Genomic DNA, 57,671 nt, shown 5'->3' on the forward strand with positions numbered 1-57,671 from the left:
AGGTCTTCTAAAGTAACGACAGTACCGGCACGCTTTGACATACGAATGGGCTTGCCGTCCTTGACAAGGTTCACCATCTGACCGATCATGACCTCCACCATATCAGGGTCATCGCCCAAAGCCGCAGCAGCAGCTTTCAAACGTGCCACATAACCGTGGTGGTCAGCGCCCAGCATGTAAATTGCCAGGTCAGCGGGGTTCTCTGCGCGCTTCGTCTTGTCTTGGAAGTACGCAATATCGCCGGCGATGTAGGCGGCATTACCGTCAGATTTAATAACAACACGGTCCTTATCATCACCAAAATCGGTAGATTTCAGCCACCATGCGCCGTCCTTCAGGTAAAGGTTCTCAGACTCTTTGAGCTTCTCCAGAAGCTCATCAACCTTACCGTTCTCGAACAGGGAATTCTCGTGGAAGTAAACATCGAAATCCACACCGAATTCGTGCAGCGATTTTTTAATATCCTCAAACATAAACTCAACACCTGCGGCGCGGAAGCCCTCCTGCGGATCCTCAGATTCAAGGACGCCGGGGTTAGCGTCCATCACACGATCAGCGATATCGGTGATGTACTCGCCGCCATAGCCGTCTTCAGGGGCTGCCTCATTCTTCGCGCGTGCCAGCAGGGAACGAGCAAAACGGTCAATCTGGTTACCGTGGTCATTGAAGTAGTATTCACGCACAATCTTGGCACCGGATGCTTCAAGAATACGCGCCATTGAATCGCCCACCGCAGCCCAGCGGGTACCGCCCAAATGAATGGGGCCGGTCGGATTAGCAGACACAAATTCAAGGTTAATGGTTTTACCGGAAAGCTCATCATTGGTACCAAAGCTCTGCCCCGCCTCGACAACGGTCTTCGCCAGTTCACCGGCAGCAGCAGCATCCAACACAATATTCAAAAAGCCAGGGCCCGCAATATCAACACCAGCCACACCGGCAATCTGTTCAATACGAGCAGCAAGCAAAGTCGCAACCTCGCGCGGGTTTTTGCCCACCTTCTTAGAAAGCTGCAAAGCGACGTTGGTCGCCCAGTCACCGTGGTTGCGGTTCTTCGGGCGTTCAACCTTCACAGCAGGCAGTTCAGTGCCGTCCACCAGGGTCAGTTCACCCTGGGTAATAGCCTCATTAAGGCTGTTTTCAATAGCAAGTGATAATTCTTCGGGAGTCATGCACACCAGTCTACCCAACCCCCGCCAGCGCACACAGCCAGCGCTTAGTCAATGAGACGAAAAAGTGATAGGATGACGGGTATTGTTTGGGGTTTTCCGAGCAAGATGCCCCCGTAGCTCAGCTACGCGTTGATTTTCCGAGCGAGCGAGGAAACAAAAATCAAGGCGTAGAACACAGTGAAAGCTGTGACATCCACTGAAGCTACGGTGGTTGATACAAAAACTAAATAAGCCCCCGTAGCTCAGTGGATAGAGCACAGGTTTCCGGTACCTGGTGTCGAAGGTTCGATTCCTTTCGGGGGTACAAACATTCCCAGTGTAGAAATTTCTGCGCTGGGATTTTTATTTCCAAGTGAGGAAACAAATTTTTGCAGGCAGAAGCAGTTTGCATTGAACCGGTAGCTGCCCGCACCTCAGCGATTTGTGTCGGATGGAGGGGTAGGCTATACCCTATAAAACTTCTTGCCGTTTCAATGACAAAAGGCTTTTATGGCAACTGCTACTCACTCGGGGTTTTATACCGATCATCGGGATACTTCACGTTCCTATGATTTCTACCCGCCGCTTTCTGTTTCTGTTTCTTCGCCCGCTCCTCTGCTGATTTATATTCACGGCGGTGCTTGGCGTTTTGGCGATAAGGAAGTTGCCCGGTTCTCGCCCTCCGGCGTTCATAAACTACGCATCGAGTTCACTCAGGCTGGGTTTGCGGTAGCTTCCATCAATTACAGGCTCTCGCACGAGGCGAAGTTTCCCGCGCAGCTACACGATGTTAAAGCAGCCGTGCGGTTCTTCAGAACTAATGCTGAGCACTTCAATATTGATCCTGCACATATTTTTGCCGCCGGTGGCTCCGCTGGGGGTCACCTCACCATGTTGCTAGCGGGTACTGCTAATCACTTAGATAAGTACCTTGAAGGCGAGAAAGCCGAGGACGCGCCCTCTTCTGCTATTACCGCGGGTCTCAGTATTTACGGGGTCAGCGACTTACGCACTATTTTTGACGACCGCGTTGCGTTAGGTATGCCCTATGACCACCCCGAAGATGACGGTGCTGAATGGCGTCTACTGGGCAGCACCTACCCTGCTCCCACCGGAACTGCGGCTGAAAAAGCGTGGGCGAGCGCGCATCCACTTGATTATGCCCAAACTGCCACCACCGGGTATGCCCCGCTCTATTTGATTCATGGAACCGGAGATACCTGCGTGCCGTGGAATCAGTCCTCGAAAATACACAGTGTCTTGCAGCGCCGCGGTATTGATACGGAGTTAGTGCTTGTTGACGGTGCTGAACACGGCGATTCTGCTATTTACGCCGATGCCCACCGCCTTGAGCGGGCGGTGGCGTGGGCGCAGAAACATATCGAAGAGTAAAGAAATCATAAAAGACTACCGGAAGCACGGTGGATTCCGGTACTCAGTTGTATTTCTTCATGTACACCCCTGGCATGGTGCTTTCGCAAGCAGAGAGCCTTGATAATGTGTGAGGTTCTCACTTTGAGAGCAACGACAATATCGTTGAAGTGTACGTACGCAAACTACGGCAGAAGATTGACGTGCCCTACGATTCAGAATTACTAACAACAGTGCGGGGTGCCGGCTACCGGCTCTCTCTATAGCCTGCCGAATCCAAAAATCCAAAAAAGAAAAAGCTCGGGCACTCACTACAGTGAGTGCCCGAGCTTTTCTCATGGTGGAGCCCGAGGGGCACGTGTTGGACTCGTTCTCACGCGGGATCATTTGCTGCTGGTTGCGTTAGCAGAGTGAGGCATGGTCGTTTCTGCTCGTGTGCGAGCAGAACTAGAAAAACTCGTGCAAAGGTAGTCAAATCGCGGGATTTGCACTAGAATAGTGGGTGCCACGCGGGGAGGCGAAGGCACCGGCCTCACTTAGAAGTGAGGTGAGGATTGCACGTGAGGGACCTTATCGGGGAGATGTACCCCGGAGACGCCAGGATCGGTCTCACCTGGCGCGTGTGGTGGGCGTTAAAGCCACCATGTAAGGTTCAGGAATGGCTACGCCAATCACCCTTTCTCCGCCCGTTCTGTACTCGTTGAGAGCTCTCTCCGAGGCAGGCTATGGGTCCGTCGAGACGCTCCATCGCGCGATCCATGAGGGTCGCCTTGAGGCTGTTCGCGTCGGTGGTCGAGTCAAGGTTTCTGCTGACGCGCTCGACGATTATCTCCGCTTGTCTGCCGAGCGCTACTCCCGTGATGGGGGGGGTGCGCGATGAGCTCACCTCAAAGAAATCGCCCCGGCACCGCTGAGGGTACCGAGGCTTATGATTTGCTTACTCACCAGTTTACCACCCCATCTCTCACAAAGGATGAGGAAGACAATCTTTTACCTCCGGTGAATCAGATCATTGCTGATGAGGTAGAGCTGTTCTTTAACACCTGGGATCAGTCCAAGCTCACCGCTGCTGAGGTGGAGCTCTATCTACTGAACAGAATCAATAACCGTCTGCTCTCTGAGAACGCTGTGAACAAGCTCAAGGGTGCTCGTGCTTACCGGACCATTCAGACGTTTACCCCTGCGGTGATCGCGACCTGCATCCTCAAGCGCGAGATGCCCTATACCGGCCTGCTTGGTGAGTCTGAGGCAACGGCAGCTCTCGTTACGTATTGCAATAACGGTCCTGATGAGGGTCTCTACGTCCCCGCCGAGCACCAGATCCGTCTCCTCGCTCGCGAGTACAACTACTCGATCTCGCCTCGGGAATTGAACGCTGTCGTTGAGCTCGTCAAAGACTCAGTGCCGCTTCTTACTCCCAGTGAGGACGGGGATTTCGTCGCCCTTGCGAACGGCCTTTTTGACCTCAACACGAAAGAACTCCGACCGTTCTCGCCTGGGATCATGCTCACAAGCAAGGCCTCTGTCGCCTTCAACGAGGAGGCGACTACGTGCCCGATCATCGACGGCTGGAGCGTGGACGAGTGGATCAGGGAGCTCGCAAACGACGCCCCCCCCCCCGAGGTCGAGCAGCTTTTTGGCAAATCATCGCGGCTCTCTTCCGTCCCGGTCATGCCTTCAACAAGGCAGTGCTGCTGTACTCACCGACCGGATCCAACGGAAAGGGGACACGTTCGTTGAGCTCCTGAGGAACCTCGTCGGAGCGGAGCGGGCCGCAACGCTCTCGATCTCCGACTTCGGCGGGCTGTTCCTGCCGGAGACGCTGCGAAGCGCGTTCTGCGTCCTCTCAGATGAGAACGAGGTCGGCGACTTCCTGCGGCGAGCCGAGGTGTTCAAGGCCTGGGTGACGCACGACTGGATCCGACTTAACGTGAAGTACGGAAATATGAGCGATATCAAGGGTCGAGGCCTTTGCGTTTTTTGCGTCAATGAGCTTCCGTTCTCCAAAGACAAATCTGAGTCTTTCTATCGTCGCTTCGTCGCGATTCCGTTTCTCAAGAGGTACGTCGGCGCGGATGAGAATACGTCGATTAAAAACGATTACGTGAAGCGTCGCGAGGTTCTTGAGTACGTCGCTTATAAGGCATTGACGATGCCTCTTTTTGACGCGTTCATCACCCCTGCTGTCTGTGACGATTTGCTCGGTGAGATCCGTGCGGAAAACGATCCCGTCCTTCAATTTGCGAAAGAGTTCTTGCCGCAGTTCCGGTGGGATCTCCTGCCGTGGAAGTTCTTGTACGCGGTCTACGCCGCCTGGATGAGCAAAGAAGTTCCATCAGGTCGCGCTGTTAGCTCCTATGAGTCCAACAAGAGAATGACCGCGTACGTCGAGGCAACGCCTTCCTGTGGATGGACGGTTCCGCGCGGCAAGATCCTTGGCGAAGAACCGCTCGCTATCGAGTACGGCCTGTCCAACTGGTTCAGTATGACGCCGGTTGGCGGCTCGATCCGCAAGATCGGCATCCCGCACAACATGCCTGTATCAACCCGTGGCCTGTTGCGCGCCAACGTCGTTGTCACTGACGACGACACCGATGGGTTGACCGATACAACACGAAAGGAAATGAGCACGGCTGGGCTCTCAGAAGCTCTCAGAGACCCGTACAGCGGTCGAAGAGTCGCTCAACTACCTCAACGAAGCTAGGCGGGATATCGAGCAGATCGAACTCCGCGTAACGTCCGTCAGAATCGCCAGGCTCTCCCTGGCTGTGCTGCCCTTGTTTGCCTCGTTGCTCCTGGTCGGCGGTCTCGTCTGAGGCCTGGACATTGTGTTCGGTATCGGGCCTTTGTTCGGATGGGCCTGGGGATCGTTTAGTGCCGCCTCTGTGTGGTGGGCAAAGGCGTTGATCGCCGTGGGCACCCTCGGTGGTGCTGCGCTGTTCGTCTGGGTCGTGCTCAGAGTGAGCCAGTGGATCTACGAAGAGTTGCGATAAGAGAGGAGGTGAGAAAGATGATGAAACCGGTGATTGGGACGGGCATCAAGCTCGGGAAATCTCGCGTACAGGCTGACCACTCGAAGCGCGCTGAGCAGCTCGACGGCAAAGTTCGCGAGGGCGAGGACGTTGCTGCCTATCAGCGCAGGGTTCTAGGCCAGATTGAGAGCTTGGACTGGGGCTCGGAGAGCGAGGGTGATGAGCCCGAGATGTGAGTGTGAGAACAAGACCCCGGTCACCTCATCGGTGACCGGGGTCTTTCTATAGGCAATAGATGGCCACGAAGGCACCAGGGTTCTTTCACGGGCTCAAGGCGGTCACGAAAAGAACCGCAGCAGCGGGCACTTACTTGGCGGTTCTATGGGGCGCTTTTAGGGCGTTTCAGGGCTTGTCTGAGATATACAGACGCTTACCAAGCGCCGAGGCGACCTTCTCCAGCGTCCCGGTGGAGATGTTCACGCCAGTCTCGACACGAGCAATAGTCGGTCGAGAAACATGGGCTCGGTTGGCAAGCTCTGCCTGGCTCCACCCGAGAGCACGCCGGGCATCGCGCACGTCCTGGCCAACACCGCGTGCAGGATTGGGTTTACGGCTCATTGAAGATCACCGAGGACGGGCGCGAGGGAGCGCTCAGCACGCACACGCAAGGCGCGTCCGTAGGCGCTCATGCCCTCCCAGTCCACCACGTCCTCGCCCTCAGTGCATCAACCCCCGCGCGCGATGATCCTTCGGGTCAGCGCTGGTGGCCATCGCCTCATACTTACGCACCGAAGACTTCGAGAGCTCTAAGCGCAGAGCAAGCACTTCTTTCATGATGGGGTCGGTGGTGGCTTCCAGGGTGTCTTGGACTTCCTGCTTACCCATCGACCCCATAGTGACGCCGCGTTCATTGGCCCAGTCTTTGAGCTGCAACGGACTATTCGGATTATCCAACCCCGTCAGCTCGCTGGAGCGGGCGAGGTTCTTCTCCCGCACCTGCTTATCCAACTCAATCGCTGCATTGGCTAGGTCGAGGTCAAGGTGGATGCCTCGATCGTTGATGGTCTGGTCATCCCAGTACTCACGCCACACCTGCTCAGGCAACGGGAACGGTGAGAGTTTGGCGTGCAGTTCCAGCTCGGCCTCAACATCCCGAGCGTTGTAGGTCTTGAACTCCTCCCACTTATCTGGCGCTTGACCGGGGAGGTTTCGGTTCAGACCGTTGTTAAGCAGTGAGGGTTTGGCTGGGACAGAGAAGAAGCGGATAAGGTCCTTGCCGGTGGATAGTTTCCCGGCGTTCAACTTCAGCGCTTTGGATACACCATCGAGTGACAATGGCAGTCCAAGGGCTGCTGCCCACACCATGTGACACCGCCAACCCACAGGCTGCAACTGCCAATCCAAATGTGCGGAGAGGCAGGTGCGCTCAAAAGCCGCGTTGAACGCCCACTTCGTGATGCCCGGATCATCCAGAGCCGCCAGCACGTCAGCGGGGATTGACTCACCACTAGCAATGTCGATGGTGTGTACTGGTCCGGCGTCCCAGGAGTAGGACAAGAGGAGGAGTTCGAAGGTGGGGTCTGCCGCGTAGCGGTACATGCCCGCCTTACCCAGGTTGATTTCGCTGAAGGTTTCGATGTCGAGGGTGAGGGATGTGTGGTTTGTGGTCATTGATTGACTCCAGATTTGGATACGAAAAAGGAATGCTGTGACAGGGCTGGTTTGTATGTGGGAATCTGCATGCAATTTCGAGCCCTGAAAACACATGTGCCGACATACAGATTTCTCTATGTCGACAGGGGCAACTGTCCTAAAACACCTGGGTTTCAGGGGTAAACGGGCTAGGAACATACGGAACTTGGCTGGTTTCGACGGCTTTAGACGCTTGGTTCGCATGTCGAAATCTGTATGCAATTTGGATGCTGAAAAACATGCTGCCCAATGATGTGTCGACATATCCCAACAGATGCCGACATACGATTTTCCGCATGTAGGCAGAAGGCGCATACGGGTTTTCACTGTCGCCATCACTGCCCGCACTCCGACATCCCCAACGCCGGGAAAACCGCGTATATTCACCCCAATTTGGCCTCGCAAGTCCTGTTTTCTTGGGGCTTTTGTGTCTGCCCGGACTGTCGTTGCAGGGCAACATACGAAACGGCATATGTGAATAGGAGCGACATACAGATTTCCATATGTCGCCACAGGGCACACACTATTTTCCGTATGCGGCTAGAGGGTGCATACCTTTTTCTGTATGCCGATAGAGGCGACATATGGTTTTTCGACTGTTGCCCCGGCTGGGATGTGCCGTTGGGGTGTGGGGCGAGAAAGGAATGATTCTCTCAACGCCCCACACCACCAAAGCGCCGCTACAGGTCAGGAGAGGAAGTCATCCCCACCAGCAGGGGCTGCGAATGGGTCGGTGAACGGGGTGAACTCCGCCTCCGCACTCACGCGGCCGCCCAGGGGTTCGCCATCGCGAATCTTTTGAATGTTCCGAAGCCCGCAGGCCACGCCCTTGTTTCCGTTGGTGTTGAAGGCGTAGAAGCTCAGGGTGACTCGGGCGTAGACGCCGGAGTACATCTCCGAGCGCTCAATAATGGGCTGCACGTTTGCGTCCACGATGCCCGGCTGGGTAGTGGAGTTAGCGTTCACGAACATGGCACCTTGGTAGGCTTCGTCGTCACGCTCTATATCCCCGTCACGCAAAGGGAGTTTGAGGGCTCCCTTGGGTGGGATTTTGCCGCCGAACTTACCCACACCCTCCTTGATTGCGGCATCGATAGCCGCCTGAATCTTGTTCAAGGTGTCGGTGTCAGTTTTGGGGATGATGATCGAAGCCGAATACTTCGGCTTACTGCCCTGAATCGATTTGGGCTCCCAGCAGTTCAAGTACGAAAGACGCACGATGCCGGTCATCACGATCTTGGGGTCGTTGGTTGTCATTTGTTGTCTCCTTGTTTAGAAATGGATCCTGTGGCAGCGGTGTTGCTGTCATCAGGTTGGATTGGTGTGAACTCATCAGCCGCCGTAGCGATGGTGAGTTCGGGTCTTGGGTCACTAACCGGAACCAGTGAAGGCTTCCCAGATGGTTTGGTGACGAGGTCAGCGAAGAGTGTCTGGAAGGTTTTCTTGCCCACCTGCTTTTCCAAAGCGGCCGGGGATTTGAGTTTCTTCTCGTAGACCTCCAGGCCTTGGCTTTCACCGATCTCCGCCACTGCCGTCTCGTCTGTGTATTTGCGTAAGGCGCGGCCGGCGACCACCTTGAAACCCTCAAACCGAATACCCTGATTGAGCACCGCGCTTAGCGCGTAGGACTGGATGTCACCAGCCCATTTGGTCAGTGCCGGGATTTGGGTGAGGATGCCCGCGATTTCCTCAGTTGTGAGGGTGTCGGGCTTAGCGAACTCAAACTTGGCAAGCTCCAACTGGGCCTCGGCGCGGGCGCGGCAGACGTTTTTCGCCTTGCAGTACCCACACCACTCCCCCGCCCGATACTCACCCTCACCAGCCAGCGCTTTTACAGCCGCAGGCTGGATAACCTCCACTGCCCACTGCTCAAGGGCTTGGGTGGTGATGGTTTCTGAGAGCACTGCTCCGCGCCGGGGTTGGAAGATGGTGGCGCGCACGTGGGTGAAGTCGTAGAGCATCCCATAGGCCCGGAAAGCACCCAGGGCATAGAGCCTTAACTGTGGGTTGCCTTCGGCCTGGACTGGGTTGAAGCCGTACTTGAAATCAATGACCTCAAGTACCGGCTGGCTCAGGATGATGCAGTCGGCAGTCCCAAAAGACCCCGCCACATCAGCCGAGAGATCCAGTTCCTGCTCCACCATCACCCGCGCACCAGGGAACTCCTGTCTAGCCAAGGCAAGACGTTCAAGCACATAGGTGACGTAGTCATCGGTGTGCTCTTCCATCTCCCCATCAACCAGGTCCAAATCAGGACGCAGGTTCGGGTGCTGTTGGAGGGCTCGGCGCAGTTTATGCTCGGCCAGAGCGTGAGCCACTGTGCCCTCCCTTGTGGCGTCCGTATCCTCATTCGGAAACTGGGACTCCAAAGCCAAGGACTTAGTGCAGTTAGTCCACTTGTGTGCACCTGAGGGTGAGGCGCACAGGTTACTTTGTGACTGCTGGTGAATGTCCCACTTGTGTGCACCTGAGGGTGAGGCTTTCGCGTGACGATCAGGCATCAGACTAGCTCCCTAGCCTTAGCCAGCAGCCACCCATAATGCTCAGGAACCACCTCGCTAAGTTTCTCCACACCGGTCTGGCGAATCAGGTCACGCACCTGATCGGTATGGCCGGCATGAGAAATATCAGCTAGCTGCCCGCGCAAATCATCCAAAGACAAAACCGGAGCAGCAGACTCAGCCACGGGTTCTTCGACTGGCGCTTCCTGTGCAGTGTCAGACCCGGGTTCTTCGATTGGCGGGTCTTCCATCGGAACTTCCTCGGCAACCTCATTGACAGATGCTGGGTTTTCCAACCTCGCGGCCGCGATAGGCCGCTCACCAGGCATGCCGGCGTGCTCTTCGATACCATCCCAGGCCATCTCCTCAAGGGCCGCCGCAATGGTGGTGGCGGCCTCGGCCATCAGGTTCAGGCCGTGAATCAACTTGTTCGCACTACGCACGTTCATGCCACCTCACCACCATCAGCCATAACACCAACCGCTTTGGCGAGAGCGGTCAGGTCCTCGTCCACAGTGGTGACAGTGATGTCCTTGACCGCATCCCCAGGGGTAAGCAGCATCAACTCCCGCACATCCCCAAACAAGAACCGCAGCACCCGCTCACGGATACCCAGGCGTTTAGCGCGCAGTACCTTGCCGCGTACGCTCGAATGATTGGTACTCACCCGGATTTTCAACTTCTGTGCCATCTGGCAACTCCCATATCTCCTTGAGCAAAGGAGCCTCAAACCATTCCCACCACAGCGGTGGGTGGTCGTCCCTTGCATAAGGAGGGCTTCCAGACGCACGGGTTTATAACCCCCACAATTGCGGTTCATGACAGCTGGGCCTCCAGGCGAGCAATGGCACGCTTCAAAATGCGGTTAACCATCGGCTGTGAAACACCCAGAAACCTGGCAACCTCACTTTGGGTGTAACCCTGAATCTTTACCGCCACCAGTACAAGGCGCTCTCGTTCAGGCAGGGCATCAATCGCATCCCAGATGCGTGACCCGAATAGACTTTCAATGACGGGGTCTGTGTTGCCGTGACCGGCGAGGTAACCGTGGGAGTCCACTTCGGTCTCAATCAGGCTTTCTTCTTCATGAGTGGGGTTGCCGGTGGTGTTACGCACCCACTTCTTCGCCTGGTTGTACTCAGGTTTAGAAATCTCCTCTTTGAAGATCTCAGCCACAGCGCGCCGCTGAACCCCATCAGGGTTGTCAGCTGTGTGGAGGCGGTGGTTGTAGTCGTTTTCGATGATGATCTCAGCCTCATCAGCACTGATCTCAAAAGTCTGCTCCCGATACGTCCGGGAGGGATGAAAGCTATCCTTTTCGAAGCGGATCGTGATGGGCTGGCGGCCAGTGTTGTCTTGCGACATGGCGGGGTTTCCCTTCTGGTGAAGGGAGACCCGCGTGGGGCGCTACAAGGTTCGAAGACGGTCGCTAAAGGCACAGAAGGCGGACCCCATGCGCCACCCAGGGTGGATGTGCATGGTGTCCGCCAAGCGCTTAGCGAGTCTCCGTATGAACTTGTTTTCTGTGTGCGGCCAAGCCGTACGCTTCCTGGCCGAGATACCGGCAACCGAAAATTGGTGTCATGTGGACGTGTCGAGCCGGTTCATGTCAGCACTCGGTGCTAACATCTGAAGAAGTTCTTCACGTTCGCAGTGACGCCGGTGGTCGTGGCATCTGGTTAAAACACTAGAAATCGCCCCCGCGTCAACCGTGAGAAACCGTGAGACCAAACCGTGAGAAACCGTGAGACTTTTCGGCAAGGAGGTCGAGGTGAAGTTCTTCGAACTTGCCCAGTGCCTCGAACCTGCTGTGCCTGGAGGGCTGGCACGCGCCCCGTACCTGCGTGAACTGATCTCGATGTTCACCACCGTCACTGAGGCCGATTGGGCTACCCGCAGGGACCCCTCGTCTTTGCCTAGCGACTCGACTCTGGAGTCGATGTATTCGCGCGACGCAGCATTTCCGAAGAAGCTGGCTATGGCGATGTGCGCCAAGTTCGACGCTGAGACACTCATTCGTGCCATGGATGATCTCGACCTGGCCGTTCAAGAACTCATCGCCACCAACATCGAGGCATACGGTGAGCACATTGATCTTGAAGACTTCCCCTACGAGGTCACCGAACTGCTGGTGCGGATTTTGCATGACAAGGCTGGACTGCAAGACAAGATTGCCCAACTGGTACGTCAAGCTCGAATCACTTCGATGCGGGTGAGATATGAGAAGCTACTGCTGGCACGCTCTCGGGGATGCACTAATTGCCAGGCCCCTCAGTCGGTGAAGTCTCACGGTTTCTCACGCGACTCCTACGACATCGTGTTCCTCGATGACACCGATGAGGTCGGGCCGGACGATTTTGCGGTGCTGTGCAAGGGATGTGCAGAAAAATACGACCTCGCCCACACCAGTGCAGACATCACACAACTACGGAAGCGCAACGCTTCGCTACTTGCGGCTGAGAGTGTGGATGCCGGGCTCGCGCCCTTAGGACTGGAAACAAAAATCACCGCGCTGCTACGCGTGATCAACCAGCTGCCTCTGGATGAAATCGTTCCCGATCCTGGCTACAAAGTGCTGCCCCTACAGGAAAAACTCGACGATGCATCCCTGATTCGCTCCTGTAGGGACTCGATGGCACTCTACGAAAAGTACGTACGAAAGGAAGCCCAAACGCTCGACAGCAGCGGCGCGCTGGACTTTGAACTGATGCGCCATCAAATCGTTAGCGCCTGGTTCACGATGCGTAATAGTGGAATGAGCCAGTACCAGATCGCTCAACGGCTCAGCCAATGGATCGACGAGCGCACCAACATTGGTCCCTACGCCTGTCAGGTGCTAGTGGCGTTCATGATCCAAATCTGTGACCTGTTTGCACCGAAGAAGGTGCTGTCAGCATGATTCGACTACCCAGCAAGCTCTATCAGTTCAATGAAAGCATCCTGGCTGATTTCGTCACGATTCTGCGATACCTCGATGAGGACCCAATCAAAGTTGAGACCCTCCATGCCCGCCTGTTGCCCACGATGGCCACGGAAGACTTCATTGATGCCCTGGCTTTGCTGCTGACTTTGGGCAAGGTTGAACTTGATAATAGCGAAGGGGTGATTCACCGTGCTCACTAGGTTGTGGTCACCGGCATTCAAGAACAAGGGCAAAGACCGTCCGGTCATCAAGTTCCATGCGGGTTTGAATATTGTTGAGGGCGCTGACGGGGCACAAAACTCCATCGGTAAGTCCACGTTCCTCGAGATCGTCGACTTCGTCTACGGCGGTAAAGACTTCCTCAAATCCGACGCGGTCACCCTCCCGCAAGCCGTCGGACACCACACCATCTTCTTCACCCTGCGCACTAAAGGGACAGACCGGCATTTCTGCCGCGACACCTCATGGCCCTTCCTCATCACCGAGTTTTCTGAACCCACCTGGCAGAACGCCATCGGTGATGTGGCGCTAGATGACTACATGCAGTTCCTACTTGAGGCCTACGGCCTAGGTGACAGTGGTACTAGCTGGCGCAACCTAGTAGGACGCTTCTCTAGGGATGACGAATCCGACCTTGCTTCCCTTGATCATCCTTTGGCAGCAGCCGCTAGAGAAAGTGACACTGCAGGTGCTGGTGCGCTGCTGCGTCTCTTCGGCGCCTACGAGGAAATCGAGACCATCCAAACCCGCTACAAGGAAGTCAGCAAAGAGGTCACCACCCTCGATGCGATGGTCAAAGGCCACTACTCCAACTACGTCAAACTGCGGACCAAAACAGAACGCAACAACGCCGAAAAAGAACTTACCCAAACACGGGCTGCTACAAGGACAATGCGCCGGCAAACCGATCTTGACCTTTTCGAGAATGAACGCAAGGCCCGTGAAGAACGTCAACTCCTACGCGCACAGCTACGTCCCCTGATTGAGCAACTCAATCAGTTACATGGAAAACTCAACGTGGTTGAAGCCACCCTGGCGGGACGCACCCGCATCACTACCAAGGATCTTGAAGAATTTTACGAGTTCTTCCCCGACGCCAACCGGGAACGCCTCGAGACCGTGGAGTACTACCACCACGAACTCACCGGTATCCTTACCGAACAGCTCAACGAGCAACATCACCTCTACAGGACCCAAGCTGCCCAGCTTGAGAGTGAAATCCACGCTCAGAAGGCACGCATCGTCGCCCTAGGCCAGTCCGTCCAGCTCGACGACGAGACCTTCAATGAATCCTTGAAACTGGGCATCAAAATTAAGCAGCTCGAAGAACAAATCCATACCTTCGACCACAACCAGAAACTCAAGGAAGAACGCAAGGCACTCAAAAAGTCCATGGATGAGACGATCCCCGAGACCCTGCGATACCTCACCACCACAATCAATACGCAGATGTGGGAAATCAACACTGAGCTCTACCCAGACAAGCGACGCACCTGCCCGACCTTCACATTCAAAGCCGCCACCAACGGGGTCTCCTACACCTTCGACCACCGAGGCGACAGCGGCTCAGGCGCTAAATCAAAGAACCTCGTCCTGTTCGACCTAGCCGTACTACGATCCACCCCGCTGCCGTTCCTCATCCACGACTCAGCCATCATCAAGACAATCGCTTTCGCACCCGTAGCCGAACTACTTCAGGTCTACGCCGACACCGCCACCCTGCCTAGCGCAGCGGACGAACCCAAGCAAGTGTTCTTTTCCTTCGACGCCGCGCAAGCTTACGGCACCAAGGCACAAGACCTCACCGACGAAAACCAAGTCATTCACCTCGGTGAAGACGATGAAGCCCTCTACGGCTTTACCTGGAACACCGAAACCGAGGATGACCAAACTTTGGAAGGAGATGAAACACAGTGACCATCACGTACAAGCCGTTATGGAAACTCCTCATCGACCGCGACATGACCAAAGAAGACCTCCGACGTGACACCGGCCTGTCCGCAGCCACCATCGCGAAGATGGGCAAAGACAGCAACATCACCACCGAAGTCCTCACCCGCATCTGCGATGCACTCGACTGCCAGATCAGCGACATCTGTGAAGTCAGCCACGACATCCCTCAAGACCACACTGCTGAGCAGTAATCCCATCCAGCTCTACACCAAACACGGAGAAGCGCAATGCCTGACCAGATCAACGAAGTCCCAGCGACCACACCGAACTTCACCACCGAGGCCGCCGCCAAGCTCGCCGAACTATTCCCTGAGATCGTTGCCGACGGCAAAGTTAATCTTGATGCTCTCCGTGCCCTCATCGACGAGGACGCTGAAAACCCCCGTGAGCGTTTTGGCTTGACCTGGCCAGGCAAAACCCAAGCCATCCGTGCAGCCCAGACACCCACAACCGCGACACTAGCGCCCGATAAAGATAACTCCGTCAACTGGGACACAACCCAGAATGTTTTCATTGAGGGTGACAATCTCGAAGTGCTGAAAGTGCTTCAAAAGCATTACTACGGCCAGATCAAAATGATCTACATCGACCCGCCGTACAACACCGGAAACGACTTTGTGTACTCCGACGATTACGCCGATCCTATCGGCTCCTACCTCGAGATAACCGGACAAGCCGACGGCGAAGGAAAACTCTCCACCAACTCCGAGTCAGCTGGCCGCTTCCACTCCAACTGGCTCAACATGATGTACCCACGATTAAAGCTCGCCCGAAATCTCCTGCACGAAGATGGCGTTATTTTTATCAATATTGGAGAGAAGGAACAGGCACACCTCCAGCAACTTTGCAATCAGATTTTTGGTGAAACAAATTTCATAGCAGACTTTATTTGGGAGAAGTCTCAACATTTTGGCAGACAAAAAACTAATTCATACTCAAACTACGATCACATTTTCTGCTACGGAAGGAAACTTCATGATGGTCGCGGAAACAAAAAAGAATTGCTAGTAGAGTACTCTAAAACAGAATTTGAGGACGCTCCGCTCTACAATGCTTCAAATCCAGAAAATACACTTCTGTTTCGAGCAGGCTCTACGAAATTTAATCTTCCCGACGGCATATACGATTGCTCTACAGATGAAAAATATGAGTTGAATTGCCCTGTTGTTGTAGAAAACGGGCATAACTCGAATGACTTCGAACTTACTTTTCGATCGCGATGGTCAAGAGATAAGGTACTTGAGGAGACTGCAAAAGGGACCACTTTTTGGGTAAAATCAAGGAATTTTGCAATCCGTGCAATATATGCAGACGGCAAAGTTTCCAATGAATCACCAAAGCAAATCATCTTCACTAACCCATCAGCTCCTAATAGAACTAAAAACAGATTCCAAGTTCCTGTTGGCACCAACGAAGAAGGGTCGTCACAGCTCAAAGAATTATTAGGTGGGGAATATTTTTCCTACCCCAAGCCGAGCACACTAATAGAATACCTGGTTTCGCTTACCACTCCTGAGATTGTTCTTGACTTCTTCGCTGGGTCTGGGACTACTGCCCACGCAGTAATGGCTTTAAATGCTGAGGATGGCGGGAATCGCCGCTGTATTTCAGTGCAGTTACCGGAACCTACTCCAGAGGATTCTGTAGCTCGCGAGCAAGGATTCGAATTAATTTCGGAGATCACTCGTGAACGCATCCGGAGGGCTGGTACGAAGATTTTGACTAATGAAGCTAAGAAGCTTGATGGCCGCGCCGATGCGCTGGATGTCGGTTTCCGTGCTTACAGGCTTGTTGACACTAATTTTGCGAAATGGGAACTCGAATCTGGCATTACCGAAGACGGTTTGCAGCAAGCGTTGAACCTGCGCGCGGACTCGAGTTCTGATGATGCTGCTCCCGATTGGAAGCTAACCGAGATCCTTTTGAAGCTCGGATTCTCTCTTTCTGAGACCATCAACGAAATTCAGGTCTCTGGACTTGAAGTGTTCAGCGTGGAGGGTGGTCTGCTCCTTGCATATATGAACGAGCATGTGCCGCCGACGCTGGAGCAGTTGCGTGCGTTGGTGGCGCAGCAGCCGGCCAAGCTTGTGGTCCTTGAGGACGCGTTTCATGGCAATGATGAGTTGAAGACCAACTTGGTGCAGGAATGCCGTACTCACGGTGTTGACCTGTGGACTGCCTGAGGCAAGGACGGTCAACCATGCATTTCAAGTTTGATCCCAACCAGCCATACCAATCCAGCGCGATCCACGCGGTCACCGATCTGTTTGATGGACAACCGGCTGATGCTGATGTCCTAATAACTCCTCTCGGCGAGCTTCCACCTCAACATGCTTCGCTCAGCCCAGAGGCATCCTTGGACGCACCGACACTCGACATTTCCACGGAAATCGGGGCAGTAGGTAACAACCTGTTGCTTAGCGAGGACACGGTTCTGGCGAATCTGCAGCGCGTGCAGGACCGCAACGGCCTGGATGTCACCGATGCGCTAGTGGACGGCCTGCAGTTCGATATCGAGATGGAAACCGGTACCGGTAAAACCTACGTGTACCTGCGTACCGCCTACGAACTTGCACAGCGATATAAGTTCACCAAGTTCATCATTTTGGTGCCATCGGTTGCGATCCGTGAGGGCGTGAAGACCAGTATCGAGTTGATGAAGAAGCACTTCCGTGACCTGTACCCAGGCCTGAACATGGATGCCACGGTCTACTCCGGGGACCGGGCAGAGGATGTGCGTGACTTCGCCACTAGCACCAGTGTGCAGTTCTTGGTGATGACGATCGACTCGCTTCGCGGTGACAAAAACACGCGCATCATCCACCAAACCAGGGACAAGCTCAACGGCCTGCGCCCGTTGGATTATCTGCAGGCGACTCATCCGATTGTGATTATGGATGAGCCACAGAACATGGAATCCCAACTCGCACAGTCTGCTGTAGCCGATCTGAACCCCCTATGTACGCTGCGTTACTCAGCAACTCACCGGGTGACTCGTAACGTGGTGTACCGCCTGGATCCAGTCGATGCCCACAACCTCAACTTGGTCAAGCAGATCGTGGTGGCCGAGACTCTCCAGGAGGGCTCCGCCGCTAAGCCCTTCGTACGGCTGGTAGGAGTCCAGCGCGACCCGTTCAAGGCCAAGCTAGAACTGATCTGTAAAAAGCGTGACGGCTCATATGCCAAACGTGCAGTCAATGCGACACAAGGCGCAGACCTTGAGCGACTGTCTGGTGGGAACCCGGCCTATGAGGGGAACTGGCGGGTGAGCGAAATCAGTGTCATGCCTGAGCAGATTGAGCTCACTAACCACGGCATCCTTAAGGTTGGGGAGGAGATCGGCGGGAATCAGGATGAGATTTTCCGGGAAATGATCCGCGAGACCATTCGCGAACACATCCGTAAAGAAGCCCAAGTCCACCCGCTGGGTATCAAGGTATTGTCCTTGTTCTTCATTGACAAGGTTGCCTCTTACCTGGGTGAGGGCGTCAACAACCTGGATGCCTCGGGCCCGTTCGCGAAATGGTTCGACGAGATCTATGCGGAAGAGCGTGCCAAGCGAGCTGATTCCCATCGCTTCCTACCCAAGGACCCGCTGGAGGTCCGCTCGGGCTACTTCGCGCAGATGAAGAAGGGCAAGGGCAAAAACGCCCAGATGACCTTCAAGGACTCCTCTGGTTCAACCAAGGCTGATGATGATGCCTACGAGTTGATCATGAAGGACAAGGCCCGGCTGCTCAGCATGGAAGAGCCCACCCGGTTCATCTTCTCCCACTCGGCGCTGCGTGAGGGCTGGGATAACCCCAACGTGTTCCAGATCTGCACACTGCGTGACATGGCCTCGGATACCGAACGCCGCCAGACGATCGGGCGTGGCCTACGCCTGCCAGTGAACCAGGATGGTGTGCGTGTGGCCGATCAGGGCACCGCCCAACTGACTGTGGTGGCGAATGAGTCCTACAAGCAGTTCGCCTCCGCGCTGCAAGATGAGTACAAGCGCGCTGGCGTGTCGATCGGGTTCGTGCGCAAGAGCGAGTTCGCCAAGCTACCCGTCATCCAGGGCGGTAAAGAACAGCCTCTGGGCACACGCAAGTCAGCGGAGATCTGGCAGGCACTACGTAACCGTGGCTATATCGATGATGCCGGTGAGGTCATGGGCACCTGGGTGCCAGACCAGTTGGGATTCACTGTGGGTCTGCCCGATGAATACGCCGGCTATGAAGACGAAGTCATAGATATCGTCAACAGCTGCCGTATCGAGCACATCGTCAAGCCCAAGCGCAAGCGCGTGGTGCGCAAGCTCAACAAGGAGGTCTATGCCTCCAAGGAGTTTGAGGACTTTTGGGAAGCTATCACTCGTCGCACGACGTACCGGGTGACTTTGGATCGCGACGAACTGATTTCCAAGTGCGTGCACCGCATCAAGCAGTCTCCGAGGATCGATCCGATCCGCATTATGGTCACTCGCTCCGGGCTGGAGATCACTCGCGGTGGCCCCAAAGGCTCCGTCCTGGGCACACGCGATGCGGTGCTAACTGATTCCTACCCGTTGCCCGACATCATCAATCAGCTGCAAGAAGCCACCTCGCTGACCCGTAAGACGATCATCGACATTTTGGTGGGCTCTGGGCGTTTGGGTGAGTTTTTGGGTAACCCCAACGACTTCACCAAGATGGTCACTGACTGCATCGAAACCGAATTGGCACACATTCTGGTTGAAGGCATTCAGTACGAGCCGATCGGCGGCAGCATCTACGAGCTGCGTGAACTGCAAGCTGACGGCCTGGAAGAAAAAGACCGGTTCATTGACCAGCTCTACAAGGTGACCAATAAGGACAAGACGGACTTTGACTACGTCATCTTTGACTCCGCGGTCGAGCGGCAGTTCGCCGAGTACCTGGACAACAAGGAAGACATCAAGTTGTTCATGAAACTGCCTGACAAATTCCGTATCCCCACCCCGGTGGGTGAGTACAACCCAGACTGGGCGATCGTGAAAGTAGAAGACGGCACCGAGCACTTGTACCTGATTCGCGAGACCAAGAGCAGTCGGGATCCGATGAAACGCCGCCCCACGGAGAACGCGAAGATCAACTCTGCGATCAAGCATTTCCAGGCTATCGGTATCAACTACGAGGTGAGCGCGCCCGAACGCTGGGAAGTGTGAAACCAAGGGAGACATGATCCAGATTGACACTCACTGACTACCAGGCCAAGCTCTACGCTCACGAACTCGACCGTTCCTACGCCTCAGACCACGTGGGCCGGCTCGCAGGCCTATTGTTTGACGCGCAAGTCGAACCAAAACCGCACCAGGTGGACGCAGCACTGTTTGCGCTGCAAACCCCGTTCCTTGACGGGGTGATCCTGGCTGACGAGGTGGGCCTCGGGAAAACGATCGAGGCCGGTATTGTCATCAGCCAATACTGGGCACAGCGCCAGCGTCGCATCCTCATCATTGCTCCATCGTCACTGCGGCAGCAGTGGAAGCAAGAGCTCGACGAGAAGTTCGCTCTACCGGCATCCCTCGTGGAGCGCAAAAACGTTGACGACCTGACCGGCCCGGCTCGGCGTGAAGAGATTTTGATCTGCTCCTACGAGTTTGCCAACTCCCAGGCCACCAAACTCACCCGAAAATGGGATGTGGTGGTCTGCGATGAAGCCCACCGGCTGCGCTCACACTGGACCGGGCAGGCCAAGATCGCAAAGAACGTGGCCAAGATCTGCCGCATGGCAGACAAGACCGTCATGCTGACCGCCACGCCCCTGCAAAACCGGCTCGAAGAACTCTACGGGCTCGTCAGCGTTTTTGCGCCCGAATACTTCCATTCCTTGGACGCGTTCAAGGAACGCTACATCGACAACCCGGACGGGGTTGGCAACGACGACCTCGCTGCGCGCGTAGCGCAGTTGGCCAAACGCACCTTGCGTAAGGACGCGGATAAATACATCCGCTTCACCAAACGCATGCCCATCACAGTCGCCTTCACCCCCAGCGACGATGAAATCAAGCTCTATAACCTGATTAACGACTACTTGCAGAGACCGTTCCTCTGGGCGTTCGCAAAGTCTCAGCGCCACCTCTCCGCCTTGATTATGCGTAAACGCCTGGGATCGTCCTCGTATGCGGTGGCATCCACGTTGGAGAAGACCGCTGACCGGCTTGAAGCCGAAGTACGCGCAGGCAGACGCAGGAACGATGCTGGCGGCTTCGTTGCTGACCCGGACCTAACTAGTGAGGTCCGTGAAGAAGCAGAAAACACCACAAGCGGCGCAGCAGAAACCATTGACCCGGGCGACCGGGAAGAGATGCTGGCCGAGGTGCGTGAACTACGCGGCTACGCGGCTCTTGCCCGCTCCATTACGGTAAACCAGAAGGCGGTCAAACTCGTTGATGCCCTGGAGCAAGGCTTTGCCAAGCTCCGCGAGATTGGGGCACCAGAAAAAGCCATCATTTTCACCGACTCCACCATCACCCAGGACTACCTGGCCCGTTCCCTGACCGAAGCGGGATGGGCTGAAGGTATCGTGCTGTTCAACGGCAGCAACGATAGTGCCGAGGCCAAACGCATCTACCAGGCGTGGCTGAAAGAAAACGAAGGCTCTGACCTGATCACCGGTATCCCCGCAGCCGACCGGCGTAAAGCCTTGGTTGATGAGTTCCGTGAGCGCGGCCGGATCATGATCGCCACTGAGGCTGCCGCTGAAGGTATCAACCTGCAGTTCTGTTCCATGCTGGTCAACTACGACCTGCCGTGGAACCCGCAACGCGTTGAACAGCGCATCGGGCGTGTGCATCGCTTCGGACAAAAGCACAACGTGGTCGTCGTGAACTTCTCCAACAAGGGCAACCTGGCAGAAGAACGCATCCTCGAGCTGCTCACAGAGAAGTTCCAGCTCTTTACCTCCGTGTTCGGCGCCTCCGATGAAGTGCTCGGCCAGATTGAAGATGGCCTGGACTTTGAAAAGAACATCTCCGCCATCTTGGACCGCTGCAAAACAGCAGACCAGATTGATGCTGCGTTCAAGGAACTCGAGGCCCGCTACGCCAAACAGATCGACCGGGAAATGAAGAAGACCCGGGCCAAGGTATTTGACAACCTCGACCCGAAAGTACGTGACAAGCTCAAGTCCTACGACGCCCAAACCGGGGTCGTACTCAACGCTTTTGAGCGGCTCCTCATTAACGTCACTCGCCACGAACTCGCCAACACTGCTGAGTTCAATGAGAGCGGCACCCAGTTCACCTTGCACGCCGCGCCAGAGCCCGGTATTCCGTCTGGGGAGTACTTCTTTAAGTCTGAGCCTCGTAAGGGAGCTCACCAGTACCGTTACGCCAGTGACCTGTGTGCCTGGGTTATTGAGAATGCGAAAACCCACGACACGCCACCAGCCACGCTCGCCTTTCAGATCCGGGACTCTGAGCGAGCTACCGCGATCGCTAAACGCCTGCGCAACAAGAGTGGCCGCCTACGGATTGAAGAAATCACCTTCACAATGAAAGCTGGCAAGCAAGAACTGCGTGAGTCCTACCTGTTATCCGCCGGATTCTTCGATGATGGCACCCCTATGGATCACGAACAGATCCGCGACCTGCTCGATCTGCAATGCGTCAACGTCACAGCCTCCCATGTAGACCCGCACGGGTTCGCGGATGCCCTTGATGCACAGATGGATGAGCTAGGGGTTGACGTGCAGGAACGTAACGCCAGTTTCTTCTTGCAACAAGAAGCCCTAATTGATGCGGCACGCCTTGATCTTAAGGCTACGTTCGACGCGAAAATCCGTGAGTATCAGGCCAAGGAGTCCACCGCGCTAAAAGCGGCCCGCAAAGCGAATAGCGCTTCGGAGGAACTCAAGTACAAGCACGAGGCTAGGCACTTGCGCCGCAAAATCGATGAAGCTGAAGATCAATACCGGCTTGAACGCAACCGGTTACGCGATGAGTCCGACGCCTACCTAGACAGCGCCAGGGACTCTCTCAACGCAGCCACAACGCGACACGAACTTTTCACCATCAAATGGGAGGTGCACTGAAATGCCCAGACTTCCTAAATGGCGTCGTCTTCTTGAAGAATCTCGTCGGCAGGCTTTAGTTGCGATTGATTTCTACAACCGTCCTGGCGATCGCCGAAGCTACAGTGACTTCATTGTGCATCTACACCTTGCGTGGCAAGACCTTCTTCTTGCATCGCGAATGAAAAATGATCGCCAGATTTATTACCAGAAGAATGGGCGCTATAAGAAAACACCCGATGGCTCTCGTAAGACTTGGGATTTAAGCCGATGCCTCAAAGAGGAATATTCAGAGACCAGTCCCATCAGGAAGAATCTAGAATTTTTCATCGGTCTACGTAACAGGATTGAACACAATTTTGAAGACAATCTTCTTGTGGTCACTGCACCTGAAGCTCACGCCTGCATCATTAACTACGAGACTGAGCTCATCCGACGATTCGGAGACAACTTTACCCTAGGGAACGAACTTAAAATTCCGATTTTCATCCATTCGCTACAGCCTGCGGAGTATGATTACATGGCTGAAATGCGACGCGGCATCCCCACTGCAACCCTAAACTACATAAGCGAATTTGTTGCCGATCTTCCCGATGAAGTGACTAGCAACGAAAAGTTTTCTTATCGCCTTGCGCTCATGCCAGTCAAGGGGCCAAAGACTCAAGCTGACATGGCGCTAACTTTCGTCAATACCCATGATTTGAACGAGGATGAAAAACTCCAACTGATGGGCAAGGAAGGTAGCGTTATTATTGCTGAGAAGTTCCGCAATGTGGTACATGGAGACGAAATGCTACCAGGGAAGATTGCACAAGAAGTGGAGGCGCGTATCCCCTTTAGGTTTGGATTAAATGACTTTACGCGACTCAGGAAGAAATGGGGAATAGGCCCTGCGAAATCCGGAGACAAGAAGGGGTTGCCTAATTCCGATACATTCTGTCTGTATTCTCCTGCCTTCCAACAGTTCGTGTACACACCCAAACTGCTAGACAGGATTGTTGAAGCTATTCGTACAGAGGGAGGTTACTCAAGGCTCTTAGGCAAGGAACCGCGCCTCAAACATGATGGATAAGGCTAGGAAATAGAACCTTTTGACGCCAGCCCATACCTTTTGACGCCCCCGCTCGTGTAGCCACAACTGGGTGCAACCATCAGTAAGCTACCCAGCTGCAACCTGCGAAAGGCCGACTGAAAACACGAAAACCCCGACCATCGGTCGAGGCACAGATTCAGGGGTTGAAAGAGTTTTGGCTTGCTATCGCGGGAAACTCACGCTGCAAGCACCCATGCACCCACCGCGTTATCGCGTATCGTCTGAGCAATCCAATGCTTCCCCGCATACTCTATCGACTAGGCCTCGGCAGTCCTTATAAATGGAACCTTTCGACGTCCCCGGCTGAACTTTTTGACGCTACACCTAAACCTTTTGACGCCAGCCCATACTTTTTGACGTTTGCCTGAACCTTTTGACGCCCAGCCTACGAGCCCGTTAAATCCGGCATCCGAGCCCTCTGCATGGCACCCAAATCCCCATCCATGCGACCGGCACAAGGCTCTCACCTAGCACCCCACTCCCCCGCTAAACCCAGTATTTACAAGGGATAAGCCACTTTCGGGCATGAAAAAAGATGCTGGCTTGGATTGTATCCAAACCAGCATCTAGTTGGTGGAGATGCGGGGAATCGAACCCCGGTCCGATGTGACATCGTCAGGTCTTCTCCGTGCGCAGTTTGCGTAACGGTACTTTTCGGCTCCAGCATTTGCACAAACACAGATGCTGCCAAACCTATTCGTATAAGTGTTCCTCTTACCCCTACGACGAGGGCAAGAAGCAGTGGCCTTTTAAACTGATACTGGGAGCTGAGCTAAAGGCAAGCTCAGGCCAGCAGATTCGCTAGTCGCGCTTAGGCAGCGAGAGCGAAGTCAGTGCGCTTAGATTCTGCACTTATTGTTTTGCAGAGAGCGTTTACGAGATAACTCTGCATCCTCGGCACGCTTCCCCTGTCTCAACCCACATCGTCGAAACCGATCATCCCCATATTCTTTTATCAAAGAACTCGCTTCAAAGTTATCAGCACGTTCACCTAAAAACGCACCGAACTATTAAAGCCTAGAAGTAAAACTATACCCCGCGCGTCCACCTATTTCAAGAGGGTGGACGCACGGGGTAGAGTCACAAGACCGGTTGCGGCTAAAGGTTAGAAATTTTCAGGTACTTCGTGACCGTTCTCGCGAAGGTAGTCTGCCATGCACTGCTCCAAGGCCTGCTGATTGTTAGTGAACTGTTCGCAGTGTTCGGCAGCGTCCATGATTGCACCTAAGTCAACCTGGCTCAGGCCCCACAGCATCAGACCGAAAACAACAGCACCTGCGAGCATAGCCAGGATACTGGTAACAATACCGCCGATTGCCACGCCTTTAGAACCACCTGTTCTACCCAGCTTGCGCACAGCGATGATACCGAGAATAAGACCTACGAGTCCCAGCAAACCGCCCAGACCGAGCATGAATGAGGTGAGGATGCCCAAGATGCCCAGCACCAGCGAAGCAATACCCATGCCCTTGCCTTCTGGTGCTACATAGGCTTGGTTGTGACCGTTATAGTTGTTGAAGTCACCGGTCTGACCGTACTGGTTGGGTGCAGCGTACTGACCGCCGGAGTACTGCTGAGAGTATTCAGGGGTGCCAGAGTAAGCAGGGTACTCAGCCCCAGTGCCCTGCGTGTTGCCAGCAGCACCGGCTACTGGGTTACCGGGCGCCGATGAAGCGTTGTAGCTAGATGATCCGTTGTAGCTACCGGTGCCGGTGGTGTTGTTATCTGCGGGCTGGTTGTTACCGTAGGCACCGTAGGGTGAGTTTGAGGAATTGTTCGGGGTGTTGTCTTGGGACATTGTTCGCTCCTTCGTGTTTGTGGGGTTTAACCCAGGTTTTTGTAGCGCATGGCGCGGGCAGCTTCGAGGTTATCTTGACGTTCACGTAGCGCTTGGCGTTTATCGTAGTCGCGTTTACCGGTGGCCAACGCGATTTCAACCTTGGCACGTCCGCTCACAAAGTACAGTTTCAGCGGCACAATCGTATAACCGGTCTCTTTCAGTTTTTGAATGAGCTTGTTGATTTCTTGACGGTGCAGCAGCAACTTGCGGCGACGGCGGGCGGCGTGATTCGTCCACGAACCGTGACCGTATTCTGCGATATTGATAGCTTCAAGCCATAGCTCGCCGTTGTACTCCTGCACGAAGCCCTCGGTGATAGATACTCCACCATCACGCAGAGATTTCACCTCGGTACCCATGAGCACTAGTCCAGCTTCATAGGTATCAACAATATTGTACAGATGGCGCGCCTTCTTATTCTGGGCGACAATCCGGTTGTTGGGATCTTTAGGGTCCGCTTTTTTCTTTTTAGTAGCCATTGTTTTCTCTTTAGTCTTTACGCCGTTTCAGTTTCATTACGGGCTGATGCTCGCCAACGAATACCGGCATCGATGAATCCATCGAGGGCACCATCGAACACCGCTGACGGGTTGCCCTCCTCGTAATTGGTTCGTAGGTCTTTGACCATTTGGTAGGGGTTGAGTACGTAGGAACGCATCTGATCGCCCCAGCTCGCTTTCACGTCCCCGGCAAGTTCTTTTTTCTTCGCGTCCTCTTCTTCTTGCCGTACCAGCAGCAAGCGGGATTGCAGGACGCGCAGGGCAGCTGCCCTGTTTTGCAGCTGGGATTTTTCGTTCTGCATGGAAACGACGATGCCGGTAGGAATGTGAGTCATACGCACCGCTGAGTCGGTGGTGTTCACTGACTGGCCGCCGGGGCCTGACGAGCGGAAGACATCCACCTTAATTTCAGACTCGGGAATCTCAATAACATCGGTCTGGGCAATCAACGGAATAACCTCAACTGCTGCGAAGGAGGTCATGCGCTTACCCTGAGAGTTGAAAGGGGAAATACGCACCAGGCGGTGGGTTCCTGCTTCAATCGAGAGACGGCCAAAAGCGTAGGGTGCCTTGACCTCGAAAGTCGCAGACTTCAACCCCGCTTCTTCAGCGTAGGAGGTGTCGAGCACCTGGGTGGGATAGTTGTTTTTCTCAGCCCAGCGCAGGTACATGCGTAGCAGCATCTCAGCGAAGTCAGCAGCGTCCACACCACCGGCGCCTGAGCGAATGGTGACAACAGCCTCACGCTGGTCGTACTCCCCCGAAAGCAGGGTAACGACTTCGAGCTCCGCTAAGACTGTGCGAATAGCGCCCAACTCACGCTCGGCCTCGCTCAAGGTATCAGCATCGTCTTCTTCTTCGGCTAACTCCACGAGCGCTCCAAGATCATCGATGCGCTCTTGAAGTTTCACCAGCTTATCGAGTTCGCTCTGAGAGCGAGAGAGCTGCGAGGTAATCTTTTGGGCTTCATCGGGATTATCCCAGAGATCGGGCGCATTGGCAGCCTCTGATAACCGAGAGATAGTAGCCCGAATACCCTCGACGTTGCTGACCTCTTCAATAGATGAATAGGTTGAACGGAGGGTTTTGATTTCTGCGTTAAAGTCGATGGAAGCCATGATTATTAAGCCTAGCTGATAACCAGTGGCTGTGTGCAATGGGCGCTCGCGGGTAACGATGAAAGATGCGGTCTTGTTACCCTGCACGGCTGTGTGGAGTAAGAGATGGACGATTGGAAGCGGGCTTGCTGTGTTTCTACTGTTGGGCGGTGATGCGGGCTGTTCCGGTGGCGCTGATGGGCACCCCGCCCGGCACAATGATAGAGACAAGTGGTGGGTGAGCTACCGCGCTGAGTTGAACTCTGCCGGTGGTGCCGTCTGCCGTTCCGCTACCCGGTGCAAGAACTAGCTGATCGAATTGGGTGTAGGCACCGCTTTCAATGAGAAAGATACCTGCTTGTTCGTGGGTGTGAGCGGAGGTGAGCACGGGCAAGGGCTTATTGGCAAGGTCACCGCTAAGACCGGCAAAGTTTTGCACGGTGGCTGAGGCTGTTCGGTCGGCCAGCGCCTGTAGTTTTTGCCGTTCAAGGTAGACACCGGTAATGCCGGTAACAACCGAGGCAATCAACAAAACGATCAGGCACAGGCCAATCAGTAACAGCAAAATGGAGCCTTCATCCCGACTCCCGGTTTCGCCTTTGTGTATTGCACCGCTTTTGCTACGGGTTGTCACGGCAGCAATTCGCCGGGCGGACGCGCTCACCCAATCCCAGCGCGAAAGGGTAGGTTTCATTGGTATTTCCCTCCCCAGCCCACCGCTGTTGAGCTCAGTTCAGCAAATCCGCCCGGAGCTATCCAGGGAATCAGGGGAACTTGAGCTTCGACAGTGACGGTCACCTGAACAGCCGATGATGCAGAGCAGTCGGCTACGCAGTTGAATACTATGCTCGTAGAATCGGGCGGAATCTTATAGTCAGATGCTGCCATCTGCGCTACCTGGCTGACGTTAGTGGCCGAAAGCTGTTCGCGCGGAGTTGATTGGGCGTACTGCACTGCTGCCGAGCTTGCCGCATTCGCTGCTAAAGCCGCTGATTGCACGCTAAAGACAGCCAGTAAGAAGTAGACCGTGGGCAACAAAAGCATCAGCCCCAGCACAATAAACTCAATCATGGCGTTACCGCTCTCAGCTGTTTGAGCCGTAGATTCCTGCGGATCTTCAGCCCCGGCATCCTGTGTGCAAGAGCCGCACCTAGCTACCAGGTGGGTCAGACGCGTCCGCCCGACGCTCAACAAATTACTGGCTTTGAATAATGGCATGACCACTCACCGTTATAACGTCCGAAATACCAAAGGAACCGATAATCGGCAGAGGCGTACGTGCCGTTACTTTGAGCATACGAACACCATCGACAGTTGTCTCCTCAAAAGAGACATCAGAAGCGTAATTATCAGGCAGAGTCTGCTGAATGAGCTCCTGCGCGCGAACAGCCCCTTCACCGTGAGAACGATCCAACAGCGTTCCATAGCGAGCGCCAGAGGACACCGCGTCCTGCAACATATTGCGGGTGTGCAAGATAAAAGCCAGCTGCAGAACACCCGCAAACAGCAGAATCACGAGTGACACCACCATCACGAATTCAGCGGTGGCGTTCCCCCGCTCATATGACTCCCGGATGTTCTGCCGCATGGGCTTAGCCGCTAATCTTGCTCATAGCGTTTTGGAACATATTAACCAGCGCGTCTTGGGCTACTACCAGGAGGGCGGCAACGAGTATAGCTGTCATCATCGTAATCATGACCCAGCCCGGAACATCGCCGCGTTCGGAGTCGTCTGAGGGGCTCACTCGCAGCTGCAAAGCAGTGAGCAGGGTCTGAATCATCATCAAGAACTTCATGGTTCTTATTCCTTTCGTTAGGTTTTTCAAAAGTCGAGTTGGAGAAGGGATATACCGGGGAATACCGCGAAAACCACGGTCAGTGGCAAAATGAAGAACACCACGGGAACCATCATGGCGATCTCTTTCTTGCCGGCTGTTTCCATGAGCTCGCGCTTGGCTACATCCCTCACATCTTGGGCTTGGGCTCGCAGAACATCAGAGAGTGGAGTACCGCGCTCAACGGCCACTACAATGCCATCTACGAATCGGGAAAGTGCAGTGACTGAGGTGCGTTGAGAAAAATCTTGCAGGGCGGGCACCAGCCCATCGCCGGAACGAGTTTGCGCGAGAATCTTCTTGAATTCGGTGGAAAGCTCACCGTTCGATACCCGGCAGACGCGTTCGAGAGCGTTGACCGCTGACTCTCCGGCGGTCACGGATAGCGCCATGAGCTCAGCCAACGCGGGGAACTCCGCAAGCATCTGTTTTTCCCTGCGCTGAATACTCTGGCTCAACCACCAATCCCGCCCGATGAAACCAGCGATACCACAGGCAATTGAAAGGGCTGCACCAGCTACCAGTGAGGTTCGCCCCTGATAGGCTGCAATGCTCACGAGAAAGATGCTAAAAGCGAAGGACGCCAGCGCCCACACAATCTGTTCGGCACGAAAATCAGCAACAGTTTTGCCCTCATGAGCCTGTTCGAGGCGTCTCTCAAGAGCAGCGCCACTAGCTGTACCCAGTGAAAAACGGTTGAGCGCGTCCGTCACAAAAGGCAGCGCCAGTTGGTAAAGACCACCCCAAATTCCCTGTTTATTGAAGGTTGTTTCTTCAAGCAGAGTCGATTTCAGTTCTGAGCTACGCATATAGGGGGCAATGCGTTCGGAAAAATCAATAGAACGGGCGGCTTTGGCGCTGAGGAACACCAGCCAGATACCCGCAGCCAGGGTACACCCGATAACAATTAACCAGTTCATGCCAGCACCCTCTTTTCGCAGGGCAGGGCACCGAGTTTCAGCATCAAGATGTAAGCGATACCGGTAATTACCAGGCCACCGACCATCACCATGAGCCCAGCAAAAGAGTTGTACACCTGCACGGTTCCGGGCTGGGTAGCCATTAGGCACAGAATCAGCCAGGGAGCAAGAGAAGCAAGACGTGCCGCGTTGACCGTCCACGACTGGCGGGCTTCAAGTTCCGCGCGGGTTCGGGCGCTTTCGCGCAAAAACTCGCTCAAGGTGCCCAGCAACCGCCCGAGATCGGTGCCACCCACCTCACGGGTAACTTTGAGAGCCTCAATGATGTTGTCAGCGGTGGGATCAGCTAGACGTTCTTTAAGCCTATTGAGCGAGGGCACGAATTCACCGCTGGCACGGTAGTCGCGGGCGAAAGTTTCAAAGGCAGGACGTAGCACTTCAGGCCCGCGATACTGCAACTGCATGAGAGCCTCAGGGAGCGAAAGACCGGCGCGGATAGCTGATCGCAGGTGGTCAACCACATCAGGCCAGAGTTCCCTGATAGCATTCTGCCGCTTAGCAGCCCGCCATGAAATCACTAAGCGTGGGGCGAACACACCGGCAATGAAAAGCAGAAGCGCTAGGTTGTAGAGACCGGTAATAGCAAAGACGAAGAGTCCAAGAAAGAGCCCGCAAATCACAGAAATAGCAAGAAAGAGTGAGGGGCTAACCTTTTCGATACCTGCCTGCTGCAAAAGAACCATGGTTGTTGAAGTGCGAGGCTTACGGGCTTTAGCGGGGGCTTTGAGCCAAAAAGACCACCAGACCATAAAGACGCCCAAACCCATTGTGAGAGCAAGAAGAGCTATCATTTCTATACCCTTACCTCAGCAGGCAGTACCTGGTCTGCACGCAACCCGGCACGCTCAAATTTGTGGGCTGCGGGTAGCTCAGAAGCTACACACATGAGCTGGTTATCGCGCAGGGTAAAGAGGGTGGAAGTCTCAATGACGTTGTTTTCCACCCGGTTACCCAGTGCCACGATTTCTTGGACGCGACGGCGTCCGCGCTTATCACGGTGACAGTGCACCACCAGATCAAAGCAAGAGGCAACGGTAGGCACTACGAAGCTGGACGAGATGTTCTCACCAGCCAGTAAGGGCAGGGTACAAATTTTCGTCACGGCATCGCGGGCTGAGTTGGCGTGAATGGTGCCCATGCCCGGTAAGCCGGAGTTCAGCGCAATCAACATATCGAGGGATTCCGCTTCACGCACCTCACCAATAATCAGACGGTCGGGGCGCATACGAAGTGCCTCTTTCACCAGCCTGCGCAGGGGAATCTCGCCGTTGCCCTCAAGGTTAGGTTGGCGACACTGCATACCCACAACGTCGCGTAAGGGCACGCTCAACTCAAAAATTTCCTCACACGTCACCACGCGCTCACGCGGCCCAATAGACGCACTCAAACAGTTGAGCATGGTTGTTTTGCCAGCTTGGGTAGCCCCTGACACTAGAATGTTCAGACCACTTGCCACCGCCGCGTCCAAAAACTTCACGGCATCAGCAGAAAGAGAACCCAGTTGCACTAAATCTTCAAGACGGCGAGCGCGGGCAATGAACTTTCGGATGTTCACCGACCAGTGGCGGCGGGTTACATCGGGAATGACCACGTGGAGACGCGAGCCATCCGGTAATGCAGCATCTACGAAGGGGCTAGAGAGATCTAGGCGGCGACCCGAGCTTTTGAGCATGCGTTCTACAAGGTAGCGCACCTGGTCATCGGTGAGACTCAAGCCCGTTAGCTCAGATTCACCGGCGCGGGCAATGAAAACTTCGTGGGGTGAGTTAATCCAGATTTCCTCTACCGTGGGGTCATCCAGGTAGGGCTGTAGTTCGCCAAAGCCGCAGATAGCGTCGGTTAGCCAGCGTTCCGCAGCGGCAAAGTCATCGATAAAAGGCAGTGAACCTGTCATCATGCGCTTCTCGTAGTCAGCCAGTGCAGACTGGATTAGCCGTTTGGTTTGCTCAAAATCAGTCAGCGGGTCAATGCCGCTGCGCCGCACCAGTTCACGCACTTCATTTTCGACGAGGCGGTAGCCCTGGCGGTTGTCAGTGGTCGCTATAGCCAAGGCTACCCTTCCTCCGATGGTTCATGTGGTTCAGTTCGTGGTTACATACCAAGCTGGGTTCTAAGCAACTTGGCTTCCATGAATCTAGCGAAAGCGCTGGGTGTATTCAATCGGGTTTCTACCAACCTGTGGATAACTCTTCAGCACCATATTTCCTAACCAGTAACATACGTTCTATTACCCGCGGGTAACGATGTGCTGACCTAGGGGTACGCGTTGGTAACTTAGCTTCTACACAGAATGGGGGACACACGTCCGTACTCTGGCGAAAGCACGTAACAATCTGTCACAAAAGGGTGCAAGAAGGTGTCCTAGTACCCAGCACGAAGGCTCTAGCGGCTGCCCACAATCTCAACTTCGAACCCTTCTTCATTCTCAAGATAGAGGGCACAATGCTCCTGCCCGCCAGCGTAAGGGTACGTCTCGGCAAAGAGCTCAGACCAGCCCCGGCGCGTTAGATACGAGCGGATATCGTCCAGCGCACGGGAGGTGGTAAAAGCTAGATGATTCATCCCTGCATGCGTGCGCTGATGGCTACCGCTGACGTCAGGTGACTGCTCAATCACGACGTAAGTATTCGCCGTTGGTTCTGTGAAGGATATTCCGTTCTGCCATGTCGATTCTTGTTGCCAACCGAGAGCTGCAAAGAGGGCCTCCCACGCGGGCAGATTCTTCGCGAAATCGCTTGTCCATAGTTCAATGTGGTGAATCGACGAAGCTGACTGCGCACCGTCTACTCCATCGCTTGCCAGCCTGCCCGCCACCATAACATCTACCGGCTCACCGTCCACCACGAATTTTTCGCGCTCGCGTCCTTCACCCCTAAAACCGGCAAAGACGGCAATAGCACCCGATGCCGGGTTATTGGTGCGGTACCCCAGTTCAAGACGGCGAAGGCGGGGGCTGGGTGCAGCAAGTAGCTCGCTGACTTCTAGGGTGTATTCACCCAGTTCTAAGGACGCGTGCGTCTGCGCGTGAGGGTAGGCAAGAGCCCAATCCGTCACGGCTTTGACCAGGTGTTTCATAACGCCTAAGCCGCGCAAGGTGCCACCGTTCCAGTAGTAAACCCAGCCGCGATCATACGAGTCACCGCAGAGCCCCTCAAAGCTAATGCCCACCAACCCCACGGGGTTACCCGCGTGCTCCACGCACCAGACACTACGATTTTTAGCCGGTATAAAGTTCTCTTCAATCAGCACCCTGGCATCGCCCTCACCGGTCAGAGACCTCATCTGCCGGTGGAGATCGCTATGTTCCCGGTAGAGCCTGAAAAGCTCACCGGCATCCTCAAGCCGCCACGGTCTCAGATAAAAAACGGTCATGAGAGAAACTCCTTGTGAGGTGCCACAGCACGGCTCTTCTGACGAATATTGTTTTTCAGTCTTGCACACCCACTAAACTAGTAACCAGTATGTCTACTTCATCTTCTCAGCCTTCTTTTGCCGCTATGGCTCAGGCTATGCACGCAGCGTCCACCCGCACGCCCGAAAAAACCGAAGTGTCCCAGCAGGCGGAGGCAGGCGCGTCCGCTCAGGGTTCACCGCGGGGCAACCGCAATAAGAAACGCTCCCAGCGCGGTAAAGGCTCAGCACCACGTCGCAACCAGCAGAACAACAACCGCTCAGGCAGTAAACGCCAGTTCACTCCCCCGGTGGTTACCCTCGATGTGGCAGCCATCAGCTACCCCGAATCGCTGCCCGTCTCAGCACGCCGCAACGACATCATGGCGGCAATTCGTGACCATCAGGTAGTGATTATTGCTGGCGAAACCGGCTCGGGTAAAACCACCCAGATTCCCAAAATGTGCCTGCAACTCGGCCTTGCCGAAACAGGTCTCATCGGCCACACCCAACCCCGCCGTCTAGCCGCCCGCAGCGTTGCCGAACGCATCGCCGAAGAACTGGGCGAGAAGCTGGGGCAGACCGTGGGCTACCAGGTACGTTTTACTTCTGAAGTCTCAGAGAACTCAGCCATCAAACTGATGACCGACGGCATTCTGCTGGCAGAAATCGCCAATGACCGCGAGTTGCGTAAATACTCCACTATCATCATCGATGAGGCACACGAACGCTCACTCAACATTGACTTTATTCTGGGGTACCTCAAGCGTCTGCTACCCAAGCGCCCCGACCTCAAGGTCATCATCACCTCAGCAACCATTGACCCCGAACGCTTTGCCCGCCACTTCGCGCCGTCCTTTGTGCCCGGTAAAGGAATCGTTGACGAGAGCCTCAGCCCAGAAGAAAAAGAAATCGCCGAGCAGCTGGTGCCCGATGATGCGCCGCCCATCATTGAGGTGTCGGGACGCACTTTCCCCGTAGAAATTCGCTACCGGCCCCTGAACAACCCGCGCACGGGCGACGGTGGTGAAGATGCTGAGGACGCCGGTGATGGTCTTGAAGATGAAGACCGCGACCCCATCGACGGTATTTTAGAGGCCGTCCGCGAGCTATCAGAAGAAGAACCCGGCGACATTCTGATTTTCTTCTCAGGTGAACGCGAAATCCGTGATGCTGAGGACGCTCTGCGTTCTTTGGTTGCTTCATCGCGCCGTTTTGGTAGCTATGAGATTTTGCCCCTTTATGCCCGCCTGTCAATGGCAGAGCAGCACCGGGTATTCCGCCCCTCGGGTAAGCCTCGCATTGTGCTGGCAACCAACGTCGCTGAAACCTCCCTGACCGTACCCGGCATTAAGTACGTGATTGATACCGGCACCGCCCGCATTTCACGCTACTCTGCCCGCACCAAGGTTCAGCGTCTACCCATTGAACGCATTTCACAGGCGAGCGCCAACCAGCGTTCTGGTCGAGCGGGACGTACCAGTGACGGTATCGCGATTCGTCTTTATTCTGAAGAGGATTTCGCTTCTCGCCCGGAGTTTACCGATCCCGAGATTCTGCGTACCAATCTAGCTGCGGTTATTTTGCAGATGACGGCTATTGGTGTGGTGCGCTCCCCCGGTGATATTGAGAAGTTCCCCTTCGTGGAGCCGCCCGAAAAACGCGCGATCAATGACGGTGTGAATCTTTTGCGTGAGCTGGGCGCTCTCAAAGACGCCCAGAAGTCAGCGTCCAGGGGCCGCCGCGGCGCGTCTTCCCCTCTCACTGCTGCCGGACGCGCGATGGCGGCTTTACCTGTTGACCCGCGTTTGGCGCGCATGATTGTTGAGGCTAATCAGCGCGGGTGCGCCAAAGAAATGATGGTGCTTGCAGCTGCGTTGACTATTCAGGATCCGCGCGAGCGTCCGTCGGAGAAGCGCGGTGAGGCAGATGCCATGCACAAGCGGTATGCCGATGAAACCTCAGACTTTTTGAGTTTCTTGTTGCTGTGGGGCTTTTTGAATGAGAAGCAGGAGGAGCTTTCCTCCAGCCAGTTGAGAAAGATGTGCCACAGGGAGTTCATTAACTTTCTGAGGGTGCGCGAGTGGCAGGATCTTTTTGCCCAGTTGCGTGAGATGGGTCGTTCGGCTGGCATTTCAGTGTCCAGCGGGCGCGATATTGACCCAGCTGCCCACGAAGAAGCTCTGCATAAATCGCTGTTGGCTGGTTTGCTCTCGCATATCGGTTTGAAAGATGAGCGCAACCCGAATGAGTATTTGGGTGCCCGCGGTACCCGTTTTGCGATATTCCCGGGGTCTGCTCTGTTCAAGAAACGCCCCGATTGGATTGTGTCTGCTGAGTTAGTAGAAACTTCTCGTCTGTGGGCGCGTGTGAATGCCGATATTAAGCCGGAATGGGTTGAAGAAGTCGGCTCTCACCTGGTTAAACGTCATTATTCTGAGCCACACTGGTCGTCCAAGCTGGGCGCTGTGATGGCGTATGAGAAGGTAACCCTGTACGGGGTGCCGATTATTGCTGATCGTCGCGTGCAGTACTGGCGTATTGACCCGGTGCTTTCGCGTGAGATGTTCATTCGCTCTGCTCTAGTGGAGGGTGATTGGAATACCCGTCATCATTTCTTCAAGCGCAATCAGAAAGCCCTAGCGGCCGTTGAAGAGCTTGAAGCTCGTTTGCGTCGCCGCGATTTGCGGGTGGACGATCAGATCCTCTTTGATTTCTACGACGCACGAGTTCCCGCTGGTGTTGTTTCTGAACGCCACTTTGATAAGTGGTGGAAGGAAGAGCGCACACGCAACGAACACTTGTTAGACTTCAGCCCGGAAAATCTGATTGATGAAGAGGCTGCCGATTACGATGAGTCGGCGTTCCCGCGTACCTGGGTTGCTCAGGGCAGTGGCGGTGAGCTGGTGCTGGATTTACGCTACGAATACGCCCCTGCGGTGGCAGTTGGCGGGGTACGTTCCCACGATGCCCAGACCGATGGTATCGCGGTGCAGGTGCCGGTTCTCTTTCTTAACCAGTTGGAGCCCGCTCCTTTCAAGTGGCTGATTCCCGGTCTGCGTGAAGAGCTGGTCGCGGCGCTCATTAAGTCTATGCCTAAGCAGCAGCGCAAGAACTTTGTGCCTGCCCCGGACGTAGCGCGCCAAGCGGTTGCCCTGCTCGATGAGGAGTTCTCACCGACTGAGTCATCCCTCGAAGAGGCACTTGCCTTGGTGTTGCGCCGTCTGCGCGGGCACGTGGTTGACCCTGATATTTTCGAGTGGGACGCTGTGCCTCCGCATTTGCGTTTCACTTTTCAGGTGCGCAATCCCCAGAACAAGATTCTGGGTGAAGGTAAGGATCTCAAGGAGCTTCAGAGCAGGCTACACACCGAGATTCGCTCGGCATTAGCGGCTTCTTTGGGTGCTTCCCCCGATGCTTTGGCAGCAATGTTGAGTGGTGCCCCCGCTCAACCTGCCCAGGGTAAAGCGACAGGCGGACGCGCGTCCGCCCCCTCACCGAGAATGGATGCTAGCTGCCGTGCAGGCAAAAACCAAGCAGGTTCAGCCCAGAGCGTTGAACGCAGCGGTCTCACCGAGTGGCCAACGCCCGATCTACCGCGCAAAATTGAGCGATCCATCGCAACACAAACGGTGGCAGGCTACCCCGCCCTGGTGGATGAAGGCAGTAGCGTGGGTGTAAGGATTTTCCCCCACGAAACGGAGCAGCTGCGCGCCCAGCGAGCAGGCGTCATTCGCCTCTTACAGTTGCAGGTACCTTCCCCCGTGCGCTATGTCAGCGATCACCTAAACAATAAAGAGAAAATTGTCTTCACGCAGAACCCCCACGGTTCAATCGATCAGCTTATTACTGACTGTACGGTTGCTGCCGTTGATAAGCTCACCCCGCACACGCCTATCTTTGAGAAGGCAGAGTTTGAGCAACTGTTCAACGCTGTTCGGGCAGAATTGATTGACACTGTTTTTGAGGTTACCAAGCTCGTTGCTGAAATTCTTTCTGAGGCGGCAACGGTACGTAAGCTCATCAAAAAGTCTTCGTCGATGGCGGTCATTCACGCAATCAGTGACATCAAGGCTCAGTTGGAGCACCTCATCTACCCCGGTTTTGTTGCTAAGACCGGTTACGACCAGTTAGTGCATCTGCCGCGCTACCTCAAAGCTATGCAGATTCGCATTAACAAGCTGGTGGGTGCTCAAATCAACCGGGATAACCAGCTGATGCTGGCAGTGCAAGACCTCGAAGACGCTTACGATACCGCGGTCAAAAAGCTCCCTGCGGGTACTGTTCCCTCACGCGAGATGGAACGTGTGGAGTGGATGATCGAAGAGCTGCGCGTTAGCTTCTTCGCCCAAGACTTGGGCACCTCCTACACCGTTTCTGAAAAGCGCATTGGCAAAGCGCTGCGAGAGGCGGTAGAGGCACTAAATAAGTAGTAGCACTGAACATAGTTAGCGCTGCTCGTTCAGCAAAAACTCCCTAAGAAGCAAGAAGAAGGCGGTCTCTTGTAAGACCGCCTTCTTCCTGTTAATATGATGCTTTACTGGCTAGGGCTTAGCTTTCAGGCACGAATTCCCCGTGGCCCGCTGCGCGCAGGGCGTCACGGATTTTCTGCGCCGATTCGTCCATGGCAACAGCGTCGGGGTTCTTCTCAGCATGAGCGAAGTTGAAGGTCTGAATGCTCTTGGCCGGGAACACATGCACATGAACGTGCGGTACATCCAGACCAACAATCTCAACGCCAACCTTAGCGGGCTGCCAGACGGTATTAATCGCCTTGCCTACGGTGTGAGCGACCTCAAAAACGCGGGCTGAAAGCTCTAAGGGCATATCAACCCAGTGCTCAATCTCAGCGCGAGGTACCACCAGCACGTGCCCCTGAGCCAGGGGCTCAATAGTCAAAAAGACAACAACTTCATCGTCTTTCCACACAAACCGTCCGGGCAACTCACCCTCAATAATCTTGGTGAAAATAGTAGACATTTTCTTCTCCCTTTTGTTTCTAGGTCTTTAAAGTTCTACAGTGTCGCCGGTATCGAGGTGTTTGTAGCTCACTCCGTAATCAGCGGTCAGGTTAGTTACCTGGGTTTCAATCAAGTTGCGCCCCGAATCTGCCAGGAGAGAATCGTGAATCGGGTAAACAGTGGAGGCACCCACGGAAATCACAAAGTCAATGACCTCGCTCATCTTGTTCCAGGGAGCATGAATCGGAGCCAGCAAAGTTTTCGATTGGATACCGTGAGGCACCGTGAAAGAGTCGCCCGGGTGGAACACGTTATCGTTCACCAACACACCCACATTGTCGATGGTCTTAATGAGGGGATGAATGAGCGCGTGCTGACCACCAAAAGTTTTCAGTTCAAAGCCCTCCAGTAAGATGGTTTCTTTAGCGTCTGCAAGGTACACCTGAGCATCCTCAACCTTCTCGACCAGCGCGTCCAGAACAGCCTGCGGAGCATAGACGGGAACCTGCTTATTCTTCTCGATGAAAGCGGCAACACGCTCAACATCGAAATGATCAGGGTGAACGTGGGTAACAAAGATGTAATCGGCGCCATCGAGCGCCGTCTCAACCTCAGAAAAGCCACCGGGATCAAGTACCAGTACCTTGCCCTCATTTTCAAGGCGAACACATGAATGGGTGTATTTAGTGAGTTTCATAGTTCCAGCCTAATAGAAAGACCTCACCCGCGCCTGATTTTCACCCCTGGCAATATGCGCCGAGCGGACGCGCCCCGCACGCTTCTACCGAAGAAATCACCTCAAGCTTCCGGTAAAGTTTTGTCTGAACATTTTCCACATCAGTCTACTGACGAAAGAGGCACGAGCCATGACACAAGCGCCTAAGCCTGAAGTTCGCAACACCAAGCAGCGACGCATTGTGACGGCTACTTTGGCTGACCTTGACGATTTTATGAGCGCCCAGGAGCTGCACCAGCTCATGCTCTCACGTAATGAAACAGTATCATTGGCAACCATTTACAGGCTCCTGCAATCTATGGCTGCCAATAATGAGGTTGATGTGATTCGCACCGAGGACGGCGAGTCTGTTTACCGCCGTTGCCAGGCTGAGCACCATCATCACCATCTCATGTGCCGCTCTTGCGGTAAGGCGGTTGAGCTTGAGGCACCCGATGTTGAGCAGTGGGCTCACAGCATGGCTGAAAAGTTCGGTTTTACTGATATCAACCACACCGTTGAAATCAGCGGTTTGTGCGCCGAGTGTTCCCACGGCTAAATCGAGCCCTCTGCCCCGCGCACTCCACATTTTCATAGACTCATAGACAAGAGCACCGAGGTACATTCAACGCCTCGGTGCTCTGTTTGATGGGGTGATTTTAGACTGCGGGCAGCGCTCTACCGGATGCGCTATGGCGACGTTTATACCTACCGATCACTCTGCACACTAGGTAAATCGCGAACGATATGGACGTAACGTAGGGGCTGATAGGTAAAGTGCCAGCCAACGCCAACATAATGCCGCCCACTATTGAGATTTCCGCAAATATCACCGAAAAGATGAGGACTTTCAGAGGGGACGCGGTGATTTGCTGTGCCGCTGCCGAAGGGGTGACGAGCAAAGAAAGCACTAACAGAGCGCCCACCACCTGCACTGATAGAGCAACCGCAATGCCCAGCACCACCATAAAAATCATGGAGAGCAGACCCATCGGCACCCCCTTGGCGCGTGCCACCTCGGGATCAAGCGAAGCGAAGGTCAATGGACGCCAGACAGCCAGTAGCACTGCAATCACAATAACTGCACCGAGAATCATTTCGGTGAGCTGAGAAGCATCTACCGATACAATCTGACCGGTCAGCAAAGAGAACTTGTTGGCGCTGCGTCCTTGATACAGCGACAGAAAAAGAATACCCAGCCCCAGACCAAAAGGCATGAGCGCACCAATAACGGAGTTAGATTCTGAACGGCGGACGCCCAACGCACCAATCAGCAGCGCGGCAACAATGGAGCCAACCAGCGAGCCAGTAACGACATCGTAGCCAACCAGCAAAAACAGGGCCGCGCCAGCAAAAGACATTTCAGCAATGCCGTGTACTGCAAAGGAGTGATCTCGCATCATCACGAAGGTGCCAGCGAAACCACCAATAAGCCCCAGAACAGCGCCCGCCCAAATAGAGGTAGAGAGTAAATCTAAAAGCTCACCGTAGCGTTCAAACACGAAAACGCGAGAAAAAAGCTCTTGGAAGGCCACAGCAGGAATCAGCGCTGTCATCGTGAAGCCCCCTTAGGTAGAACGTGCGGTGCGATATCGGGTGTGGAACAGTGTTCTGTGTGGGAGTCGCCACCAACGACGATATAGCGCCCGTTGGAACGAATAACCTCAACAGGAGTTTGGTAAAGATTGCTGAGCACTTCGCTGGTCATCACCTGATCTACCGCACCCACCGTGAAGCGTCCATTGGCAAGGTACAGCACGCGATCAACGTGATCAATGATGGGATTAATCTCGTGGGTGACGAAAATAACCGTGGCAGCACGGTCTTTGTTATAGCGGTGAATCAGCTCAGACACCGCATATTGATGGTGCAAATCCAGTGACAGTAATGCCTCATCAGCTAATACAATCTGAGGGTCGTTAGCGAGCGCTTGGGCGATGCGCAGGCGCTGCTGTTCGCCACCCGAAAGAAGCCCTACGGGGACGTTTGCGTAGTCACTAGCACCCACGGATTCTAGTAGTTGATCGACAAGAGCTCGGTGCTTGCGGGTGTTGAGGCGAATGCCCCACTTATGACCGTCTAGCCCTAACCCCACCAGATCTCTGGCACGCAGGGTGACCCCACCCAGGGTCTTCTGCTGGGGAATATAGCCTACGCCGGGGTGCCCAGCTTGAGCGGGGCGTCCCAACACCTTGATAACGCCCGAACTCATGGGTGTGAGACCCAAGATTACTTTAAGGAAGGTGGATTTGCCGGAGCCGTTAGGTCCGAGCACCGCGAAGTACTCCCCCTGTTCAATAATCAGGTTGAGTTCATCCCACAGTTTACGCTGCCCAAAAGAAAGCCCGCCCCCGTTGATTTCAACGGAGGCGGTAGGCTTACTAATAATCGTCATAGATTTACGCTACTGCACTTTTCAGGTTGTCCAGGTTTTCTTTCATCCACTCTACATAGTTTTTGCCTTCGGGCAGGGTTTCGGTGAATGAAACGGTGGGGACGTTAGCGTTTTCTGCTGCTGCTCGGATTTCACCGGTCTGGTTGGTTTCGGTCTGCTCGTTGTAGGCGAGCAAGTGAATATCGCCGTCGGTAATCTCGTCCTTAATTTCTTGCAAGGTGAGGGGAGCTACATCAGATTCTGCCTCAACCGCCTCTACGTAGTCAGCGGGGGTCTTGTCTTCCATACCGGCTGAGGTGAGCATGTAGTTGGGCACCGGTTCTGATGATACGAAGCTTTTGCCCTTGAGGTTCAAGCCTTCGGTATTTACCGCTAGCTGCTTCATCTCTGCCACGAAGGATTCAGCGTTTTCGCGGTAAGTCTTTCCGTTCTCGGTATCAACCTGAGCAAGCTGATCAGCAAGCGCAAGCGCTACCTTGCCCATGGTATCGAAGTGGTACCACACGTGCTCGTTGAATGAGCCGTGGTCATGGTGGTCGTGGGCGTCCTCGCTGTGGTGGTGCCCTTTCTTGGCGTGGTTGTGTGCCTCATCCTCGTGGTCGTGACTGTGTTCTTCCTTAGCATGGTCGTGACCGTGCTGGTGACCTTCGAGCAGCTCTGCGTATTCATCGCCAGAGACGAAACCTGAGACCTTAACCGCGTTCACCACAGCTTGCTCGGTATTATCGGTGCCTGCCATCTCTTCCATGAAAGTGTCGTAACCGCCGCCGTTGAGCACTACCACCTCGGCGTCCTTGACCGTTAGACGGTCGTTAGACGTTGCTTCGTAGGAGTGGGGGTCTTGGCTGGTGGAGGCGATGATTGAGGTGACTTCCACGCCCTCGGTATCACCAACGACCGCCCGTGCGACGTCCGCGTACACGTCGGTAGTCGCTACGATATCGAGCGTTTTATCGGGTGATGAGGAGGCATTTTCGCCGTTTGCAGAGCAGCCTGCAAGAGCTAGGGCGGCGAGGGAAAGAAGCGAGAGTTTACGTTGAACTGACATGACATGCCTTCTTTTATATAAGAATGATTATCAGTTTCAGACTAATAGGCGTAGAGGGAATCACGCAAGCCACAGCTGCCACAGTGTGATGCATTAGTCCACCTATGATTTCACCTGTGATTCGACCTGTTTTAAAGCACCGAAGGTTCGGAAGCATCAACCTTCCGAACCTTCGGCGCAAGTTGTTAACAACCCGCCACTACTCGCTTTTTCTCACTACCACCTTGATCTAGGGCACGCGGTGGGCTGCCGCTTCACGTCTGCGAATATGATCCTGGGTGGTGTCCTTAATTTCACCAACCAGCTGCTCCAAGATGTCCTCAAGAAAGAGCACACCAAGACTTTGACCGGTCTTTGAGACAACGTGTGAAAGATGCGCTTGGTTACGCTGCATGACTGCCAGCGCCTCGTCAATTTCCATTTCAGGACGCAGGCTAGCGAGCGGACGCAAACGCGACCAGGGAATATTCTCCTCGGCGCGATCACCTGAAAAGTTCAGGGTGTCTTTCACGTGAATGTACCCCATGAAGGTTTCATCGGCTGAGTCTTGAAGAACAAAGCGGGAGTAACCGGTTTGCGCGCAGGAACGCTCAACGTCGTGGGGTGTACAGGGGAAATTAAGGGTAACAACTGCCTCTCGGGGCACCATGATTTCTTCTACCTTTTTTGAGCTAAATTCCAGAGCGCCCGAGAGTACGCCGGTTTCATCAGCCACAGTGCCCTCCGCCGTAGATTGAGCCACAATGTTCTGCAGCTCGTCCAAGGTGAAGGTCGATGAGACCTCAGCTTTAGGCTCAATCTTCATGAGTTTGAGGGTGTGGTCTGCAATCCAGTTCAAGAGGGCGATCACGGGTTTGAAGATGCGTGAGAGTAGTACCAGCGGGGGTGCGAACAGCAGGGCAACGCCCTGGGCTGCCAGCGATACCGCTGCGTTCTTGGGGATCATTTCACCAAAAATCACGTGCAGGTAGGTCACTATAATCAGAGCGACCGCGAAGCTAAGAATTGATACCACTTGGTAGGGAATACCAACAGCTTCAAGCGGACCCGCCATCAGGTGCTTCAGCGCGGGTTCTGAAACGTTCAGAATCAACAGCGAGCAGACAGTAATACCCAGCTGACAGGTTGCCAGCATCAGAGAAACGTTTTCGATAGCGTAAAGGGCTGTTTTTGCCCGCTTGTTACCGGCGTCCGCCAGCGGTTCAATCTGCGAACGGCGCGTTGACATAATCGCGAACTCAGCACCCACGAAGAAGGCGTTGCCCACCAGTAGAACTACCAGCAGTGAAAGCGCTAACCAGTCGTTCATGCGCGCACACTCCCCTCAGTGATTTCAGTATTCTCGGTTGCTTGCGGAATGAAACGCAGTCGGTCAACGCGTCGTTGTTCCATCTTTTCAACGCGCAGGATGCCACCGTCAACGGGTACGGTATCGCCCTCTTCGGGGACTCGTCTGAGGGCATGCATCATAAAACCGCCCATTGTTTCAAAGGCAGGGTTTTCCATGACGGTGAGCGGTTCGATGTATTCATTCACCTCATCGGGACGGCGCAAACCTGAGAAAATCCAGTCGCCGCTACCGAGTTTCAGAGCGAGTTCTTCGGTGTTACCGGTGTCGTGTTCATCAGATACTTCACCCACAATTTCTTCTACCAAATCTTCGAGGGTGGTCATACCCGCTGTGCCACCGTACTCGTCAAGGACGATGGCAAGCTGCAAGGCGCCTTCACGCAGTTGCATGAGCAGTGAATCAAGGTGAACGGTCTCAGGAACACGCAGTACGTCTTCCATGAGCGCCCCTGCCTCAAGAGTGGGTCTAATGTCTTCGGGAACAGCCACAGCCTTCTTGAGGTGTACTACGCCAACCACGTTATCTTGATCCTCACGGTAGAGAGGAAAACGTGAGTGACCGGTGGTACGCGCCAGCTCAATGACATCTGATACAGGGGCAGTGTCTTCAAGCATTTGAATCTGACGACGCGATGTCATGACGTCCACTGCGGTGAGTTCAGCAAAGGAAAGGGTTTTATCAACAAAGCGAGCGGTGTCTGAATCGAGAGTTCCCTGGTCAGCTGAACGACGCACCATCGAAGAAAGCTCTTCGGGGGTACGTGCGCTCGAAAGTTCTTCTTTGGCTTCAAGACCAAAGAGGTTGAGAATCTTATTCGCGGCACCGTTCATGCTGCGCACCAAAGGGCCCATCATCTTGGTGAAAAGAAGATGGTAGGGCGCCAGCGCGCGAGCAGTCGGGTATGAAATGGCGATTGCCATGTTCTTGGGGATCAGCTCACCCATAATCATGGAAAGCGCGGTAGCCAGACCCATAGAGAAGACTAAGGTGAGAACACGAGCCACCGACTCTGATAAGCCCCAGCTTGAAATGGTGCCAACCGCCATCGACTGCAAGGCAATATCAAGGGTATAACCGGTGAGCAAGGTTGTAATCGTGATGCCCAACTGACACGAAGAAAGCTGGGTTGAGAGAGTCTTGAGGCACTGTAAAACAGCTTTACCTTTATAATCGCCCTTCTCGATTTCTTGTTGAACAGCTGACTGGTCAAGGGCTACAAGCGCGAATTCCATGGCGACGAAGAAGCCTGTGCCGAGAATCAGCAGCAAACCTACAACGAGGAGAATCCATTCCACGAAGGTGTCACCTCCGCGAAGTTATTAAAGGAGCAAGGGTTCATGATCAGATGAGCCGAGCGTCCAGCACGCGCTGCCTGCAAGGGGGCGTTCTGGGGTGGGCGGCAACTAAAAGGGTCGTCCATAGTGTTTTCTAGTGTAGCGAAGTTGAGGGTAAGACGCCTACAGCAACAGGTGCGAAATACGATACCTTGAGGTATGCATAGCGAAGTTGCCTCGTGAGGGGCTAAGACCATGAGGAATGGGCTACATTTGGTTGTTGCCGAAAGAATTCAAAGGTGTGCTCGCGCGGTGAAAACCTAAAATTTTTATAAAATTTTTCCACCCACAGCCAACCTGTAACCACAGAGCAAAACCCCACTAAAAACCACATGAATCTTACCGACCTCCCCTCAAAAACCACATAAAATGACTCTCAAGAGTGTGGTTAATAGCTTTTTCCCCCTAAGTCCCACTCACCGACCGCACCTTCGCGATCGTCATTTATGACATTTAGCGACCCGTGGTGTTCGTCATAAGCCTACAAGCTTACTAGACTGTATCTATAAAGGACGCCATCATTTGTGCTGAATACTTGCACGCGGGTTACCGCACCGCGCAGTAAGACTAACGCACGGTGGGCGCTGCGCACAGAATAAACGATATGGAAGAGGCGAATTGCGTGCCAAACCAGTCAGAGAATAGTTGGCCAGAAGAATTTGCTGGCAACGAATGGTTCATTGACGAACTATTCGAGAAGTATAAAAAAGATAAGTCATCCGTTGAAGAGTCCTGGTGGCAGCTCTTTGAGGAAAAGCTCAGCGACGCCACCACCTCGAACTCCCCTTCAGCGACGAAGGAACCTCAGGTTTCAGAGAAGAAAACTGAGGCAACAGACGCCGACCGCGCGCGTCCGCAACAGACATCAACTCCCACAGCACAACCCGTTCAACCTAAGGCAGATTCAGTGAGCCCCTCAGAGTCAAACACCGCAGTTACCCCAGATTCCTCCGATGAGAAGGTCGATACCGTCTCCACCCTTCGTGGTCCGGCCAAGGCGGTAGCCTCCACTATGGAAGAGTCCCTGTCAGTACCAACTGCAACCACTGTGCGTGCAGTCCCCGCTAAGGTTCTCATTGACAACCGCACCGCTATCAACACCTACCTAGCACGTACCCGTGGTGGCAAGATTTCCTTCACTCACATCATTGGTTACGCCATCATTCGTGCGCTAGCAAACTTCCCCTCTATGAACGTTGTTTACGGTGAGGACGAGAAGGGTCGCCCCGCTGCTGTTCAGCCTGCACACGTGAACTTTGGTCTCGCTATTGACCTGCCCCGCCCCGATGGTAGCCGTAACCTGGTAGTACCTAACATCAAGGGTGCAGAAGAGCTCTCCTTCGCTGAGTTCTGGTCAGCATACGATGACATTGTGAAGCGCGGACGCGACGGCAAGCTCACTATCGAGGACTTCCGCGGCACCACCGTTTCTTTGACCAACCCCGGCGGCATCGGCACCGTACACTCCGTGCCCCGTCTCTCCAAGGGTCAGGCTGCCATCATTGGCGCTGGCGCGCTGGATTACCCCGCTGAGTACCGCGGCGCGTCCGAAAAGACCATTGCCAACGCCGGTGTCTCAAAGATTCTGACCCTGACCTCAACCTATGACCACCGCGTCATTCAGGGTGCAGGTTCTGGTGAGTTCCTCAAGATCATCGAAAACTACCTGCTGGGTAACGACGGTTTCTACGACGATATCTTCACCGCCCTGCGTATTCCCTTTGAGCCTGTTCGCTGGGCAGTGGATAACCAGGTCGATCCTTCCATCGAGGTCTCCAAGGTTGCCCGCATCCAGCAACTTATTCACGCTTACCGCGTGCGCGGTCACCTCATCGCCCAGACCAATCCCCTGGGTTATGAGATGCTCTCCCACCCCGATCTACGTTTAGAAAACTACGGTTTGACCCTCTGGGATCTTGATCGCTACTGGCCCACCGGTGGCTTCGGTGAGAAAGATACCTTAACTCTCAAGACCATTCTTGAGCTGCTGCGCGAAGCCTACTGTGGCACTATGGGTGTTGAGTACATGCACATTGAAACCCCCGCTGAGCGCGAGTGGTTCCAGGAACAGCTTGAGCACGTCTACAATAAGCCCACCCGCGAAGAGCAGTTCCGCGTCATGGGTAAGCTCAACGCCGCTGAAGCCTTCGAAACTTTCTTGCAGACCAAGTACCTCGGTCAGAAACGTTTCTCCCTTGAGGGCGGCGAATCACTAATTCCACTGCTGGACTACATCATCTCTGAAGCAGCAGATGACGGTCTCTCAGGTGTTGCTATTGGTATGGCGCACCGCGGTCGTCTCAACGTTTTGGCAAACATTGCGGGCAAGTCCTACGCTCAGATTTTCCGTGAATTCGAAGGCGAGCTGGATCCCCGCCTCACCGGCGGCTCCGGCGACGTGAAATATCACCTGGGCACCGAGGGCGTATTCACCTCTGATAACGGCAACCAGACTCAGGTGTATCTGGCCGCTAACCCCTCACATCTTGAGGCAGTCAACACTGTGCTTGAAGGTATTGTGCGCGCTAAGCAGGACGTTCTGACAGCAACCGGCACCAAGGATTACCCCGTGCTCCCCATCCTGGTTCACGGTGACGCTGCATTTGCTGGTCAGGGCATCGTCTTTGAAACCCTGCAGATGTCGCAGCTTGCTGGCTATAAGGTGGGCGGTACCGTTCACATCGTGGTTAACAACCAGGTTGGCTTTACCACCACCCCCGCAGACGGTCGCAGCTCCACCTACTCCACCGACGTTGCTCGCGTAGTTCAGGCACCCGTTTTCCACGTCAACGCAGATGATCCCGAAGCTGTTGTTCGCGCCGGTCGTCTCGCTTTCGAGTACCGCCAGCGCTTCAATAAGGACGCGGTCATCGACCTCGTATGCTACCGCCGTCGCGGTCACAATGAGGCGGATGATCCCTCGATGACCCAACCCAGCATGTACACCCAGATTGAGGCTCAGTCATCAACCCGTAAGCTCTACACCGAGGCTCTGGTGGGTCGCGGCGACATCACTCAGGACGAAGCAGAGCGCGCGCTCAAGGACTACCAGTCACGTCTGGAGCAGATCTTCACTGAGACTCACGAGGCTCAGGCGTCCTCTGCTCCCCTAGTAACCGCGGATGCGGCGGCTGTTGCTAACATTGAACGTCCGGCTGCCCAGCAGTCTGAGGATTCAGTACACGTACCCAAGAACACCTCGATTTCACCCGAGATGCTCAAGCGCATTGGTCAGGCTTTTGCTGATGTTCCTGAAGGCTTCACCATTCACAAGAAGCTCAAGAAGCTGCTGGAGCAGCGCACCGCTATGTCAACCAAGGGCGGCATCAACTGGGGCTTCGGTGAGCTCACCGCCTTCGGTTCACTGTTGCTTGAGGGTATTGACGTTCGTATGAGCGGTCAGGACGTTCAGCGCGGTACCTTCGTGCAGCGTCACGCGATTCTGCACGACCGCGAAAACGGCAACCAGTGGAGTCCGCTAGAGCATCTGAGCGCTGATCAGGGTAAGTTCAGCATCTACAACTCACTGCTCTCTGAGTACGGTGTGTTGGGCTTTGAGTACGGTTACTCCGTAGAGCGCCCCGACTCACTGGTGATCTGGGAGGCTCAGTTCGGTGACTTCGCCAACGGCGCCCAGACCGTGATTGACGAGTTCATCTCATCAGCAGAGCAGAAGTGGGCACAGCGCTCATCGCTGGTTCTAATGCTCCCCCACGGTTTTGAGGGTCAGGGCCCTGACCACTCGTCAGCTCGTATGGAACGCTACTTGCAGCTGTGCGCTGAGAACAACATGACCGTAGCGGTACCTTCTACCCCGGCATCGCACTTCCACCTGCTGCGCAAGCACGCTCACTCGCGTCCACACAAGCCGCTGGTGCTGATTACCCCCAAGCAGCTTCTGCGTTTGAAGGCAGCAGCGTCATCGGTTGAGGACTTCACTCAGGGCAGCTTCAAGCCCGTCATTGAGGATCAGGGCAACCTGAACACGTCAGAAGTTGAGCGCTTGGTCTTTGTATCTGGTCGTCTCTACTACGATTTGAACGGTGAGCGCATCAAGCGTCAGGACGCGAAGACCGCGATTGTTCGTGTAGAGCAGCTCTACCCGCTGCCCTTAGACGAAATCAAGAAGCAGATTGCTCTCTACCCCAATGCTGAGGTCATTTGGGCTCAGGATGAGCCTGCTAATCAGGGTCAGTGGCCCTTCTTGGCGGTCAATCTCATGCCTCATATTGGGTACAAGATGGCTCTGGTTTCGCGCCCGGCGTCAGCCTCACCCGCTGCCGGTACCGGTAAGCGTCACCAGGCTGAGCTTGATAACATCTTGACTGAGGTCTTCGAACGCTAAAAATAAAGAATATGCGGTGTACAGGTTTAATCAACTAACCTGTGCACCGCATTTTCCATGGCGTAGACCCCATTTTGCGGCGTAAAAGAATGTGCTGAGACAGTAAGGTGACGAAATAACCGCGATAGTTTGGGTAGCCCGCCTTGCACAGCCTATATTTATGTATAAGTAGTTTTTAGATTTTTAGAGTCTAAAGAGTTTAAGTCAACAGAAAAGGTTCTCGTGGATCAGCGAAACATTCGAATTGTAGCGGTGGGTGATGAACTGCTTTCAGGCGTCGGCGACCCGCGCGCCCTGGGTTGGTTCGGACGTGTCATGGCACGTACCCCGCAAAATGTAGCCTCTGTGGCTGCCTACAACCTGGCGGCTCCCGGCGAGGGTGGTGAAGCCCTGAATGCCCGCTGGTTTGAAGAAGCGGCACGTCGTTTTGCTCAGGGCGCAGATAACCGTCTGGTCATTGCGCCCTCGACCCTCGATATTGATTTGGGTCTTACTCACGCACGTTCACGCCTGAACCTGGCGAACATGGTTGATATGGCCTCGCAGAGCAATATCAAGGTGTTAGTAGTTGGCCCGCCCCCCACCTTGGACGCTGAACGCAACCGCCGTATCGCTGACCTTTCCGCAGCATATGCTGACGTGGTCACCCGCCGTAACCATGTTTACGTTGATACGTTCAACCCGCTGTTGCACCATGAGCAGTGGCGCAACGACTTGGCAGCTAACGACGGCAAGCCAGGTCAGTCAGGCTACGGCTTGATTGCGTGGCTGGTACTGCATCGCGGTTGGTACTCCTGGTTGAACCTGCCCGAGCCTGTCTAAACTCGCTACCTCTCGCCTATCCCCCGCTCAACGTGGGGTAGCTTGCACTGACGCAAAGGTGCATTCGCTTGCTAGATGTGCGAAAATGGACGGCAGTGCTGTGACCATTTTTCCGGTTGCAGCAGTACAACCGGTAGCTCATTATTCTTCTTGAGAATGATTGCTGCTACCGACCATGTAAAAGGAGGCTCTCATGAGCAAGCGCGGTCGTAAGCGCAAGGACCGTCGTAAGGGCAACGCAAACCACGGTAAGCGCCCCAACGCATAAGGTACCTTGAAATACTTTGCAGGCTCTGACACTAAAAGTGTCAGAGCCTGTTTTTTGTATAAAAAACACAGCACCCAGCTACCCACATTAGATAACTGGGCATCGTGGGCAAAAGGTAGGGGGGTGACTTCCTAGCTTTGAGTTCTGATCTCATCAAGACTCACCCGGATTTTATCTTTGAGATCTTCGGGTGCCTTCTCACAGCAGGATCGCTTGATGGCGTCGCGAATCATCAGCTCTAAATCGTACTCGTGGGAGCAGTTACTGCAGGCGGTGAGGTGCTGTTTGAGGGTGATGACATCGTCTTTGCTGATTGCCCCATCAAGGTACTCATAAATTTTGTTGACTTCTTGTTCGCAGCGGCTGCCGCTGCACTCGTTGAAATCGGTCATTACAGTGGTTATCCTTTCTGCGTGGTGGTCGAAATGAAGCCGCGTTCTACGGCGTAGTCAGCAAGCGCGTCCCGCAGGAGTTTGCGTCCGCGGTGCAGGCGCGACATCACAGTGCCTAAGGGGGTGCCCATGATTTCTGAAATTTCTTTGTAGGAGAATCCTTCGACGTCTGAGTAGTAGACAGCCATTCTGAAATCTTCGGGGATTTGTTGAAGAGCTTGTTTTACATCGGCGTCGGGGAGGTTTTCTAGTGCCTGCATTTCGGCTGATTTTAGACCGGTGGAGTCGTGCTGACTTGCTTGGGCAAGTTGCCAGTCTTCAACGGTGTCAGTGTTTGCTTGATAAGGTTCGCGCTGACGTTTGCGGTAGAGGTTGATGTAAGTGTTTGTGAGGATGCGGTAAAGCCACGCTTTGAGATTGGTGCCGGGGGTGTACTGGTGAAAGGACGAAAAGGCTTTCATGTACGCTTCTTGCACCAGGTCTTCGGCATCTGCTGGGTTGCGTGCCATGCGCAGTGCTGCTGCGTAGAGCTGGTCGATATATTGCATGGCGTCGCGTTCGAACCGCGCTTTGCGGGCAGCGGCGTCCTCTTGGGTGGGGTCTACCGTTTGCTGAGTGTTAGCTACAGCAGGTGGGGTCATAGTGTTTTCCTTCTTCACAGTGCCCGGTGTCGTTCTCGGGTGAGGGACGGTGGTGGGCACTTATGGCTGTGCCGTTAAAGAATCATTGTGTATAACCCTAGAGCACCTCTGTTTATTTCAGTAAATGAATGAGTCGGGGTAAGAAATATTGTCATTTCTGGTGTTGGGCGGGGTGTGATGCCGTATCCCTTTGGCTCTGCCAGTAGGTTTATGATGTAAGGAGTGAGGTTTCAGATGCGATACCTCTTCAATCACATTACGCACTAAGGAGTGTCTTTATGTCCCTCGTACGCCGTCTTGCGCGTCCTGCTTTGGCTTCTAGCTTTATTATTTCTGGCATTGACCGTTTAAAGGATCCGGCTTCGTCCGCTCACTTGAAGAAGGCTGTTTCTTTGGCTGCTTCAACTAACCCCAGCCTCGCGGTGTTGCGTGGTCAGGAGCGTTTGGTGGGTCAGGCGTTGGCTGGTGCTCAGGTGGGTGCCGGTGTGCTTTTTGCCTTGGGTAAGCTGCCCCGTATTTCTTCAACTGTGTTGTTGGGCGCTGGTGCGCTGAACGCTTACATTGAGCACAAGGCAGCGGAGCACGATACCAAGGAACAGAAGGCTGTTCGCCGCAATAACTTGGTGAAGAACGGTTCTTTGCTGGGTGCTATTGCTTTGGCATCGGTTGATACTGACGGCAACCCCTCATTGGCTTGGCGCGCTAACAAGTTCGGTGAGACTGTTGCGAAGAAGTCTGAGAAGATTACCGCTGATGTTGCTGAGAAGGCTGAGGATATCTTCGGTAAGTAAATACTGGGTGCGAGCGTCCTGGCTCTGCTCTTCATATTTGTGAAGGGCAGGGGCGGGGCGTTCGTGCTTTAACCGGCTCACCCGTAAAATGGTGAAGAATACATTTTTACCGATTTTCAAGGATTGACTGTGCCCCTAGCAAATAGTCCTCGCTCAGTTGGCGAGGTTCAGGATTCCGGTGACTGGTTGGCGCTTTTCATGCCTCAGGCAAGCGGGCGGGCGCGGGTTCAGGTACCCGGTTCGAAGTCTTTGACTAACCGGTATCTATTGCTAGCTGCCCTTGCGTCATCGGAGTCGGTGATTCACGCGCCACTTCATTCTCGTGATTCCGCTTTGATGATTGCGGCGTTGGAGGCTCTCGGGGCGTGTTTTACCGAGGTTAAGACGGGCTCCCCGTTTGGTCCTGATCTCAGGGTCACTCCCTTGACGCGGGGCACTTCTTTGGGGGATGTTCGCGTGGACGTGGGCTTAGCCGGTACAGTCATGCGTTTTGTTCCTCCGGTAGCGGCTCTGGTGAACTCACAGGTTCATTTTGACGGGGATGAGCACGCTTATGCTCGCCCGATGTTGCCGGTGATTGATGCCCTACGTTCTTTGGGTGTGAGCGTTGATGATGGCGGCTCGGGGTCTTTGCCTTTTACCGTTGAGGGTTTCGGACGCGTGGAGCGGCAGGAGTTGAGCATTGACGCTTCGGGTTCTTCTCAGTTTGTCTCGGCTCTCCTGTTAGCCGGTGCTTCTTTTGCCCATGGTTTGACGCTCAAGCACAGTGGAAAGCCGATTCCCTCTATGCCCCACGTTGAGATGACCGTTGAGGTTTTGCGGTCGGTGGGCCTTGAAATTGATGACTCCGTACCGAATCAGTGGCGCATTGAACCACAAAGATTCCCCGGTTTTGAGGTAACCATTGAGCCTGACCTTTCAAACGCCGGGCCTTTTATTGGTGCCGCTGTGATTACGGGGGGAACAGTGGAGATTCCTCACTGGCCCGCTGAAACGACCCAGGGTGGCGACCACTGGCGCAGTATTCTACCTCTCTTTGGCGCGACCGTCGAGCAGGGCGAAAACTCACTGACCGTTACCGGCGCCGATGGCGGACTCTACCGACGAACGGTTTCTCTTGATCTTGATCTCTCAGAGGCAGGCGAACTCGCCCCCACCGTAGCTGCCCTTGCAGCCCTGTGCGAAGGCACCAGCGTCCTGCGCGGTATCGCCCACTTACGCGGACATGAAACGGATCGCCTGGCTGCCCTCACCGCTGAAATTAACCGATTAGGCGGTACCTGCGAAGAAACCGAAGACGGTATTCGTATTACAGCCCCCGTGCAAAAATCAGGCACCGTACGCACCTACGCCGATCACCGCATGGCAACCGCCGCCGCAATGATGGGTCTAGCTGTCGAAGGAATCATCGTCGAAAACGTTGAAACCACCTCAAAAACCCTGCCGAATTTCACCGGTTTGTGGTCTAACATGCTCGCTGAACTGCAGAAGGGTGCATAATGGCACGCTCATGGGATGACTACGAGGTCAAAGCCCGCCCCAACAAAAAGGGCTCACGCCCGCGCACCAAAGACCGCCCCACCTACGATCACGCCGAGTGGGGGCGCATTATTACCGTTGACCGCGGCAGATACACCGCTGTCATCGACGAGAACAGTGACACCGAGCGCACCGTCACCGCCGTACGTGCCAAGGATTTACGACGCACCCCCATTGTTCCCGGCGATATCGTGGGGCTGGTGGGTGACACCTCGGGAGGCACTGACACCCTTTCGCGTTTGGTGAAACTCCAAGAGCGCTCGTCCCTCTTGCGACGCAGCGCTGACGATACCGACCCTGTAGAACGTGTGGTGGTAGCTAATGCTAATCAGCTCGTCATTGTGGTGGCCGCGCAAAACCCCGAGCCCCGCACCGGTTTTATTGACCGCTCCGTCGCCGCAGCTTTCGACGCTGGCATCACACCCATTCTGTGCATCACCAAAACAGACCTCAAATACCCCCAAGAGCTATTGGACTACTACAGCGCCACCGGCGTACAGATAGTGCTCTCGAAATCTTCTGACGGCAAAGCGCCCAGCGAAGAGGACGCGCAAGGTCTTGAAGATTCCCTCATTGAGGCAGTACGCGAGGTACTAGAAGGTAAGGTCTCCGTGCTTCTGGGGCACTCCGGGGTTGGAAAATCCACCCTCGTCAATGCCCTGACCGGGGCAGAACGCGCCACCAGCCACGTCAATGCCCACACCGGACGAGGCCGCCACACCTCCTCCTCAGCCCTAGCGGTGCGTCCGGCAGATCGAAGCGCAGGCACCTGGATTATTGACACCCCCGGTATTCGTTCCTTCGGGCTGGCGCACGTTGAACCTGAAACCATTGTCGCGTCTTTCAGCGACCTCTCCCCCGGTTCAGCGCACTGCCCCAAGGGCTGCGAGCACGCGCCGGGTACCGCGGACTGCGGCATTATCGCTTATGTCAAGGCGGGGCACGCTGGTGAGGCAGGCGCAGCCCGCCTGGAATCTCTCCAAAAGCTTCTCCAGGTTGCCGCCGCAGATGAAGGCGATCACGATAAAGAGCTCGGCGTCGTCCTCTAAGCCCCTCACTCCACGCACCTCTAATCAGAAAAACAACAGTATGAAATCCTCCAGTAACTACACCGACGACCTGCGGTTAGCACACATTCTCGCTGACACCGTAGACCGCCTCACCCTCTCAAAGTTTCAAACGCAAGACTTCACCGTTGAAACCAAACCAGACCTTACCCCCGTCACCGAGGCAGATTGCGAGGCTGAGCGGCTGATTCGTTCCCAGCTATCGCGCGTGCGCACCCGCGACTCTGTACTGGGTGAAGAGTTCGGCGTGACCGGTTCTTCACCGCGTCAGTGGGTTATTGACCCCATCGACGGCACCAAGAACTTCGTGCGCGGAGTGCCCGTGTGGGCAACCCTTATTGCCCTTATTGATAACGGCAAGCCTGTAGTGGGCGTTGTCTCTGCACCCGCCCTGCAACGCCGCTGGTGGGCTGCGGAGGGCATCGGTGCCTACACCGGACGTTCCCTCTCATCAGCCAAGCGCCTCCACGTTTCGCAGGTTTCATCTTTGGCGGATGCATCCTTCTCTTACTCCTCGATGACCGGGTGGAAACAGCTGGGCAAACGCGATGATTTTCTCAACCTCACCGATGAGGTCTGGCGTACCCGTGCCTACGGGGATTTCTGGTCGTACTGCATGGTGGCTGAAGGCTCAGTTGATATCGCAGCTGAACCCGAACTCGCACTCTACGACATGGCGGCACTGGTACCCATTGTTCAAGAAGCAGGCGGACGCTTTACCTCCCTTGCCGGTGCAGATGGCCCCTTCGGCGGCAACGCGGTAGCATCCAACGGGTTGCTGCACGACGCGGTTCTGGAACGTCTGGGCACCGATGCTCGTATAGACGCAGCAGATAACGGAGAGTAATTTTTTAGGTACTCACTCTTTGCACAGAAAACCCCGGTGGGACAGCTAGAAGTAGCTACCCCACCGGGGTTTAGTAAATAGAACTGAAGTTTTATGAGAAGGTGATGAGTACGGTAATCACAGCGCCGATTATGAGCCCGAATATTCCACCTACGATACCCAGTATCGCAAAGGTCTTAGTGCGCGATGCAAGAAAAGTCTTGGGGTACTTCTGATAACGCTTCAGAGCGATAACGCCCATGACAATAGCTGCCAGCGACGGTACCAAAGGTATACCCGGAATACCGGCGCTCAGTATCGGGGTCAGAATAGACAACACCATCGCCGCCATAGAAGCACACGCCAAGTACCAGCCCTTACCCCGCTTATCAATGGGCAACTCCCCCAGAGGGCGACGATACTCAGAAGGAATCCGGAACTCCTGCGGCTCACGCGGAGTCGAAAAGTCAAAGGGCTGCTGCATCGTAGACATGAAAACTCCTTCGCCAATGAACGTGTGATATCAACCTTACCGTATAGACCAGCGTCCACCCTCACAGTCAAAGCCGAGGTAAGCCCCGCGATTATAAGGTTGTGGGCACCCCGACTTTACCAGAAACATTTTTAGAGATCGCGCAGCAGGCAAAAGCCCCATATGTTGGAGTGGATGTAGTTGTTATAGTACGCCGAGCGGTAAACTACGCACAGATTCTGCGGTATGCAGTTGAGTTTGACGAAAACTATAGAAGCCCCCGCCCAAATGATAAGCGAACCTGTTTCGCCCCAAAGATGTTACTAAAATATAAGACGTACATCACAAAGAAGTCCCGTGCCAACCTCCTGGAGGAAATCATGTACGCCAGACTAGCCCCGCACCATCCCTAGTAGCAGCAACCAGCCTCACTCTCATGGCAGGTACGCTCCCAGCGGCCCACGCAACCACAACATCATTACCCACTTCAATCACTTCGACCAGTGCAACAGAGACAACCGCTCAGGCAACACCTGCAAATCTTCCCTACAGATCACTGGCAGACATTCTCGAACTGAAGCCCTAACCAAAGGCTTGGATACCGAGACAACAGAGCTTGCCATTGAACTCCAAAAGGTTATCAACGCATATCACAACCTACCTGAACATCTCAAAGAAGCACCCTTTGATTCACCTGATGTACAAAATGCCTTACTGGCAGCCACTTCCCCATCACTAGCTCGCGGAGCAATTGCAAGTGGCATTGATATCGGCAAAGCTAGCGCCTGCGCAAAGGCTGTTGTTTCAACACTGGTCAAACATGGCACACCTATCGGGCAGTTCTGGTCCCTTGTAGAAACAATTGGTGGAGGGGTGGAGCTCGCACAGGGCATTTCCCAAATTCTCCAGTCAACTGCTGAAGAAGATTGGGCCAATCGCACGACCAGTAAGTATGGCAAGGAAATGGGATTTTTGCTTGGAAGGATATTAGGGTACAGAGATATTGTCCTCAGTTGTAAAGATCTGAATCAATAATTATGTTCAATACAGAACGTGAAGACCAGCCATTCTGGCAGCAAAGCCTAATTCTCATGGGAAAGGGAATAGCATTAGGCATATTTTTCTACTACCTACGCGTAGAGTTCAACATCTCTGTCGGCCAGAAATCTGGTGCCCCCGAAGATGTTGACTTCACATGGCTAGGGCTAGCGAGTTGGATTGCCTCATTTGTGGCTTTGATAAATTTCTTTGGATGGTTCGGCCACCTACAGAAAAAGCAGAACAGAACAAGGAATGACATCTCACCTCCACATTGAAACCACATCGTTTCATATCACATGAAATGATGTGGTTTCATTTTATATAACTCTGCTTATCCATAAGCAGCTAG

At 54.5% G+C, this 57,671-nt stretch carries 52 protein-coding genes, 1 tRNA gene, 1 other RNA gene and 1 pseudogene (1 of these 55 cut by a window edge); 25 read left to right on the forward strand and 30 right to left on the reverse strand.

What is annotated here, in order from left to right:
• A protein-coding gene (gene argS / locus JTP09_RS03150) for an arginine--tRNA ligase (RefSeq protein WP_204876905.1) crosses the window boundary here: on the reverse strand, positions 1-1,172 show its 5' portion. It extends 490 nt beyond the left edge of the window; the window shows 1,172 of its 1,662 coding nt (coding positions 1-1,172); the start codon lies at positions 1,170-1,172; the stop codon falls past the left edge of the window.
• 231 nt (positions 1,173-1,403) lie between these two features.
• Between argS and JTP09_RS03155 the strand changes: the two genes are divergently transcribed.
• The 7 genes and pseudogenes from JTP09_RS03155 (at position 1,404) to JTP09_RS03185 (ending at position 5,730) form a co-directional block, all read left to right on the forward strand.
• Positions 1,404-1,476 (forward strand) — tRNA-Arg (locus JTP09_RS03155).
• A gap of 185 nt (positions 1,477-1,661) precedes the next feature.
• Positions 1,662-2,543 (forward strand): alpha/beta hydrolase, encoded by an 882-nt coding sequence (locus JTP09_RS03160; protein ID WP_204876907.1) that lies wholly within the window; start codon positions 1,662-1,664, stop codon positions 2,541-2,543.
• Between the two features lie 128 nt (positions 2,544-2,671).
• Positions 2,672-2,788: pseudogene (locus JTP09_RS10285) on the forward strand (helix-turn-helix domain-containing protein); the annotation flags it as partial.
• A 392-nt stretch (positions 2,789-3,180) separates the two neighbouring features.
• Positions 3,181-3,402, forward strand: coding sequence for an excisionase family DNA-binding protein (locus tag JTP09_RS10290; protein ID WP_204876911.1), 222 nt, complete (start codon positions 3,181-3,183; stop codon positions 3,400-3,402).
• Positions 3,403-3,455: 53 nt separating this feature from the next.
• The gene (locus JTP09_RS03175) at positions 3,456-4,262 is read left to right on the forward strand and encodes a hypothetical protein (RefSeq protein WP_204876913.1); all 807 of its coding nucleotides are present in this window, start codon (positions 3,456-3,458) and stop codon (positions 4,260-4,262) included.
• Complete coding sequence (locus JTP09_RS03180) at positions 4,159-5,226, forward strand: DUF5906 domain-containing protein (protein ID WP_204876915.1); 1,068 nt, start codon at positions 4,159-4,161, stop codon at positions 5,224-5,226. Before JTP09_RS03175 ends, JTP09_RS03180 begins: the two co-directional genes overlap by 104 nt.
• A gap of 306 nt (positions 5,227-5,532) precedes the next feature.
• A complete protein-coding gene (locus tag JTP09_RS03185) occupies positions 5,533-5,730 on the forward strand; it encodes a hypothetical protein (RefSeq protein ID WP_204876917.1) in 198 nt (65 codons plus the stop codon).
• A gap of 166 nt (positions 5,731-5,896) precedes the next feature.
• Here JTP09_RS03185 and JTP09_RS03190 read toward each other — a convergent pair whose 3' ends face one another.
• The 7 genes from JTP09_RS03190 to JTP09_RS03220 all read right to left on the reverse strand — a co-directional run bounded on the left by JTP09_RS03190 (position 5,897) and on the right by JTP09_RS03220 (position 11,052).
• Positions 5,897-6,112 carry a helix-turn-helix domain-containing protein gene (locus JTP09_RS03190; RefSeq protein ID WP_204876918.1) on the reverse strand — a complete coding sequence of 72 codons (216 nt, stop codon included), beginning with the start codon at positions 6,110-6,112 and terminating at the stop codon, positions 5,897-5,899.
• A gap of 99 nt (positions 6,113-6,211) precedes the next feature.
• Positions 6,212-7,165: a hypothetical protein gene (locus JTP09_RS03195; protein ID WP_204876920.1), complete on the reverse strand. Its 954-nt coding sequence runs from the start codon at positions 7,163-7,165 to the stop codon at positions 6,212-6,214.
• A gap of 708 nt (positions 7,166-7,873) precedes the next feature.
• On the reverse strand, positions 7,874-8,443 hold the full coding sequence (locus tag JTP09_RS03200) for a DUF2815 family protein (RefSeq protein WP_204876922.1): 570 nt from the start codon (positions 8,441-8,443) through the stop codon (positions 7,874-7,876).
• Entirely contained in the window at positions 8,440-9,687 is a 1,248-nt protein-coding gene (locus JTP09_RS03205) for a DUF2800 domain-containing protein (protein WP_204876925.1), read from the reverse strand. The genes JTP09_RS03200 and JTP09_RS03205 overlap by 4 nt, the downstream gene beginning before the upstream one ends.
• Positions 9,687-10,091 carry a hypothetical protein gene (locus JTP09_RS03210; RefSeq protein ID WP_239478678.1) on the reverse strand — a complete coding sequence of 135 codons (405 nt, stop codon included), beginning with the start codon at positions 10,089-10,091 and terminating at the stop codon, positions 9,687-9,689. The genes JTP09_RS03205 and JTP09_RS03210 overlap by 1 nt, the downstream gene beginning before the upstream one ends.
• Positions 10,092-10,132: 41 nt before the next feature.
• Positions 10,133-10,378, reverse strand: a complete 246-nt coding sequence (locus tag JTP09_RS03215) for a hypothetical protein (RefSeq protein WP_204876929.1) — start codon at positions 10,376-10,378, stop codon at positions 10,133-10,135.
• Positions 10,379-10,503: 125 nt separating this feature from the next.
• Positions 10,504-11,052 carry a sigma-70 family RNA polymerase sigma factor gene (locus JTP09_RS03220; RefSeq protein WP_204876930.1) on the reverse strand — a complete coding sequence of 183 codons (549 nt, stop codon included), beginning with the start codon at positions 11,050-11,052 and terminating at the stop codon, positions 10,504-10,506.
• 406 nt (positions 11,053-11,458) lie between these two features.
• Here JTP09_RS03220 and JTP09_RS03225 point away from each other — a divergent pair, with 406 nt between their 5' ends.
• From JTP09_RS03225 to JTP09_RS03260, 8 genes are read left to right on the forward strand one after another with little or no spacing between them, the layout of a single operon-like run.
• A complete protein-coding gene (locus JTP09_RS03225; protein ID WP_204876931.1) occupies positions 11,459-12,586 on the forward strand; it encodes an ABC-three component system protein in 1,128 nt (375 codons plus the stop codon).
• Positions 12,583-12,810: an ABC-three component system middle component 7 gene (locus tag JTP09_RS03230; protein WP_204876932.1), complete on the forward strand. Its 228-nt coding sequence runs from the start codon at positions 12,583-12,585 to the stop codon at positions 12,808-12,810. The genes JTP09_RS03225 and JTP09_RS03230 overlap by 4 nt, the downstream gene beginning before the upstream one ends.
• On the forward strand, positions 12,800-14,527 hold the full coding sequence (locus tag JTP09_RS10295) for a DUF2326 domain-containing protein (protein ID WP_204876933.1): 1,728 nt from the start codon (positions 12,800-12,802) through the stop codon (positions 14,525-14,527). The genes JTP09_RS03230 and JTP09_RS10295 overlap by 11 nt, the downstream gene beginning before the upstream one ends.
• Positions 14,524-14,754 carry a helix-turn-helix transcriptional regulator gene (locus JTP09_RS03240; RefSeq protein WP_204876934.1) on the forward strand — a complete coding sequence of 77 codons (231 nt, stop codon included), beginning with the start codon at positions 14,524-14,526 and terminating at the stop codon, positions 14,752-14,754. The genes JTP09_RS10295 and JTP09_RS03240 overlap by 4 nt, the downstream gene beginning before the upstream one ends.
• Before the next feature lie 36 nt (positions 14,755-14,790).
• The gene (locus tag JTP09_RS03245; RefSeq protein ID WP_204876935.1) at positions 14,791-16,746 is read left to right on the forward strand and encodes a site-specific DNA-methyltransferase; all 1,956 of its coding nucleotides are present in this window, start codon (positions 14,791-14,793) and stop codon (positions 16,744-16,746) included.
• A 17-nt stretch (positions 16,747-16,763) separates the two neighbouring features.
• The gene (locus JTP09_RS03250) at positions 16,764-19,730 is read left to right on the forward strand and encodes a DEAD/DEAH box helicase family protein (protein ID WP_204876936.1); all 2,967 of its coding nucleotides are present in this window, start codon (positions 16,764-16,766) and stop codon (positions 19,728-19,730) included.
• 23 nt (positions 19,731-19,753) lie between these two features.
• Positions 19,754-22,600 carry an SNF2-related protein gene (locus tag JTP09_RS03255; protein WP_239478680.1) on the forward strand — a complete coding sequence of 949 codons (2,847 nt, stop codon included), beginning with the start codon at positions 19,754-19,756 and terminating at the stop codon, positions 22,598-22,600.
• A gap of 1 nt (position 22,601) precedes the next feature.
• On the forward strand, positions 22,602-23,651 hold the full coding sequence (locus JTP09_RS03260) for a DUF3644 domain-containing protein (RefSeq protein WP_204876938.1): 1,050 nt from the start codon (positions 22,602-22,604) through the stop codon (positions 23,649-23,651).
• A 592-nt stretch (positions 23,652-24,243) separates the two neighbouring features.
• Here JTP09_RS03260 and ssrA read toward each other — a convergent pair.
• The 12 genes from ssrA to JTP09_RS03320 form a co-directional block, all read right to left on the reverse strand.
• Positions 24,244-24,616: a transfer-messenger RNA gene (gene ssrA, locus JTP09_RS03265) on the reverse strand.
• 161 nt (positions 24,617-24,777) lie between these two features.
• Positions 24,778-25,470 carry a hypothetical protein gene (locus JTP09_RS03270; protein WP_204876939.1) on the reverse strand — a complete coding sequence of 231 codons (693 nt, stop codon included), beginning with the start codon at positions 25,468-25,470 and terminating at the stop codon, positions 24,778-24,780.
• Positions 25,471-25,496: 26 nt separating this feature from the next.
• Positions 25,497-25,991 carry an SsrA-binding protein SmpB gene (gene smpB, locus JTP09_RS03275; protein ID WP_204876949.1) on the reverse strand — a complete coding sequence of 165 codons (495 nt, stop codon included), beginning with the start codon at positions 25,989-25,991 and terminating at the stop codon, positions 25,497-25,499.
• 17 nt (positions 25,992-26,008) lie between these two features.
• A complete protein-coding gene (gene prfB, locus JTP09_RS03280) occupies positions 26,009-27,130 on the reverse strand; it encodes a peptide chain release factor 2 (RefSeq protein WP_204876951.1) in 1,122 nt (373 codons plus the stop codon).
• Positions 27,131-27,266: 136 nt separating this feature from the next.
• Positions 27,267-27,803 carry a pilus assembly protein TadG-related protein gene (locus JTP09_RS03285; protein ID WP_204876953.1) on the reverse strand — a complete coding sequence of 179 codons (537 nt, stop codon included), beginning with the start codon at positions 27,801-27,803 and terminating at the stop codon, positions 27,267-27,269.
• Positions 27,800-28,327, reverse strand: a complete 528-nt coding sequence (locus JTP09_RS03290) for a hypothetical protein (RefSeq protein ID WP_204876955.1) — start codon at positions 28,325-28,327, stop codon at positions 27,800-27,802. The genes JTP09_RS03285 and JTP09_RS03290 overlap by 4 nt, the downstream gene beginning before the upstream one ends.
• Entirely contained in the window at positions 28,305-28,697 is a 393-nt protein-coding gene (locus JTP09_RS03295) for a TadE family protein (protein ID WP_204876957.1), read from the reverse strand. The genes JTP09_RS03290 and JTP09_RS03295 overlap by 23 nt, the downstream gene beginning before the upstream one ends.
• A gap of 4 nt (positions 28,698-28,701) precedes the next feature.
• Positions 28,702-28,905, reverse strand: coding sequence for a hypothetical protein (locus JTP09_RS03300; RefSeq protein ID WP_204876959.1), 204 nt, complete (start codon positions 28,903-28,905; stop codon positions 28,702-28,704).
• A gap of 26 nt (positions 28,906-28,931) precedes the next feature.
• Positions 28,932-29,864: a type II secretion system F family protein gene (locus JTP09_RS03305; RefSeq protein WP_204876961.1), complete on the reverse strand. Its 933-nt coding sequence runs from the start codon at positions 29,862-29,864 to the stop codon at positions 28,932-28,934.
• Positions 29,861-30,715: a type II secretion system F family protein gene (locus tag JTP09_RS03310; protein ID WP_204876964.1), complete on the reverse strand. Its 855-nt coding sequence runs from the start codon at positions 30,713-30,715 to the stop codon at positions 29,861-29,863. The genes JTP09_RS03305 and JTP09_RS03310 overlap by 4 nt, the downstream gene beginning before the upstream one ends.
• Positions 30,716-30,717: 2 nt before the next feature.
• Complete coding sequence (locus JTP09_RS03315; protein ID WP_370592493.1) at positions 30,718-31,968, reverse strand: CpaF family protein; 1,251 nt, start codon at positions 31,966-31,968, stop codon at positions 30,718-30,720.
• Positions 31,969-32,306: 338 nt separating this feature from the next.
• The gene (locus JTP09_RS03320; protein WP_204876968.1) at positions 32,307-33,296 is read right to left on the reverse strand and encodes a GNAT family N-acetyltransferase; all 990 of its coding nucleotides are present in this window, start codon (positions 33,294-33,296) and stop codon (positions 32,307-32,309) included.
• Between the two features lie 89 nt (positions 33,297-33,385).
• Here JTP09_RS03320 and hrpA point away from each other — a divergent pair, with 89 nt between their 5' ends.
• Positions 33,386-37,747 carry an ATP-dependent RNA helicase HrpA gene (gene hrpA, locus JTP09_RS03325; protein ID WP_204876978.1) on the forward strand — a complete coding sequence of 1,454 codons (4,362 nt, stop codon included), beginning with the start codon at positions 33,386-33,388 and terminating at the stop codon, positions 37,745-37,747.
• 118 nt (positions 37,748-37,865) lie between these two features.
• Here the strand turns inward: hrpA and JTP09_RS03330 are convergent, their stop codons facing one another.
• Positions 37,866-38,294: an HIT family protein gene (locus tag JTP09_RS03330; protein ID WP_204876980.1), complete on the reverse strand. Its 429-nt coding sequence runs from the start codon at positions 38,292-38,294 to the stop codon at positions 37,866-37,868.
• A 27-nt stretch (positions 38,295-38,321) separates the two neighbouring features.
• The gene (locus JTP09_RS03335) at positions 38,322-38,972 is read right to left on the reverse strand and encodes an MBL fold metallo-hydrolase (protein WP_204876982.1); all 651 of its coding nucleotides are present in this window, start codon (positions 38,970-38,972) and stop codon (positions 38,322-38,324) included.
• A 169-nt stretch (positions 38,973-39,141) separates the two neighbouring features.
• Here JTP09_RS03335 and JTP09_RS03340 point away from each other — a divergent pair, with 169 nt between their 5' ends.
• The gene (locus JTP09_RS03340) at positions 39,142-39,549 is read left to right on the forward strand and encodes a Fur family transcriptional regulator (protein WP_204876984.1); all 408 of its coding nucleotides are present in this window, start codon (positions 39,142-39,144) and stop codon (positions 39,547-39,549) included.
• 100 nt (positions 39,550-39,649) lie between these two features.
• On the opposite strand, the gene JTP09_RS03345 is transcribed toward JTP09_RS03340, so the two are convergent.
• The 5 genes from JTP09_RS03345 to JTP09_RS03365 all read right to left on the reverse strand — a co-directional run bounded on the left by JTP09_RS03345 (position 39,650) and on the right by JTP09_RS03365 (position 45,079).
• Positions 39,650-40,546: a metal ABC transporter permease gene (locus JTP09_RS03345; protein ID WP_204876986.1), complete on the reverse strand. Its 897-nt coding sequence runs from the start codon at positions 40,544-40,546 to the stop codon at positions 39,650-39,652.
• Positions 40,543-41,385, reverse strand: a complete 843-nt coding sequence (locus JTP09_RS03350; protein ID WP_204876992.1) for a metal ABC transporter ATP-binding protein — start codon at positions 41,383-41,385, stop codon at positions 40,543-40,545. Before JTP09_RS03350 ends, JTP09_RS03345 begins: the two co-directional genes overlap by 4 nt.
• A 4-nt stretch (positions 41,386-41,389) precedes the next feature.
• On the reverse strand, positions 41,390-42,433 hold the full coding sequence (locus tag JTP09_RS03355) for a metal ABC transporter solute-binding protein, Zn/Mn family (RefSeq protein ID WP_204876996.1): 1,044 nt from the start codon (positions 42,431-42,433) through the stop codon (positions 41,390-41,392).
• Positions 42,434-42,662: 229 nt separating this feature from the next.
• Positions 42,663-43,742 carry a hemolysin family protein gene (locus JTP09_RS03360; RefSeq protein ID WP_204876998.1) on the reverse strand — a complete coding sequence of 360 codons (1,080 nt, stop codon included), beginning with the start codon at positions 43,740-43,742 and terminating at the stop codon, positions 42,663-42,665.
• Entirely contained in the window at positions 43,739-45,079 is a 1,341-nt protein-coding gene (locus JTP09_RS03365; protein ID WP_204877000.1) for a hemolysin family protein, read from the reverse strand. Before JTP09_RS03365 ends, JTP09_RS03360 begins: the two co-directional genes overlap by 4 nt.
• A 661-nt stretch (positions 45,080-45,740) precedes the next feature.
• Between JTP09_RS03365 and JTP09_RS03370 the strand changes: the two genes are divergently transcribed.
• The 3 genes from JTP09_RS03370 (at position 45,741) to JTP09_RS10300 (ending at position 50,553) form a co-directional block, all read left to right on the forward strand.
• Complete coding sequence (locus JTP09_RS03370) at positions 45,741-49,463, forward strand: multifunctional oxoglutarate decarboxylase/oxoglutarate dehydrogenase thiamine pyrophosphate-binding subunit/dihydrolipoyllysine-residue succinyltransferase subunit (RefSeq protein ID WP_370592483.1); 3,723 nt, start codon at positions 45,741-45,743, stop codon at positions 49,461-49,463.
• Positions 49,464-49,685: 222 nt separating this feature from the next.
• Positions 49,686-50,285 (forward strand): GDSL-type esterase/lipase family protein, encoded by a 600-nt coding sequence (locus JTP09_RS03375; protein WP_204877004.1) that lies wholly within the window; start codon positions 49,686-49,688, stop codon positions 50,283-50,285.
• Positions 50,286-50,478: 193 nt separating this feature from the next.
• Positions 50,479-50,553: a 50S ribosomal protein bL37 gene (locus JTP09_RS10300; RefSeq protein ID WP_370592494.1), complete on the forward strand. Its 75-nt coding sequence runs from the start codon at positions 50,479-50,481 to the stop codon at positions 50,551-50,553.
• Positions 50,554-50,684: 131 nt separating this feature from the next.
• On the opposite strand, the gene rsrA is transcribed toward JTP09_RS10300, so the two are convergent.
• Together rsrA and JTP09_RS03385 are read right to left on the reverse strand one after the other, a co-directional pair.
• Positions 50,685-50,945 (reverse strand): mycothiol system anti-sigma-R factor, encoded by a 261-nt coding sequence (gene rsrA / locus JTP09_RS03380; protein ID WP_204877006.1) that lies wholly within the window; start codon positions 50,943-50,945, stop codon positions 50,685-50,687.
• 8 nt (positions 50,946-50,953) lie between these two features.
• Positions 50,954-51,586: a sigma-70 family RNA polymerase sigma factor gene (locus JTP09_RS03385; protein WP_204877007.1), complete on the reverse strand. Its 633-nt coding sequence runs from the start codon at positions 51,584-51,586 to the stop codon at positions 50,954-50,956.
• A gap of 278 nt (positions 51,587-51,864) precedes the next feature.
• Here JTP09_RS03385 and JTP09_RS03390 point away from each other — a divergent pair, with 278 nt between their 5' ends.
• From JTP09_RS03390 to hisN, 4 genes are all read left to right on the forward strand, one after another.
• Positions 51,865-52,377, forward strand: coding sequence for a DoxX family protein (locus JTP09_RS03390; RefSeq protein WP_204877009.1), 513 nt, complete (start codon positions 51,865-51,867; stop codon positions 52,375-52,377).
• A gap of 198 nt (positions 52,378-52,575) precedes the next feature.
• On the forward strand, positions 52,576-53,877 hold the full coding sequence (aroA, locus tag JTP09_RS03395) for a 3-phosphoshikimate 1-carboxyvinyltransferase (RefSeq protein ID WP_204877212.1): 1,302 nt from the start codon (positions 52,576-52,578) through the stop codon (positions 53,875-53,877).
• Positions 53,877-54,965: a ribosome small subunit-dependent GTPase A gene (gene rsgA, locus JTP09_RS03400; protein ID WP_204877011.1), complete on the forward strand. Its 1,089-nt coding sequence runs from the start codon at positions 53,877-53,879 to the stop codon at positions 54,963-54,965. The genes aroA and rsgA overlap by 1 nt, the downstream gene beginning before the upstream one ends.
• Positions 54,966-55,005: 40 nt before the next feature.
• The gene (hisN, locus tag JTP09_RS03405; RefSeq protein ID WP_204877012.1) at positions 55,006-55,830 is read left to right on the forward strand and encodes a histidinol-phosphatase; all 825 of its coding nucleotides are present in this window, start codon (positions 55,006-55,008) and stop codon (positions 55,828-55,830) included.
• A 91-nt stretch (positions 55,831-55,921) separates the two neighbouring features.
• Here hisN and JTP09_RS03410 read toward each other — a convergent pair whose 3' ends face one another.
• Entirely contained in the window at positions 55,922-56,302 is a 381-nt protein-coding gene (locus tag JTP09_RS03410; protein WP_204877014.1) for a DUF4190 domain-containing protein, read from the reverse strand.
• Between the two features lie 573 nt (positions 56,303-56,875).
• On the opposite strand from JTP09_RS03410, the gene JTP09_RS03415 reads away from it, so the two are divergent.
• Positions 56,876-57,316: a hypothetical protein gene (locus JTP09_RS03415; RefSeq protein WP_204877015.1), complete on the forward strand. Its 441-nt coding sequence runs from the start codon at positions 56,876-56,878 to the stop codon at positions 57,314-57,316.
• The last annotated feature ends 355 nt before the right edge of the window (positions 57,317-57,671 follow it).

The organism is Rothia sp. ZJ1223 (genome assembly GCF_016900985.1).
GTDB lineage: Bacteria > Actinomycetota > Actinomycetes > Actinomycetales > Micrococcaceae > Rothia.

Excerpts from the sequence above, each read along its gene's own strand:
- JTP09_RS03305 (WP_204876961.1), bottom strand. The coding sequence starts at position 29,864 with ATGAACTGGTTAATTGTTATCGGGTGTACCCTGGCTGCGGGTATCTGG.
- JTP09_RS03350 (WP_204876992.1), bottom strand. The coding sequence starts at position 41,385 with ATGACGATTATTAGTAAGCCTACCGCCTCCGTTGAAATCAACGGGGGC.
- JTP09_RS03220 (WP_204876930.1), bottom strand. The coding sequence starts at position 11,052 with ATGTCGCAAGACAACACTGGCCGCCAGCCCATCACGATCCGCTTCGAA.
- JTP09_RS03295 (WP_204876957.1), bottom strand. The coding sequence starts at position 28,697 with ATGCGGCAGAACATCCGGGAGTCATATGAGCGGGGGAACGCCACCGCT.
- JTP09_RS03205 (WP_204876925.1), bottom strand. The coding sequence starts at position 9,687 with ATGCCTGATCGTCACGCGAAAGCCTCACCCTCAGGTGCACACAAGTGG.
- JTP09_RS03340 (WP_204876984.1), top strand. The coding sequence starts at position 39,142 with ATGACACAAGCGCCTAAGCCTGAAGTTCGCAACACCAAGCAGCGACGC.
- JTP09_RS03335 (WP_204876982.1), bottom strand. The coding sequence starts at position 38,972 with ATGAAACTCACTAAATACACCCATTCATGTGTTCGCCTTGAAAATGAG.
- JTP09_RS03360 (WP_204876998.1), bottom strand. The coding sequence starts at position 43,742 with ATGAACGACTGGTTAGCGCTTTCACTGCTGGTAGTTCTACTGGTGGGC.
- JTP09_RS03250 (WP_204876936.1), top strand. The coding sequence starts at position 16,764 with ATGCATTTCAAGTTTGATCCCAACCAGCCATACCAATCCAGCGCGATC.
- JTP09_RS03285 (WP_204876953.1), bottom strand. The coding sequence starts at position 27,803 with ATGAAACCTACCCTTTCGCGCTGGGATTGGGTGAGCGCGTCCGCCCGG.
- JTP09_RS03185 (WP_204876917.1), top strand. The coding sequence starts at position 5,533 with ATGATGAAACCGGTGATTGGGACGGGCATCAAGCTCGGGAAATCTCGC.
- JTP09_RS03210 (WP_239478678.1), bottom strand. The coding sequence starts at position 10,091 with ATGGCCGAGGCCGCCACCACCATTGCGGCGGCCCTTGAGGAGATGGCC.
- hrpA (WP_204876978.1), top strand. The coding sequence starts at position 33,386 with ATGTCTACTTCATCTTCTCAGCCTTCTTTTGCCGCTATGGCTCAGGCT.
- JTP09_RS10290 (WP_204876911.1), top strand. The coding sequence starts at position 3,181 with ATGGCTACGCCAATCACCCTTTCTCCGCCCGTTCTGTACTCGTTGAGA.
- hisN (WP_204877012.1), top strand. The coding sequence starts at position 55,006 with ATGAAATCCTCCAGTAACTACACCGACGACCTGCGGTTAGCACACATT.
- JTP09_RS03290 (WP_204876955.1), bottom strand. The coding sequence starts at position 28,327 with ATGCCATTATTCAAAGCCAGTAATTTGTTGAGCGTCGGGCGGACGCGT.
- JTP09_RS03230 (WP_204876932.1), top strand. The coding sequence starts at position 12,583 with ATGATTCGACTACCCAGCAAGCTCTATCAGTTCAATGAAAGCATCCTG.
- rsgA (WP_204877011.1), top strand. The coding sequence starts at position 53,877 with ATGGCACGCTCATGGGATGACTACGAGGTCAAAGCCCGCCCCAACAAA.
- JTP09_RS03345 (WP_204876986.1), bottom strand. The coding sequence starts at position 40,546 with ATGACAGCGCTGATTCCTGCTGTGGCCTTCCAAGAGCTTTTTTCTCGC.
- JTP09_RS03310 (WP_204876964.1), bottom strand. The coding sequence starts at position 30,715 with ATGATAGCTCTTCTTGCTCTCACAATGGGTTTGGGCGTCTTTATGGTC.
- JTP09_RS03410 (WP_204877014.1), bottom strand. The coding sequence starts at position 56,302 with ATGTCTACGATGCAGCAGCCCTTTGACTTTTCGACTCCGCGTGAGCCG.
- JTP09_RS03160 (WP_204876907.1), top strand. The coding sequence starts at position 1,662 with ATGGCAACTGCTACTCACTCGGGGTTTTATACCGATCATCGGGATACT.
- JTP09_RS03270 (WP_204876939.1), bottom strand. The coding sequence starts at position 25,470 with ATGTCCCAAGACAACACCCCGAACAATTCCTCAAACTCACCCTACGGT.
- JTP09_RS03330 (WP_204876980.1), bottom strand. The coding sequence starts at position 38,294 with ATGTCTACTATTTTCACCAAGATTATTGAGGGTGAGTTGCCCGGACGG.
- rsrA (WP_204877006.1), bottom strand. The coding sequence starts at position 50,945 with ATGACCGATTTCAACGAGTGCAGCGGCAGCCGCTGCGAACAAGAAGTC.
- JTP09_RS03260 (WP_204876938.1), top strand. The coding sequence starts at position 22,602 with ATGCCCAGACTTCCTAAATGGCGTCGTCTTCTTGAAGAATCTCGTCGG.
- JTP09_RS03320 (WP_204876968.1), bottom strand. The coding sequence starts at position 33,296 with ATGACCGTTTTTTATCTGAGACCGTGGCGGCTTGAGGATGCCGGTGAG.
- smpB (WP_204876949.1), bottom strand. The coding sequence starts at position 25,991 with ATGGCTACTAAAAAGAAAAAAGCGGACCCTAAAGATCCCAACAACCGG.
- JTP09_RS03355 (WP_204876996.1), bottom strand. The coding sequence starts at position 42,433 with ATGTCAGTTCAACGTAAACTCTCGCTTCTTTCCCTCGCCGCCCTAGCT.
- JTP09_RS03245 (WP_204876935.1), top strand. The coding sequence starts at position 14,791 with ATGCCTGACCAGATCAACGAAGTCCCAGCGACCACACCGAACTTCACC.
- aroA (WP_204877212.1), top strand. The coding sequence starts at position 52,576 with ATGCCTCAGGCAAGCGGGCGGGCGCGGGTTCAGGTACCCGGTTCGAAG.
- JTP09_RS03390 (WP_204877009.1), top strand. The coding sequence starts at position 51,865 with ATGTCCCTCGTACGCCGTCTTGCGCGTCCTGCTTTGGCTTCTAGCTTT.
- JTP09_RS03195 (WP_204876920.1), bottom strand. The coding sequence starts at position 7,165 with ATGACCACAAACCACACATCCCTCACCCTCGACATCGAAACCTTCAGC.
- JTP09_RS03200 (WP_204876922.1), bottom strand. The coding sequence starts at position 8,443 with ATGACAACCAACGACCCCAAGATCGTGATGACCGGCATCGTGCGTCTT.
- JTP09_RS03300 (WP_204876959.1), bottom strand. The coding sequence starts at position 28,905 with ATGAAGTTCTTGATGATGATTCAGACCCTGCTCACTGCTTTGCAGCTG.
- prfB (WP_204876951.1), bottom strand. The coding sequence starts at position 27,130 with ATGGCTTCCATCGACTTTAACGCAGAAATCAAAACCCTCCGTTCAACC.
- JTP09_RS03385 (WP_204877007.1), bottom strand. The coding sequence starts at position 51,586 with ATGACCCCACCTGCTGTAGCTAACACTCAGCAAACGGTAGACCCCACC.
- JTP09_RS03215 (WP_204876929.1), bottom strand. The coding sequence starts at position 10,378 with ATGGCACAGAAGTTGAAAATCCGGGTGAGTACCAATCATTCGAGCGTA.
- JTP09_RS03190 (WP_204876918.1), bottom strand. The coding sequence starts at position 6,112 with ATGAGCCGTAAACCCAATCCTGCACGCGGTGTTGGCCAGGACGTGCGC.